The following is a 55,537-nucleotide window of genomic DNA, read 5'->3' on the forward strand; positions in this document are numbered from 1 at the left end:
GGTTGGCGTCGTCCAGGTACTTCTGCTTGCCGGTGAGCTTGTGCAGCAACACGTACGCGCCATACGACTTGTCGTCCCAGGCGATCGTCCACTTGTACGACTTCGTCGTGGTCTGCGGCTCATTGCCAAGGTTGTCGTAACCGGCCTCGGCCTTGGCCAGGTACGCGGCGTCGTTCGTGGCCCGGTAGAGCCAGATCGCGCCCCACACCAGCTCGTCGTTGTAGCCGCTCCAGGAGTTGTAGTAGCCCTGGGCGTCGCTGACGCAGTCGCTGTACTTCTTCCTGACCGTGTCGGCGAAGGAGTAGAGCTGCTTGGCGTGCGTCACCAGCGTGTCGGCGTATGTCGGGTTGGTCGGGCGGAAGACGATCGACGAGGCCGCCATCGCCGCCGCCGTCTCCCCCGCCAGGTCCGAGCCGCCGCAGGACGCGTCGATCTTGTAGGCGGGCCGGTTCATCTGCATCGCCTCGGCCGGGCCCCACCAGGCGTGGTCGGTGCCGCCGTTGCCGACCTGCCCGTACAGCACATTGGCCGACGGGTGGGCCTTGATGAAGTAATCGTTGACGAACTTCAGGTTGTTCAGCAGGTGGGTGAGCTGGCCGGACCCGGCGTACGCGTCGCGGTACTCCACGCCGCCCCACGCCAGCATCGTGGCCGAGAAGGCCATCGGGAAGCCGAACTTGACGTGGTCGCCCGCGTCGTACCAGCCTCCGGTCAGGTCCAGCCCGGCGTCCTTGCCGTCGTTCATGCCCGAGTCGCCGCGCCAGGAGACGCGGTTCCAGTCGGGCAGGTCACCCGACTGCTGGGCCTCGTAGAACCACAACGACTTCTGCAGCGCCTCCCCGTAGGCGAAGGCGGGCGCGGCCGCGTGGGCCGCCGGCCCCACCCCTGCGAGCAGGGGCAGGACCAGCGACGCAGCGGCGATCATGGCCGCCTTTCTCACGGGAAGAGCCGCCCGTACTCGGCCAGGGCCACGGCCACGTCCACCTGCGCCCAGAAGCGGTGGTAGTTGAACGTGGGCGCGGGACCCGTGCCCTGGAGGTAGGCGTTCACCTTGGGCCAGTCGGGGTCGTTCTTGTAGAAGGACCTGATCGACATGAACGTGGAGCTGGAGTTGATCGTGTCGCCGTTCGGCATCCTGCCGCTCCAGCCCGGGGGCACGTAGACCGGGTCGTTGAGCCGCTTGTAGTCGGTCTTCGTCTCCGGCACCGACACGCCCTTGGCGTCGCGGTTCTTCCACACGCCGTCCAGCAGCGCCTTGGCCATGTTCCTGGCCGCGGTGTTGTTCGCCTTGGCCGCGTAGTACATCAGCGTCTTGGCGTACGAACCGGCCACGCCGACGTCGTTGGTGTAGTCGGCGACCGTCACGTGCAGGCCGGGGTTGGGCGGCGGCATGCGGTTCGGGTCGCTGAAGTCGGCGACGGGCTGACCGGTCCACTTCAGCGTCGACGGGATCTGGTACGTGCCGTCCGTGTTGATCGTGGTGTTGGCCATCGCCCAGGAGACCCACTTGTCCAGCAGCGCCTTGGCGTCGGCGTTGCCCGAGGCGTAGTACAGCTCGGCCACCCGCTCCATGGTCCACGCCTGGAAGCCGAACCACTGGTTCGACGGCGGGTCGTGGTAGACGGGCTGCCAGTCGTAGGTCATGCCGTGGAACTTCGGCAGGCCCGCCGGCGGGGTGGCGTAGTGGCCCTCCCAGCTGTTGGTCGCGCCGCCCGCGATGGCGCCCTCTGCGGACTGGAGCCAGGTGTAGAACTGGAGCTGGCGGGTGAGGCTGGTGCTCCAGTCGGCCACGCCGGTGCCGCTCTTGGGCTTCAGCACGGCCACGTTCGCCAGCGCCCAGGCCGCGAGCGGGTTCTGGTAGCCGGAGTGGTTGTGGCTGGAGCCGATGCGCCAGGCCCAGCCCGCGCTGGAGTCGGTCGCGCCGCCCCAGGCGTAGTACCAGGACAGCAGGTAGTTGGAGGCGTCCTTGCCGGTGCCCGGGGCGCACGAGGTGCTGGTGCAGCCGGGCTTCTTGAAGTACTTGTCGTACATCGCGTAACGCAGGTAGTCGCCCATCTTGGCGGCCTTGGCGACCGACGCCGAGATCTGCGACTCCTTGCCCTGCTGCTTGGCCCACGTCTGCGCCCAGTACGCGGCCTGCACCGCCCGCGCGTCGGCGTCGGGGGCGTTGGTGTACTTCCACTGCTTGGCGTACGAGCTGTCCTTGATGAACAGGTCGAGGTAGCCGTTCGTGCCGCCGTGCTTGAAGGTGTCGCAGGAGGGCTGCGGGACCGTCTCGAAGACCGACTCCTCCGGCCCGCGCTGATAGGTGTTGATGTAGGCGGGCCTGGTGGTGCCGTCGCCGCAACGGCCGAAGCCGTAGGTGTTGTCGACGTCCAGCAGCCAGTGCATGCCGTAGACGTCGCCGGTCCCGTACGCGCTCTTCAGCTCGTTCGCCAGCGGGTCGGTGCCCACCGGGACGCCGGAGTCGATCTGCGTCGGGTACTGCTTGATGTCGTTGTACTCGGCCGCGTACGTGGCCGGCTTCGAGGGGTTGTAGAACGAGTTCGTCGGCTGGTCGGCGGTCGAGGGGATGATGTACTTCTCCATCGAGGCCCAGGCGTTGTTGAACTTCGCCCAGTCGCCGGTCACCTGCCCGTACGTCGCCTCCAGCCACAGGTAGTAGCTGTAGGCCTCGGACGTGGTCTCGTGCCCCTGGTCGGGCGCCTCGACCATGAACGTCTCCACCGAGTGGTACGGCACACCCTCGGGCGAGAAGTACCCGTTGGCCGGGTCGTGCAGTTCGTTGTACATCTCGACGAAGCGCTTGACGTACTCGTTGTCGCCGCCGAGGTCGTCGTCGGCCTCGCTGGCGGTGACCTTGACCGGGGTGTAGCCGGTCGCGCTCACCGTGAACTCAGCGGTGCCGCTGGTGGTGTCGGCGTCGTTCGCGGCGGCCAGGGTGACGTTCTGGGCGGTGTTCCAGTTGGCCGGGGTGAAGGTGAGCGTGCCGCCCGAGCCGACGGTCAGGTCGGTGTCGCCGCTGGTCCTGGCGGTGGTGACGGTCACGTTCGCGGTGGGCGCCTGCGAGAGCTTCACGCCGAAGCTCGCGGTCCCCTGCTCCGGCACGGAGATCGTGGCCGGGCTCACCACGAGGGCGGGGCCGTTGTTCTGGGAGACGGTGATCCCGACCGGGGCCGAGGTCGTGGTCGCGCCCCCGTTGTCGGTGGCCTTCGCGGTGATCGAGTAGCTGCCCGCGGGCACGTTCTGCCAGCTGTAGCCGTAGGGCGCCGAGGTGTCGGTGCCGAGCAGCGTGGAGCCCTGGTAGAAGTCGACCTTGGAGACCGTGCCGTCGGTGTCGGCGGCGTTCGCGGCGATGGCCACGGTGGCCGGGGCGGTGAACGTCTGGCCGGCGGTGGGCGAGGTCAGCGCGACCGTGGGCGGGGTGTTGGCGCCGCCGCAGGTCACGCCGTTCACGGTGAACGAGGTCGGGCTCGGGTTGCTGCCCGTCCAGGTGCCGTTGAAGCCGAGCGTCGTCGAGGCGCCGGTGGCCAGGCTGCCGTTCCACGGCATGTTGGTGGCGGTGACGCGCGTGCCCGACTGGCTCCAGTTGGCGCTCCAGCCGGCCGGCGTGTACTTCTGGCCCGCGGTCGGGAAGTCGAAGCCCAGCGTCCACGAGGTGATCGGGTCGCCGGTGTTCTTCAGGGTCAGGTTGGCGGTGAACCCGCCCTGCCCCGGGCCGCTCGTCCACTGGTTGGCCGCGTACGTCACGTCACAGGCGACGGCGGCGTGCGCGGGAAGCGCCGCGAGGGTCGTGGTCGTGCCCGCCGCGAGGACGAGGGTCGTGGCCACGGCGAGCCGCCTCGATAAGCGGGAAAGACGGGAAGGAGGTCTGTACTTCACGGGATCTCCATGGGAGTAGGGGTGTGGGAGCGCTCCCAAGGGGGATTGTGGGTGCCCGTCGGCGTATGTCAACGGAACGGCCGTCCGGCGACCCCCGCGTTTCCTCTCACCAGGCTGCCGGTGATGAAAGTTTCATCCACCTTCCGGGGCATTCGGCGAGCATGCGGCCCGAGGGCGGCCCCGGCGGAGTGTGCCTCATTTACAGGGCTGTGAGGGCGTCTCACTATGGGAGCGCTCCCAGCCAACTGAGTTCTGGAGATGATCGCTAGTGAGACTCCACAGCGGCCCGCGCCGATGGGCCGTGACCATGACCGCCGCGAGCGTCGCGGCTCTCGGCCTCGTCGTCGGCCAGACCACGGCCGCCAGCGCCGCGGTGAACTGCGACGTGACCTACTCCGCCAACTCGTGGACGAGCAGCCCCGGTCAGGGCGGTTTCACCGCGAACATCACGTTGAAGAACACCGGCGACCCGATCACGTCGTGGACGCTGGGCTTCGACTTCCCCGGCACCGGCCAGACGTACACGCCGACCGGCTGGAGCGCCAACTGGACCCAGTCGGGCACGCGCGTCACCGCGACGAACATGCCCTACAACGGCAGCCTGGCCACCGGCGCCTCCACCACCATGGGCTTCAACGGCACCTGGACAGGCAGCAACAACCCTCCCACCTCGTTCACGGTGAACGGCGTGACCTGCGGCGGCGTCACCCCGACCACTCCCTCGGTGGTCACCTCGGCCAGCTCGGTCGCGGTCAACGAGGGCGGCACCGCCACCTTCACCGCCAAGCTGTCCTCCGCCCCCACCTCGAACGTGACCGTCACCACCCAGCGGACCAGCGGTGACACCGACCTGACCGTCAGCGCGGGCGGCTCGCTCACCTTCACCCCGTCCAACTGGAACACCGCCCAGACGGTCACCCTGGCCGCCGCCCAGGACGCCGACACCACCGCCGGCACGGCGGCCTTCTCCGTCGGCGGCACCGGCGTCACCTCCGCCACCGTCAACGCCACCGAGGTGGACGACGACGCGGTCGTGGAGCAGGCGCTGCTCGTGACGCCCACGTCGGTGACCGTGCCCGAGGGCGGGACGGCGACGTACACGGTCAAGCTGGCCGCGCAGCCGTCCGCGAACGTGACCGTCACCTCGGCGGCGGGCAGCGGCGACGCCGACCTGACCGTCTCCGGCGGCGGCAGCCTCACCTTCACGCCGGCCAACTGGAACACCGCCCAGACGGTGACCCTGGCCGCCGCCCAGGACGCCGACAACGCCAACGGCACCCGCGCCTTCACCGTCGCCTCCACCGGCCTGACCTCCAAGACGGTCACCGCCACCGAGGCCGACGACGACGGCCAGCCGCCCACGGGCCACGTCGAGAACCCGTACGCCGGCGCCACCGGCTACGTGAACCCGCAGTGGAAGGCCAAGGCCGCGGCCGAGCCCGGCGGCTCCGCCATCGCCAACACCTCCACCGCCGTGTGGATGGACCGCATCGCGGCCATCGCCGGCTCCTCCTCGGCCATGGGCCTCCAGGCCCACCTGGACGAGGCCGTGGCCCAGGACGCCCTCAACGGCTCGGCCCCGCTGGCCGTGCAGTTCGTCATCTACGACCTGCCCAACCGCGACTGCTCGGCCCTGGCCTCCAACGGCGAGCTGCTGATCGCCGAGAACGGCTTCAACCGCTACAAGGCCGAGTACATCGACGTGATCGCGAACATCCTGCGCGACCCCAAGTACGCCAACCTGCGCATCGTCACGATCATCGAGCCCGACTCGCTGCCCAACCTGATCACCAACATCAACAACTTCCCGAAGTGCGCCGAGGCCAACGGGCCCGGCGGCTACGTGGACGGCGTCCGGTACGCCCTGAACAAGCTGCACGCGATCACCAACGTCTACACCTACGTGGACGCCGCCCACCACGCCTGGCTCGGCTGGGACACGAACTTCACCCCCGCCGTGAACCTCTTCTACAACATGGCCGCGGGCACCACGGCCGGCGTGGACAGCGTGGACGGCTTCATCGTCAACACCGCCAACTACTCGGCCACCAAGGAGCCGTACTTCACGATCAACACCATGGTGAACGGCCAGTCCGTCCGCCAGTCCAAGTGGGTCGACTGGAACTACTACGTGGACGAGTCCACCTTCGCCACGGCGCTGCGCACCGCGCTGGTCTCCAAGGGCTTCAAGTCCGGGCTCGGCATGCTGGTCGACACCTCGCGCAACGGCTGGGGCGGCACCACCCGCCCGGGCGGCGCGAGCACCTCGACGGACGTGAACACGTTCGTCAACCAGTCGCGCGTCGACCGCCGCATCCACGCCGGCAACTGGTGCAACCAGAGCGGCGCGGGCCTCGGCGCCCGGCCGACGCCCAGCCCCGAGGCCGGTTTCGACGCCTACGTCTGGATCAAGCCTCCGGGTGAGTCCGACGGCGCCAGCACCGACATCCCGAACGACGAAGGCAAGAAGTTCGACCGGATGTGCGACCCGACCTACACCGGCAACAACCTCAACGGCAACAACATGTCGGGCGCGCTGGCCGGCGCCCCGCTGTCGGGCCAGTGGTTCTCCGCCCAGTTCCGGGAGCTGGTCAGGAACGCCTACCCGCCCGTCAGCTAGCCCGCTGAGCGGCCGGGGGCTCCGGGGCCCCCGGTCTCCGGCAGAGGGACCCGCCTGACCCGGGCCCCTCGCCTGAACGAAGGGGCCCGGGCCGGAACCCGGGCCCCTTCACCGTCGGCTCTCGCGCCACTCCGACACGACGCTCTCGACGTCGAAGGGCATCAGGTTGAGCGGCGGCCCCGACAGACCCTTCCTGATCGCCTGCCGGATCTTCTCGTTGACCTCTTCGAGCAGCTGCCGAACCTCGGTCTCGGACCTGGCCCCGCGGGCCTGCCGCAGCGCCTCCTCGGCCTCCTTGCGCAGCGCCAGCGTCGGGGGCAGCGGCATGGACAGCCCCTCGCTCTCCAGCTTCTGCTTGATCCACCACATCTCGTCGTGCGGCCGGTCGAGGCCGGGCAGCGGCTTGCCCGCGCCGGGCAGATCGTCGAACTGCCCGCGCTCGGTCGCCTCGCGGATCTGCCTGTCGACCCAGCTCTCGAACGGCATTCCGGGCGGCTTGCGGTCGGTCACGGACGCGGCTCCTCTCACGCCAGATTGTGGCTCGGCGCGACCGGCCCGCGCCAGCCGAGCACGGCCTCGGTCATGCGTACGGACGCGACCGTCGCGGCCACGTCGTGCACCCGCAGGATCCGGGCGCCCTTGAGGATGGCGACCACGTTCGCGGCGATCGTGCCCTCCTTGCGCTCTCCCTGAGGGCGGTCGATGGTCTCGCCGATGAAGTCCTTGTTCGACAGCGCGACCAGGGTGGGGTAGCCGATCGCGGTGATCTCCTCCAGCCGCCGCGTCAGCTCAAGGGAGTGGAAGGTGTTCTTGTTCAGGTCGTGGCCCGGGTCGATGATGATCCGGTCGGGGGCGATGCCGGCCTTGAGCGCGAACTCGACCCGTTCGCGCAGGAAGCCGCCGACCTCGGAGACGACGTCGGTGTAGCTCGGGCGGAAGACCCTCTTGCCGGGGCCGCCGAGGCTGTGGGTGACCACCACGCCGGCGCCGGTCTCGGCCGCGACCTCGGCCAGGCCGGGTTCGCGCAGGCCGTTGGTGTCGTTGATGACGTCGGCGCCGGCTTCGAGCGCCGCCCTGGCGACCTCGGGGCGATGGGTGTCGACCGAGATCACGGCGTCGGTCGCGGCCCTGACCTCGGCTACCACGGGGGCCACGCGCTCGATCTCCTCCTCGACGCCGATCGCCGCCTGGGCCGCGCTGAAGGCGAACCCGCCGATGTCCACCCAGTCGGCGCCCTCTTCGACGGCCCGCACGCAGGCCGCGACCGCGCGGTCGAGCTCGTACGTGCGGCCCTGGTCGTGGAAGGAGTTGGGCGTCCTGTTGACGATGGCCATGATGGCGACCTGGTGTTCGAAATCGAACTCCCGCCGCCCGATGCGGCGGACCGGAGAGATGATCTCTGGGGGAATGTTTCCGCCGCTCACGTAGTGGCCCCTTCCGTCTCCTGCCGAGCCTACCCGCCGGGATCAGGAACGCCCGCCTGGGGCGGGAACGCACGCCGGGATCAGGAACGCCGGCCGGTCCCCGTCGCCAGTTCCCTGACCCGGCCGACCGGCCCGCTGTCGGGCGCGAGCGGCGGGGTCTCCATGCCGGAGCCGTCGTGCAGACCGTCCAGCAGCTCGCGCATGGCGTCCCAGGAGGAGTACCGCGGCCGCCAGCCCAGGACGTCCCTGGCCCTGGCGGTCTTCATGACGGGGATGCGCAGGGCCAGTTCGAGCAGCCCGGGCGAGGCGGGCACGAGCCGCAGGTGCCAGCCGGCCGCCATGAGCGTCCTGGCCAGCCAGGGCGTGACGGGCATCGTCCGGGTGCCGAGGAGCTTGGCCAGGTCGGCGGGGTCGAGCACGGGCTCGGCGGCCAGGTTGAACGCCCCCGACACCGTACTGGTCACCGCCAGCCGGTACGCCTCGGCCGCGTCGTCGGCGTGCAGCACCTGCAACCGCAGCCCCGGCACGTCCGGCACGAACGGGATGCGGCCCGGCCGTACCAGCCGCCGCGGCAGGAACGGCCCGGCGAACAGGCGGCGCTGCTCGGCGGCCGCCGCCCGCTGGAAGATGAACCCCGGCCGCATCCGCACCACGCGGATCGCCGGATGGTCGTGCTCGAAGACGTCGAGCACCCGCTCGACGTACGCCTTCTCCCGCCCGTACGCGGCGCCCGGCCAGCCGTGCGTGGGCCAGCTCTCGTCCACCGGGCGGTCCTTGGGGCCGGGCGAGTAGGCGCCGACCGAGGAGGCGTGGATCAGCGCGGGCACCCCGGCCTCGGCGACCGCGCGGAACACCCGCATGCTGCCCAGCACGTTCGCCCGCCAGGTCACGGCCGGGTCCCTGGTCGGCTGGAACAACCACGCGAGGTGCACGACGGCGTCGGCGCCCTCGAAGACGCGCGCGAGGTCGCCCGCGGCGACGTCGGCCTGCCGCCACTCGGTGCGGTCGATGTGCCATCCCGGCAATCGGCGGGCCACGCCCACGATCGACGTCACGCTCTCGTCGGCGGCGAGCGCGCGTACGACGCTCGTGCCGACATTGCCGGTAGCCCCGACCACCACGACTCTCATGCCCGCACCGCTGCCCGCCCTCCGGACGGCGAAACCCCAGGTCAGGGCTGGAGCAGGATCTTGATCGCGCCGTCCGACTTCTTCTGGAACATGTCGTACGCCTGCGGCGCCTCGGCCAGCGGCATGCGGTGGGTGGTCAGGTCCATGACGCCGAGCGGGTCGGCGTCGTCGGTCACCAGCGGCATGAGCCGGCTGATCCACCGCCGTACGTGGGCCTGCCCCATGCGCAACGTGATGCCCTTGTCGAACATGCGCAACATCGGCAGCGGGTCGGTCATGCCGCCGTAGACGCCGATGACGGAGATGACGCCGCCGCGGCGGACCGAGTCGATGGCCTGGTTGAGCGCGGCGAGCCGGTCCACACCCGCGTGGGACATCAGCGGCGCGGCCACGGCGCCGGGCAGCAGCCCGGTGAGCGTCTGGGCGATCTTGGCGGCCGGCGATCCGTGGGCCTCCATGCCGACCGCGTCGATCACCGAGTCGGTGCCGCGCCCGGAGGTGAGGTCCCGGATCGCCCCGGGCACGTCGGTCGTCTCGCTCGCGTCCACGACCTCGATGCCGTGGCGGCGGGCCATCTCCAGGCGTTCGGTGACGCCGTCCACGCCGATCACGCGGTGGCCGAGGTGGCGGGCGATGCGGGCGCACATCTGGCCGATGGGCCCGAGGCCGAGGACGGTGACGCTGCCGCCGTCCGGAATGTGCGCGTAGGCGACGGCCTGCCAGGCGGTCGGCAACACGTCGGACAGGAACACGAAACGTTCGTCCGGCGGGCCCTCGGGCACCTTGATCGGGCCGAACTGGGCCTCGGGCACCCGCAGGAACTCGGCCTGGCCGCCGGGCACCTGGCCGTAGAGCTTGGTGTAGCCGAACAGCGCGGCGCCCATGCCATGCTCCTTGACCTGCGTGGTCTCGCACTGGGCGTAGAGCTCCAGCCCGCACATGTGGCAGTGGCCGCAGGAGATGGTGAACGGGATGACCACGCGGTCGCCTGGCTTGATGGTGGTGACGGCGGCTCCGACGGCCTCGACGACGCCTATGGGCTCGTGGCCCAGGATGTCGCCCTCGGCCATGAACGGGCCGAGGACCTCGTACAGGTGGAGGTCCGAGCCGCAGATGCCGGAGCTGGTCACCCTGATGACCGCGTCGTTGGGCTCCTTGATGGCCGGATCGGGGACCTCCTCGACCCGTACGTCGCGCTTGCCGTGCCAGGTGACGGCCTTCATGACGCCTCCAGATGGGATTCGGACGGCACAAATGCCGCATACCCCCACATACGACTCCAAACGGCTTTACCGATCGCCGCTGGTCGAGCCCCACCGACGACCCATAACACCGTGATAGGGGTGTTTTGACACGACCACTCCTCGTATTCGGACTCGTACCGTGCAGACACCCCCCTGTACGCGAGGAGACGTGCAAATGCTCCCCAGAAAGACCGTGACGGCGGGAATCGCGATCGCCGTCACCATGATCAGCGTCCCCGCCCTGGCCTTCGCGGCGAAGGGCGCGACGGCCCAGGACGACACCCCCTACTCCATCGCCCAGGCCGACGCCAAGGCCGTCGCCGGCCCCCCGCAGGGCCTGGTCGACGCCATGAGCCGGGACCTCGGCATCTCCGGTCAGCAGGCCGAGGCCCGCCTCGTCAACGAGGCCGCGGCGGCCAACCTCGAACCCGCCCTGCGCGCCCAGTTAGGCGCCTCCTACGCCGGTTCCTGGGTGACCGGTCCCACCTCCACCCCGGTGACCGCCACCACCGACAGCTCGCAGGTGGCCGCCATCGCCAGGACGGGTGTCCAGGCCCGCGTGGTCGCCCGCTCGCTGGGCAGCCTCGACCAGGTCAAGGCCACGCTGGACGCGGCCTCGACCAAGGCCCCGAAGACCGCGCCCGTCTGGTACGTGGACGTCGTCAACAACACCGTCGTCGTCCTCAGCTCCAGCCCTGCCAAGGCCGCCGCCTGGGTGAAGGCCAGCGGCGCCGACACCTCGGCCGTCCAGGTCGTGCGCTCGGCCGAGAAGCCCACCCTGTTCTACGACGTACGCGGCGGCGACGCCTACTACATCGGCTCCGGCACGCGCTGCTCGGTCGGCTTCTCGGTGACCAAGGCCGGCTCGCAGGGCGGCTTCGTCAGCGCCGGCCACTGCGGCAACGCCGGTTCCAGCACGTCCGGCTCCAACCGGGTCGCCATGGGCACCTTCCGCGGCTCGTCCTTCCCCGGCAACGACTACTCCTGGGTCGAGGTCAATGGCCAGTGGACCCCGACCGGCGTCGTGTACGGCTACAGCGCCGGCATCCTGCCCGTCCGCGGCTCGACCGTGGCCCAGGTGGGTTCGGCCGTCTGCCGCGCCGGATCGACCACCGGCTACCACTGCGGCTCGGTCCAGCAGCTCAACACCAGCGTCACCTACCAGGAGGGCACCGTCTCCGGCGTGACGCGGACCAACGTCTGCGCCGAGCCCGGCGACTCCGGCGGCTCGTTCATCTCCGGTGACCAGGCCCAGGGCGTGACCTCGGGCGGCTCGGGCAACTGCAGCTCGGGCGGCACGACGTACTTCCAGCCGGTCAACGAGATCCTGTCCACCTACGGCCTGACCCTCGCCACCCAGGGCGGCGGCCCCGGCCCGACCAGCACCCCGACCGTCACCACCACCGTCCCGGGCGGCACGTGGGCCGCGGGCACGACGTACGCGGCCGGCGCCACGGTGACGTACGGCGGCCAGACGTACCGCTGCCTCCAGGGGCACACCGCGCAGCCGGGCTGGGAGCCGCCGAACGTGCCGGCTCTCTGGCAGCGGGCCTGACGCCCTAGAACGTCCAGGCGGAGAAACCCCCTCCTCAACCTGGGCCGCGCGGCCGGATGATGTCCCACTCCTCCGTCAGGGACATCATCCGGCCCTATGCGTCCGGGCCCTCCCCGGCCCGTCGACCACGCGGCGCCGCAGCCCCAGCGACTCCAGGATCCCGATCCCGACCTTGACCTCCTCGACCGGAGGCGCGCACAACGAGACCCGGATCGTGTCGCCGATGCCCTCGTCGAGCAGGATCCCGAACGCCACCGCCGACCTGATCGCGCCCTGCATGAGCGGCCCCGCCTCGGTGACACCGAGGTGCAGCGGGTATTCGCAGCTACGGGCCAGCATCCGGTAGGCCGCCGTCATCACCTGCGGGTCGTGGTGCTTGACGGAGATCTTGATGTCGCGGAAGCCGTGCTCCTCGAACAGCGAGCACTCCCACAGCGCCGACTCCACCAGCGCCGCCGGCGTGGCCTTGCCGTGCTTGCGCAGCAGCCGGGGGTCGAGCGAGCCGGCGTCGACTTCGATCCGGATGGGCACCCCCGCGTCGGACGCGGCCCGCGCGATCTCGCCCACCTTGTCGTCGAACTTCTTGATGTCCCCCGGATTGACCCGGACCGCCGCGCAGCCCGCCTCGATGGCGGCGAGGACGTGACGCGGCTGGAAGTGGATGTCGGCGACGACCGGGATCCGCGCCTTGCGCGCGATGGCCGGCAGCGCGTCGGCGTCGTCCTGGGTCGGCACGGCCACCCGTACGATCTGGCAGCCCGCCGCCGTCAGCTCGGCGATCTGCCGCAACGTCGCGTCGGCGTCGGCCGTCACCGTGGTCGTCATCGACTGCACCGAGACGGGCGCGTCACCGCCCACCGGCACCGACCCCACCATGACCTGCCTGGACGCCCTCCGCGCCCGATGTCGCACCGGCAGTCCGAGATCTACAGCGGCCACCTGTCCAGCTCCCTTCGAACGGTGCGCGAGGCCACGGGCACCGGGGCCGTCAAGACTTCCACCCGGCGGTGTTGCGACGAGTCAAAAGAATAGTTGAAAGGCCCAAGACACTTTACACGCTCTGTATTCAAGTAGTAACTATTGGTAGTGCGTCCCGACCAGAAGGAGCCGCGCGGATGCCGGTGAGCTTCACACAGCACTACCTCGGCAAACGGGTCGAGCAACGCCTGGCCGATTTCCTGGAGACCTGGCGGGCCCCCGTCTCCGACCCCGACGTTCAGGCGGCCTACCGGTTGCTGACCGAGTTCATCCTCGGCGGCGGCAAGCGCATCCGCCCGCTGCTGTGCTACTGGGGCTGGCGGGGCGCGGGCGGCGACGACTGCGACGAGATCGTGAGCGCCGCGGCGGCCCTGGAGTTGTGCCACGCCGGGCTGCTCATCCACGACGACATCATGGACGGCAGCGAGCTGCGCCGCGGACGGGCGACCATCCACCGGAACCTGGCCGACCTCCACGCCGGCCCGGCCGCGGAGTCCTTCGGGCACGCCGGCGGCATCCTGCTCGGCACGCTCAGCCTGGCCTGGTCCGACACCCTGCTGTCGTCGTGCGGCGTCGAGCCCGTACGCCTGCGGGCCGCGCACCACATCTTCGACGCCATGCGCACCGAGGTCATCAGCGGCCAGTACCTCGACATCCTCGCCCAGCTGCGCGCCGGTGCGAGCGTGACGGAGGCGCTCACGGTGATCCGCTACAAGACGGCCAAGTACACCGTCGAGCGGCCCCTGCAGATCGGCGGCGCCCTGGCCGGCGCCCAGCCGGAGCTGCTCGACGCCTTCTCCCGGTTCGGCGTGCCGCTCGGCGAGGCATTCCAGCTCCGCGACGACGTGCTCGGCACGTTCGGCTCGGCGGCCGAGACCGGCAAGTCGGCGCTCGACGACCTGCGCGAGGGCAAGCACACCGTGCTGATCGCCCACGCCGTGGCGCACGCCTCGCCCGCGCAGCTCGACCACCTGCGCGCCTGGCACGGCAATCCGCGCCTGACCGAGGAGCAGGCCGCCGGGCTGCGCGCCATCCTCATCGACACGGGCGCGCTCGACCAGGTCGAGTCGATGATCGACGAACGTGTGGGCGAGGCCAGAGCCGCCCTGGCCCTGGCGCCGATCGGGCCCGAGGCCGGCAGCGCGTTGTCCGTCCTGGCCGACCAGCTCGCGCACCGTACCAAGTAGGGGGCATTCCGATGGGACGCGTACTGCTCGCGGCCCCGCGCGGTTACTGCGCGGGCGTCGAACGGGCCATCCTCAGCGTGGAGGAGGCGCTCAGGCGCTTCGGTCCACCGATCTACGTCCGCAAGCAGATCGTGCACAACACGTTCGTGGTGGCCGATCTGACCAGGCGCGGCGCCGTCTTCGTCGACGAGCTCGACGAGGTTCCGGACGGCGCGCTGGTGATCTTCTCCGCCCACGGCGTCTCGCCCGCGGTCCGGCACGAGGCCGGCCGCCGCGGCCTGCGTACGATCGACGCCACCTGCCCCCTGGTCACGAAGGTGCACAAGGAGGCCGCGCGGCTGGCCGGGGCCGGCTACGAGATCGTGCTCATCGGCCACGCCGAGCACGAGGAGGTCGAGGGCACGGTCGGCGAGGCGCCCGACCGCATCCACGTCGTCGACCCGGCCAAACCCCACGAGGTCACCGCGGGCGGCGCGGCGCGCATGAGCTGGCTGTCGCAGACCACGCTCTCGGTCGACGAGACCATGGGCGCCGTCGCCGAGCTGCGCGAACGTTTCCCCCAGCTGGCCGACCCGCCGAGCGACGACATCTGCTACGCCAGCCAGAACCGCCAGGAGGCGATCACCCGGATCGCCCCCCAGTGCGACCTGGTCATCGTCGTCGGCTCGGCCAACTCCTCCAACTCCCAGCGGCTGGTCGAGGTCGCCCTGCACGCCGGCGCCCGCGCCGCCCACCTCGTCGACCGCGCCGCCGACGCCGATCCGCGATGGCTCGGCGGCGTGGAGACGGTCGGGGTCAGCTCCGGCGCGTCCGTGCCGGAAGTGCTGGTCGACGACCTGCTCGACTGGCTCACCGGCCACGGTTACACCGACGTCGAGTCCGTGACCGTGGCCGAGGAGACGCTCACGTTCTCCCTCCCTCTCGAACTTCGCTCCTCTCGCAACCCTGGCTAGACCCCACACCGAGATTGGCGGTGCACCATGACAGAAACGACCGACTCCAGCGTGCCCACGAACGGCAACGGGCAGCTCAGCCTCAGTACAGAGGCCGCCAAACAGCTCGCGACCACGACCAAGACGCCGCCGCAGATGCAGGAGATCACCTCTCGGTGGCTGCTGCGGCTGCTGCCTTGGGTGCAGTGCTCCGGTGGCGTGTTCCGGGTCAACAGGCGCCTGACGTACACGCTCGGCGACGGGCGTATCACGTTCTCCACGACGGGCTCCGACGTACGGGTGATCCCGGCCGAGCTGACCGAGCTGCCCATGCTGCGCGGGTTCGACGACATGGAGGTGCTGGAGGCGCTGGCCGACCGTTTCCAGCAGCGCGAGATCGAGCCGGGTGAGGCCATCGTCAGGGAGGACGAACCGGCCGACCAGCTCGTACTGATCGCCCATGGCCGGGTCGGCAAGGTCGGCCAGGGCGCCTACGGCGACGAGCAGAACCTGGGTGTCCTGGCCGACGGCGACCACCTCGGCGAGCAGGCGCTGGTCGGCGGCGGCACGTACGAGTTCACCGCCACCGCGAAGACGCACACCACCGTGCTCACCCTGTCCAGGCAGACCTTCGAGCAGCTCGCCGAGCAGTCGCCCGCCCTGCGCGAGCACCTCCAGAACTGGCGTGCCTCCGGCGACCACGCCCAGAACGCCTACGGCGAGGCCGCGATCGACATGTCCTCCGGCCACTCCGGCGAGGTGGCGCTGCCCGGCACGTTCGTCGACTACGAGCAGTCCCCCCGCGAGTACGAGCTGAGCGTCGCCCAGACGGTCCTGCGCGTGCACAGCCGGGTCTCCGACCTGTACAACCAGCCGATGAGCCAGCTCGACCAGCAGCTCCGCCTCACGATCGAGGCCCTGCGCGAGCGCCAGGAGCACGAGCTGGTCAACAACAGGGAGTTCGGCCTGCTGCACAACGCCGACTTCAGCCAGCGCATCCGCACCCGTTCCGGTCCTCCGACGCCCGACGACCTCGACGACCTGCTGGCCGTCGTGTGGAAGGAGCCGTCCTTCTTCCTCGCGCACCCGCAGGCCATCGCCGCGTTCGGCAGGGAGTGCAGCAAGCGCGGCCTCTACCCGCAGGCCAGCGAGGTCAACGGACACCGCATCCCGGCCTGGCGGGGCGTGCCGATCTTCCCGTGCAGCAAGATCCCGGTCACGGGCAAGCGCACCACGTCGTTCCTGCTCATGCGTACGGGCCAGGAGAACCAGGGTGTCGTCGGCCTGCACCAGACGGGCATCCCCGACGAGTACCAGCCCAGCCTCTCGGTGCGCTTCATGAACATCAACGAGAAGGCGATCATCTCGTACCTGGTGAGCGCCTACTACTCGGCCGCCGTCCTGGTGCCCGACGCGCTCGGCGTCCTGGAGGACGTCGAGCTCGGCAGGAACGGCTAACAGCCGAATCGTCCGTCCGGTCCAAGAATTGGTGGTGTTTGAGTTGACGGAGTCGGATCAGCGGCTGAGCCTGGATACCGCCGCGGCGCGGAAGCTCGCCACGACGACCAAGACGCCTCCGCAGATGCGGGAGATCTCCTCCCGCTGGCTGCTGCGGATGCTCCCATGGGTGGACACCGCCGGCACCTACCGGGTGAACCGGCGGCTCACCTACATGGTCGGCGGCGGCAAGGTGGGCTTCTCGCGTACCGGCGCCCGGGTGCGGGTGGCGCCGCCGAGCCTGACCGAGCTGCCGCCGCTCCACGGGCTCGACGACGACCGCCTGCTCGACGCCCTGGCGGGGCTGTTCGAGCAGCGGGAGTACGCCCCCGGCGACACGATCGCACGGGCCGGACGGCCGGCCGACGAGATCATCCTGATCGCGGACGGCCGGGTCACCAGGTTCCAGCACGGCTCGTACGGCGACCGCCTCGTGCTCGGCACCCTCGGCGAGGGCGACCACGCGGGCACCGAGCCGCCGGACGAGCGGGCCGTGTGGAGCCACACGCTGGAGGCCGGCACCAGGTGCACGGTGCTGGCCCTGCCATGGGAGGAGTTGCGCGCGCTGGCCGGCGATTCCCCCGCCCTGCTCGACGTGCTCGAACACCATCGCGCCCGGCGGGCCGCCCCGCAGACCAAGCACGGCGAGGCGGCCATCGGCATGGCGGCCGGCCACCGGGGCGAGCCCGCGCTGCCGGGCACGTTCGTGGACTACGACCCGGGTCCGCGTGAGTACGAGCTGAACGTGTCGCAGACCGTGCTGCGTGTGCACACCCGGGTCGCGGACCTGTTCAGCGACCCGATGGACCAGACCGAGCAGCAGCTCAGGCTCACCGTCGAGGCGGTGCGCGAGTCGCAGGAGCGCGAGCTGGTCAACAACCGCGACTTCGGCCTGCTGCACAACGTCGACCCGTCGCAGCGCATCCGTACACTGACCGGGCCGCCCACCCCCGACGACCTGGACGACCTGGTCAGCCGCAGGAAGAAGTCCCGGTTCTTCCTGGCCCACCCGCGGGCCATCGCGGCCTTCGGGCGGGAGTGCAGCGCGAGGGGCGTCTATCCCGACACCGCCGAGATCGAGGGTGTGCCGGTGCAGTCGTGGCGGGGGGTGCCCATCCTGCCGTGCGACAAGATCCCCATCAGCCGGGCGGGCACCACGTCCATCCTGTGCATGCGGACCGGCGAGAAGGACCAGGGCGTCGTCGGGCTGTTCCAGACCGGCGTCCCCGACGAGCGCGAGCCGGGGCTCAGCGTGAAGCTCACCGGCATCGATCGGAAGGCGGTCATGTCGTACCTGGTCAGTGCCTACTACTCGTGCGCGGTCCTGGTGCCCGACGCGCTCGGGGTGCTGGAGGACGTGGAGGTCTCGGGCTGATGGCCAAGCCGTTCGAGCTGCCCGACTTCTACCTGCCGTACCCGGCGCGGCTCAACCCGCACCTGGAGGAGGCCCGTACGCATGCCACGCTGTGGGCGCGCGACATGGGCATGCTGGAGGGCTCGGGCGTCTGGGAGGAGGCCGACCTCGACGGGCACGACTACCCGCTGATGTGCGCCTACACCCACCCCGACTGCGACGCCGCCGAGCTGTGCCTGATCACCGACTGGTACGTCTGGGTGTTCTTCTTCGACGACCACTTCCTTGAGGTCTTCAAGCGCTCCGGCGACATCGAGGGCGGCAAACGGCATCTCGACCGGCTCCCCCGGTTCATGCCGATGGGCGGTGACCTGTCCATGCCTGAGCCGGCCAACCCGGTCGAGGCGGGCCTGGCCGACCTGTGGCGGCGTACGGTGCCGGGCATGTCGGCCGACTGGCGGCGGCGGTTCGCCGAGAGCACCCGCCACCTGCTCAACGAGTCGATCTGGGAGTTGTCCAACATCAACGAGGGCCGGATCGCCAACCCGGTCGAGTACATCGAGATGCGCCGCAAGGTCGGCGGCGCTCCCTGGTCGGCGGGGCTGGTCGAGCACGCGGTACGGGCCGAGATCCCCGCGCGGCTGGCCGGCACCAGGCCCCTGCGGGTGCTGAAGGACAGCTTCTCCGACGCGGTGCACCTGCGTAACGACCTGTTCTCCTACGAGCGGGAGGTCCGGGACGAGGGCGAGCTGAGCAACGGCGTGCTGGTGCTGGAGACGTTCCTCGGGTGCTCGACGCAGGAGGCCGCCGACGCCGTCAACGACCTGCTCACCTCGCGCATGCAGCAGTTCGAGCACACCGCGCTGGCCGAGCTGGGCCCGCTCTTCGTCGAGCACGCCATCGACCCGGCGTCGGCGATGGGCGTGCTGGCCTACGTCAAGGGCTTGCAGGACTGGCAGTCCGGCGGGCACGAGTGGCACATGCGGTCGAGCCGCTACATGAACGAGGGCGCGGCGGCGGCCAAGCCGCTCGGCACGAAGTCCCTGATCGCCCTGACGGGGGCCAAGCGGCTGCGCAACTTCACCTCGGTCAGGCGGCAGCGGGTCGGGCCCTCGCGGATCCCCGAGCTGTACATGCCCTTCGAGCTGCGCCTCTCCTCCCATCTCGACGGGGCCCGGCGCAACGCGGTGGCCTGGAGCGCGGCCATGGGCCTGCTGGAGGCGCAGCCCGGCGTCGCCGGTTCGGCGGTGTGGGACGCGGACAAACTGGTCGACTACGACCTGCCGTTGTGCGCCGCGGGCCTGCATCCCGACGCCACCGCCGAGGAACTGGACCTGGCCTCGTACTGGTTGTGCTGGGGGACGTACGGGGACGACTACTTCCCGGCCGTCTTCGACCGGTCGGGCAACCTCGCGGCGGCCAAGGTCACGGTGTCCAGGCTCTCGGCGTTCATGCCGGTGGACGGCACGCCCGCGCCGCCGCCGGTGAGCGCGCTCGAACGCGGCCTGGCCGACCTGTGGACGCGTACGGCGGGGCCGATGCCGGCCGCGTCCCGCGCGCGGCTGCGTCGGGCGGTCGAGACGATGTGCGAGAGCTGGTTGTGGGAGCTGGGCGACAACGTGGTCGGACGGGTCCCCGATCCGGTGGACTACATAGAGATGCGCCGGCTCACCTTCGGCTCGGAGCTGACGATGAGCCTGTGCCGTCTGCGGCACGCGCGCACGCTGCCCGAGGCGCTGTCGGAGAGCGGCCCGATGCGGGCTCTGGAGAACGCGGTCATGGACTACGGGACGCTGATCAACGACATCTTCTCGTACCAGAAGGAGATCGAGTTCGAGGGCGAGGTGCACAACTGCGTCCTGGTGGTCCAGAACTTCTTCGACTGCGACTACCCGGCCGCGCTGGTCATCGTCAACGACCTGCTGACCTCGCGGATGAAGCAGTTTCAGCACATCGCCGAGCACGAGCTGCCGGTCCTGTGCGACGACCTCGGGCTCGACTGCGCGGCGAGGGGCGTGCTCGACGCGTACCTGGACGAGTTGCGCCACTGGCTGTCCGGCGTGCTCAACTGGCACCGGGCCTGCTCCCGCTACGACGAGCCCTCCCTGCTCCGGCACCACCGGCCGCCGGTCTTCCGCCTGGCCGGTCCCCGCGGGCTCGGCACGTCGGCGGCGACCGTCCTCTAGAGCGGCACGTCGTACGGGCGAGGGGTGTAGAACCAGCCCATCATGCGCAGCAGCCGCCGCAGGTGGGGCGTGAGGTTGTGCAGGCGGATCCACCGCTCGTCCGGGGGCAGCGCGGGCATGACCAGCACCCGCAGGCCGGACAGGTCGATGAAGGTCAGTCCTCCGGTGTCGACCCAGATGTAGGTGTTGCCCCCGCGTGAGTCCGACAGTGTGCTGGCGAGCGCGGGGCTGTTGGTGGCGTCGACCTCTCCGGTCAGGGCGACGGCCGGGGCTCCGGGCGCGACCCGCAGCGTGACGCTGAGCTGCCCGTCCTGATAGAGCAGCCGCTCTTCGAGATCGTTCACGACGTGCGCACCCCCCAACAGCTATGGACAGGGGGCTGCCTGCGGGATGACCGTCGGGGTTCCTCCCGGCCGTACTGGCCGTCCTGAGGAGGTCGCGGCTCCTTTCGCCGCACCGACGATTAACCCGAAACCAGGTTACACGCCGTATGTTTCGCTATGTAATATTCGCCGGAATTATGACCGAATTAGACGAAAAGATGAAGTGCGGCGGGCGGCCTCCGAGACGACCGAGGCCGGCCCAGCACGCAGGGCTGGGCCGGCCTGGACCGTCCTCGCAGCGGGCCCCGGCGTGCGCATCCTGTCACGGCCGAGCCGGCGGGCGTTCCCGGCCAGGTGCCGCCACGAGGGGTCGTGGCTGCCGGAACGCCTTCAGATCAGCGTGACGGGCGCGCGGACGGGCCGCCGCCGATCAGGAACTCTCAGTTGTTGTCCCCGTAGTGGCTCTGCGCGTCCAGGAGGTTGAGCTCGATGTCCTGCAGGTGCAGGGCGGTGATGATGTCGACGTACTTGACGGAGTCGTTCAGGACGTCGTTGGCGAGCGTCAGGTCGTCGAGGATGGACAGCTGGCTCAGGATGTTCTTGCCGCTGTTGTAGGCGTTGGGGCCGACGTCGGCGGAGGCGCTCGTGGCCGAGAACCCGATCAGCGCGCCGGCGATGGCTGCACCGGTGAGAATGCGACGCATCATTTTACTTCTCCTTCATCGGAATCGGCGCAGCGGTGCGCGTCATCATAATTACCCGCCTCCCGAGTGGCGAGATTTTCGCGAATAACAATGTCGTGGACCGCCGGGGCCCGCAAGGGGAATATGCTAAGGCAAAGTCAAGTGCCCGCACTTATTCCTTGGCCCGTGGTTCGGCGGAAAATCACCCCGACATGCCTCGAAATATTCGGACTTGTCGGGCTTGGCGCGGTGTTTTATCCCCATACTGCCGGAGCAAGTAATCGGGAGAACTCACCGAATAACGCCGTGCCGTATGGCGGCGCGGCCCCGGGTCACGGGAGCGCCGAATATGCCATGAACGGACGACTGCGACTACTGCCAATAGCATTGGCGCACACGATTGTGTGCGTTTTCCATTCGATTCCCGCGCACTCCGCGTCCGGATGTCCGCCGCAGGCGTGCCGCGCGGAGACCGTGGCCGTACGGTCGATGGCGGGCTCGATCGCGCTCCGGGCGGCGATAGAGATGATCGGCGTCCCGTACTCGTGGGGCGGCGGCGGGCCGGACGGTCCCGGGTTCGGGATCGGAAAAGGGGCCAAAACCTGGGGATTCGACTGTTCAGGTCTCGCCGAGTACGCGTGGGCGCGGGCCGGGGTGGCGATCGGGACCACGACGTACGAGCAGTGGCGGGCCGGGATACGGATACCGCGGGAGGAGATTCAGGCCGGGGACCTGGTGTTCTACGACAATGACGCCGGCAGTCCGGGCCCCGAGCACGTGGCGCTCGCGGTGGATGCCACGCAGATCGTGCACGCGCCCTTCTCGGGCGAATCCGTGCGGCTCGACTCGTTGGAGCGGCCGCATTTCCTGGGTGTCGTACGTCCCAGCGCGGGGCGTTCCGACGCTTTCGCCAAGTCCGCGTACGGGTGAGCCCCGCGGCCCGGGTCGTCCTGCAGTGATCGACCTGGACCGCGGGGCGTTCAGAGCTCGGTGCGCACCGAGCCCGTGCCGTGGCCTCGCGAACTGCCACGGCCCGTACGATCGGTCCACCTCAAGGCATCAGGAAGGCGACCTTGGCCGGGCGGCTCCACGGAATTGTCCGCGGGTCGCCGATCGTCTTCCTGCCTACGCCACGCGAGGAGGCTCAGTTGTTGTCGCCGTAGTCGTCCTGGTTGTTGAGGACGTTGGCCTCGATGTCGTTCAGGTGCAGCAGCGTGAGGATGTCGATGTACTTGACCGAGTCGTTGAGGACGTCGTTCAGCGCCGTCAGGTCGTCGAGGATGCTCAGCTGGCTCAGAATGCTCTGCCCGTTGTTGTACGGGTTGGGGCCGACGTCGGCGGACGCGGCGGTGGCGGAGAAGCCGAGAGCGGTGACCGCGATTGCTGCACCGGCCAGAATGCGACGGATCATGTTTGCTTTCCTCCATGGATCGGCGCTTAATTCGTGCGCCATGGTCGTTTGTGCAGGGCTGTGAGGTGCCGCCAATAACCATCGCGGCAGGCAGCGAAAACCGCAACTCAGAATGCCCTAACCAAGGTCAAGGGGACGCCTCGATTTCTTGGGACTCGGTTGTCGTGTCCATCGACGGCAGCAGGCATACATCCCTGGCCCGCTGCCCGGCGAACGGGATTCTTTTGGTCTTCAGGCGGGCAGGTTGGGGCGTTCGTGCCCTGCGGTTCAGGCAACGATCACCCGAAACTTGAGAAAGGACCTACGGCGAACGGCGTACCTGGAGTGCCATCCCGGGGCCGATGTCCGGGATGAACAATGCGGCGACGATGGTGGCCGAGTTCGGCGAATCCGGAGATCGGATGAGTGCGATGCGGCCGAGAATCCGCAAGAGCGCCGTGGTTATCCACGTCATCGTCTCGGTGGCGCTGCTGGGCGAGGTGTGGGGCTGGTCGTGCTGAATGTGGCGGCCGGTGTCACAAAGGATCAGGCGCCGGCCCACGGGGCCTATGGCCATTGGGGGGTGTTTCGCTATTACTGGACGGCGGTCAAGCTGGTGTTGCTGGTGGCGGTCGCCTGTGTGGGCAGGTGGCGGTGCTGGGGCGCAGATCGTCATGCTGATTTGCGCGACGGGGTTGTCGGTGTTCAAGCCGCGCACAAAACTCCGCTGATCCCCGAATAGGTCGCGGAACGGAAATGCCCCCCATTTCTCAGCTCCCCCCATTCCCCACCCGAAGGACAGATGGCCCCTCCCCGGGAAGTCCGCCTCGGGGTTGAAGGACGGCCCGGGAGGCGGAGCGGCCCAGGGGGCGGGGCGTGCCTCGGGGTCAGGTGTTCGTCAGGGTGGTCAGCGTGCTGGTCAGGTGGGTCAGGGCTGCCAGGGTGGTGCGGGCGGTTTCGGGGCCGAGTTCTGCCACCAGGCGGTCGGCGAAGGCGCGGTGGCCGGGGACGATCTTGCTGATCGCCTCGCGGCCCGCGTCCGTCGGCTGGAGCAGTTTGGCGCGACGGTGGGCCGGATTGGGGTGGTATTCGGCCAGCCCACGTTCCACCAGCAGGTCCGCGATGCGCTGGACCCCCTGACGGGTCATGCCCATCACCCGCGCGATCCCCGCCACCGGCAACGGCTCGCCCAGGACGGCGCCCAGCACCTGCCACCAGGCCGCCGTCATCCCGGCCGGCTTGGCCAGCTCCTCCGCCACGTGCAGGAACTGGCCGTTGAGCCGGAACGACGCCAGCGCCAGGCCGGACAGCAACTCGGCCGCGTCGCCGCCGTCCCCAGGGCTTCCGTCGCCGTCGGTGCTCATGCCGCCATCAGCACCTCGAACGCCGAGGCGTCGCTCTTGCCGAACAGGCGGTACCACGCGTCGAGCACCTCGGGCCGGTAGATGTCGAGGCGGCGGAAGATCTCCCTGGCGAAGGCGACGGGCTCGGTGGGGCCGGCGGTGACGAGGACGGCGTCGAGCACGGCGTCCCGGTCACGGTAGTGCTCGGCGCCGGCGTATCCCTGCTGCGCCTCCAGGTACGGGAGCACCGCGCTGGTGTGGTCGCGTACGTCGAGCAGGCCCTCGCGGGCGAGGCCGGCGGTGGCGCCGCAGATGGCGGCCACCGGGACGCCCGCCTCCAGGAACTCGCGCGCCTTGCGGGCGAACGGCGCCAGCTCGTCACCGGCGTCCCAGAGGTCGGCGCCCGGCAGGACGAGCAGCGAGCTGCCCTCGGGCGTGAGCCGGTCGAGCGCGAGGTCGGGCGTGACCCGCAGGCCGCCCATGCTGACGACGGGCTCGGCGGTCATGCCGACGTTGACGATCTCGAAAGCCCCCGGCTCGCGCTGGAAGCGCCCGCTGCGCAGGTGGGCGGTCGCGTGCCCGGTCTCCCAGTCGGCGTAGGTGTCGTAAACGGCGTGGTGAATGATTCCCTTCATGACAACATACTGTCATTTAGACAGCATGCTGTCAACAGAGAACCGTGGGAGGATAGGCGCCATGGCACAGATCGTCGGCGGAGGACGGCCGGTCAACGACGCCGAACGGCGCGTGATCTCCTACTTGCGCGACCACGCCCCCGCCGACTGGCTGCTGCTGCACAACGTCGAAGTCCCGCGCGGCGACGACGTGTTCGAGGTCGACCTGCTCGTGCTGACCGGCCACTCGCTCGCGGTCGTCGACGTCAAGGGCAGCCGCGGGCGCATCGAGGTGTCCGGCACCCGCTGGTACCCGCCGCGCAGGGAGGCGTTCGGCTCGCCGGTGACCAAGCTGCGGGGCACGGCCAAGGCGCTGAAGGGCCTGCTGGTGTCCAGGGCCACCCAGCTCGAACGTGTCTACGTCGACAGCCTGGTCGTGCTCACCTCGCCCGACGCCGAGCTGGTCGACCCGGCCGGCCGTGACGCGCCCAACGTCACCGACCTGCCCGGTCTGGTGGCCACGCTGGGCGACGTCTCGCGGGTCAGGCGGGGGTGCAGCCCCGACGTACGGCCGTATCTGACGGCGGTGCTCGACGCGCTCAACCACACCGTGCGCCGCAGCACCGCGCCGCCCAGGTTCGGCAACTGGGAGGTCGAGGAGCAGCTCGGCGGCGACGCCAAGGTCACCGAGTACCGCGCGTTCAACGCCACGCTGCCGGGCAGCGAGACCGTGCTGCTGCGGGTCTACCAGGCCGATCCGCTGGCCGACCACGAGGCGCGGGCGGCCGAACGCCAGCGCATCGCCAACGCCTACCAGTCGCTGGCCCGCATCCCGCCCCACCCGTGCGTCGTGCGTTCGCGGGACTTCTTCGCCATCGACGACGAGAGCCGGTTCGTGCTGGTGCTCGACGACGTCCATGGCGAGGCGCTGCACCTGTCGCTGGGCAAGGGCGCCAGGCTGGGCGTGATCCAGGACCTGCTGCGCGGGCTCGCGCACGCGCACGCCAACGGCGTCGTCCACCGGGCGCTCACGCCCGGGTGCGTGCTGGTCACCGACGACGGGCACGCGGTGCTGACCGGGTTCGACTACGCCAAGCCGGGGCCGCGCAACTACACGGTCGCCCACGAGCTGGGCAACGTGCTCGACGCCCATTACGTGGCGCCCGAGTGCCAGGAGCGTCCCGACCGGATGACCACCGCGTCCGACGTCTACGCCGCGGGGGCCATCGCCTACCAGTTGCTCACCGGGGAGCTCCCGACCAGCTCCGACGTCCACGGTCCCGACGTGCCCGACGTGGTGCGCCGGATGCTCGACCACTCCCCCGCCAAGCGGCCGAGCGCCGCCGAGGCACTCGACGCGCTCCAGGGCGTGCCGTTGCAGCAGTCGCGGTTGCGGCGGCTGGTCCGCCGCCTGGTGTCCGGTCCGTAGCGCCGGTCAGACCGGCAGGCTGCGGCGCAGGGCGCTGGCGTGCCTGAGGTAGTCGAGGGCCAGGCCGGTACGTCCGGCCGAGCGGTGCAGTTCGCCGAGCAGCTGGATGGTCGACGCCTCGCCGCTGCGGTCGCCGAGCTCCTGGAAGATCTCCAGCGAGCGTTCGAGGCCGGTGGAGGCGCGGGTCAGGTCGCCGCGCGCCGCCTGGAGCCCCGCGATGCCCTGCAGCGCGTACGCCCCGCAGTGGCGGTCGCCCAGCGACTCGAAGATCTCCAGGGCGTGCCGGTGGAACGACATCGCCTGGTGCAGGTTGCCCATCTGGAGGCACACGCAGCCTTCCCGGTGGGCGTCCCCGAGCTCCTGGGCCAGCCGCATGGCCTCCGCGAGCGACTCCGACGCCTGGACCAGGTCGCCCGACTTCAGGCACACGCGGCCGATGGCCTGACGGGCGAAGGCCTCGCCGTGCCTGTCCCCCGCGGCCACGAACATGGCCAGCGCCTGGCGAATGTAGCCGAGCGACTGGGCGTGCCGGCCGCGGAACTGGCTGACGGCCCCGAGTCCGCAGACGGAGGTCGCCTCAGCCCTGATGTCTCCCATTTCGTGAAATATCTGGCGGGAACGGGTGAAGCCCTGGGCGGACTCCTCGTACCGGTCCTGGTACAGGCTGACCTGGGCCAGGCCCCTGAGCATGGCGGCCTCGACGTACCGGTCGCCCGCGGCCCGGGCGGCGGCCAGGGCCGCGGTGTGCGTACGACGCCAGGTGCCGAGATGGCAGTGCAGGTCCAGGTAGGGCACCATGGCGGCGGCCAGCCCCCAGGCCGACTCGGCCAGGCCCAGCTCGGCGGCCAGGTCCACCGCCCCGGACAACGCCTCGTGCTCGGACTCGAACCAGGTGATCGGGTCGCAGGTGAGCCGGTCGAGCGTACGGGCGGGCAACCGCCACCTGTCCGCCCGTGCCGCGGTGAGGCTGAAGACGGTGGTGGGCAGGCGGGCCATGGTGCCCTCGGCGGTCGCCGTCCAGCCGGCCAGCACGCGGGCCAGCGCGGCGCGGTCGGGGCCGCGTTCGCGCGCGTGCCTGCCGATGAGGTCGGGCACGCGGTAGCGCGGCTGGCCCACGTCGTCGGTGCCGACCGGGTCCAGCAGGTGCACGTCCACGAGCAGGTCGGTGATGTCGTGGGCGCCGTACCGGCCGAGTGCGGCGTCCACCACCCAGCCCGGCTGGGCCCCGGCGGCCGGTCCGAGGGCGCCGAGCGTGCTCAGCGTACGGGCGGCCTCCGCCGGCAACCGGCGGTACCCGGCGTCGAGGCAGGCCCGTACCTCCTTCAGCTCGGCCAGCCAGTCCTCCGCCAGCCGTTCGCGCAGCACCGACAGCGACCAGCCGGGCCGTCCCGCCAGCCGCGCGCCGGCGCTCCTGACGGCCAGCGGCAGGCCACCGCAGAGCGCCACGACGGCCAGGGCGTCGGCCGGTTCGCGGGCCACCCGCTCGGCTCCTGCGATGCCGCCGAGCAGCGTCAGCGCTTCCTCTTGTGACAGCTCGCCGAGTTGCACGCGCAGCGCGCCGGGCAACTCGGTGATCCGCCGTCTGCTGGTCACGATCACGGCGCTGTCGTTGCCGGGGAGCAGCGGGCGTACCTGGGCGGCGTCGCGGGCGTCGTCCAGGAGGACCAGCATCGGCCGCTCGGCCAGCAGCGACCGGAACAGCGCCGACCGCTCGCCGAGCGTCGGCGGCGCGTCGGTCACGCCGAGCCCGCGTAACGCCTCGGCCAGCAGCTCGGCCGGCGGCCTGCCGCCGCCCAGCTCCAGGTGGAGCTGCCCGGCGGGGAAGGCCGCGCGCAGGGTGTGGGCGGCGTGCACGGCCAGCGCCGACTTCCCGGCGCCGGGCGGCCCGGAGATCACCGCGACCGAGAACGTCTCCCCCAGCGCCGCCATGGCCGCCGTCCGGCCGATGAAGTCCGGCAGGTCGGGCGGCAGTTGCCGGGGCACGACGAGCGCCGCCCGGCCCTCGTCGGCCAGGATCAGCTCGTACGCGCCCCGCAGCTCCGCCCCCGGCTCGACGCCGAGCTCGTCCACGAGCTGGTCGCGTACCGCCGCGTACGTGCGCAGCGCCTCGGCCTTGCGGCCCCCGCGATGCAGGGCGAGCAGCAGCCCGCCCCACAGGTCCTCCCGGTAGGGATGCTCGGCGAGCAGGCCGCGCAGCTCGTCGGCCGCGCCGTCGTGGTCGCCGTCCTCGATGCGCCGTTCGATCAGCGCCTCGGCGGCCCGCAGCCGCAGCCGGTGGAGGTGTTCGATGCGGCGGTCCCAGACCGGGCTGCCGGGCAGGTCGGACAGGGGTGCGCCGCGCCAGAGCGCGAGCGCGCCGGCGTGGTCGCCGCGGCCCGCCAGCTCCTCGAACAGGCGCAGGTCGAGCGCGCCGTCCGCGACGTCGATCGTGTAGCCGGCCCCCGCCGCGGTGAGCCCGACCGGCCCGAGCTGGGACCTCAGCGAGCTGACGTAGGTGCGTACGTTGGCCAGGGCCGAACGCGGCGGGCGGCCCGGCCAGAGCACTTCGGCGAGCCGGTCGGCGCCGACCGTCTGCCCGGCTTCCAGCAGCAACGTGGCCAGCAGCATGCGGGGCTTGCCGCCGGAGATCCGTAGGGGCTTGCCGCCGGAGCGAATCTCCAGCGGCCCGAGGACGTGAAAGGTGACCGTCATGACAGCATCAGCCCCTCTACGGGAGATCTGACAGCTCTTTGTATCGGTTCTGGATGATTCTTGTGCGGCCAATGCGGACTCTGGTGTCACAGGTCCCACTGGAAAGGATCACCCCATGAAGCTCAGCCGATCAATGGTCGCGAGCCTCGCGTTGTTACTCGGCCTCGGTACGACCACCCCCGCCTTCGCCGACCCCGAACCGGAGTCCGCGCAGGCCCAGATCCTCGCGACCAACTTCCAGATGCCGTTCCCCTGCGGCCAGACGTGGACCGGCAACTCCAGTGCCAGCAGCGCCCACCAGTCGTGGGAGATCGACTTCAACAGGGGCAGCACGGCCGACGCCGACCTCGGCGACCCGGTAGTGGCCGCGGCCTCGGGCACGGTGGCGATCTCCGCGCACCAGGGCTCGACCAACGGCTACGGCAACCTCGTCAAGATCGACCACGGCGGCGGCTGGTCCTCCTACTACGCCCACCTGAACACCAGGCTGGTCAGCGCCGGCCAGTCCGTCTCCCAGGGCCAGCAGATCGGCACGGTCGGCAACACCAGCAAGCCGGGCAACAACATCAGCCCGCACCTGCACTACGAGGTGCGCCTGGGCACCAGCTACCCGTCCAACATCCAGAAGGCCGTGTTCAACGGCGTCACCTTCGGCTACCCGGCCCAGACGCTGAACTCGAAGAACTGCGGCGGCTCGACGAACCCGTACACGCCGCAGGAGGCGTGCGGCTCCGGCTACGACGTGATCGACTCGGCCGGGCTCGGCGCCGACGGGACCGTCTACCTGCTCTACAACAACTCCAACGGCAACAACTGCGTGGTCACGATGAAGGCGAAGTCGCTCGGCACGGCGACCGCGACGACCGCCTACCTGGAGGTACAAGGCAGCGCCAGGAAGACGGACTCGGGCAACTACGGCTACTACGCGGGTCCGGTCTACGCCGCCGCCGCGAACACGTGCGTCAAGTGGGGCGGCAAGGCCGGCGCCTCGGCGTACGACAGCCCGTTCGAGCACTGCGGCTGAAGCGGCTGAGGCGGCTCAGGCGGGCGTGATCGTGTCGAGGACGTCGATCACGTACAGCATGGGCCTGTCCCCCTGGGATCCGACGGCCAGCCGGATGCCGACCCGCTGGCCGACCAGCGCCTCCAGCCAGGCGGGCGGCACCGAGCCCGGCTTGAGCGTGAAGGCGCTGGGACCGCCGCGCCGGTAGGAGGAGTCCACCACCGCGCGGGACGGCCAGGACGCGGCCACGTACTGGATCACCACCTTGGAACCCGCCGTGACCTCCCGCCCCGAACCGTCGATGAGGGTCCGGGGCGCGGAGTCCGGCCGCAGGTCGGACGGGACGGCGGGCAGGGTGCGCCCGACGAGCCGGGCGTCGGGCGGGTAGCCGCCCAGGATGTCGAAGACCACGACGAGCGTGTCGGCCGGCGAGACGCCGGCCAGCGGCACGTTCGGGTTCAGGGCCTCGGCCGCCGGGCTGACCAGCATGACCCGGCTGCCGGCCGGGCGGCCGATGAGCGAGGCGCGCCAGGTCTCGGAGACCTGCCTGCCGTCGAAGACGACAGATGTGGGCTGGTTGCCGTCGTAGGTGCTGAGATACGGCTTGTTCCCTGTCCATCGCCGGATGTCCACGTCGGCGAGCACGACGTCCCCCGGGAGCGTACGCCGTCCGCTGCCCTCGGAGAGCACCGTGATCCGCGGCGTGCGCCCCGGCTTCCCCCGAGGTATGGCGACGACGGGTTTGCTGCCGAACGTGCCCGTCACGACGGGCTGGGAGCCGTCTTCCGCCACACCACACGAGGTGGCCAGCATGAGTACGGCAGGCCAGAGCAGGCGCACGATTTCCCCCAAGATGCCAGATCCGAAGGGGTTACTTGCCGCAATAGCCAAAAGGAAAGCTGCGGGTCTCGCCATCTCACGACAAAGGGACGCGGGAGACTGGACCGCGTGAGCAAGCCCAACCTGGCCCGCCGGGTCGCAGAAACAGCCGAGATCGCGTTGACCAACCGCCACTACGTGACGTTCATCGACGTCGTGACGGGTTTGCGCTGGTTGCACTCCCGCCATGTGGACACCTGGCGGCAGGGCCGGGCCGGCACGCTGGCCGAGCTGGCCGCGGTCGATGAGGAACGGTTGCTCACGACGGCCGTCCTGCTGCGCGACTGGGCCCTCGCCAAGGGCCTGCGGCCGGTGGACACGCCGTACGTGGCGAGCACGCGCGACCGGCGCGACCTGCGCTTCACCTCGGGGAACGGGCAGGACGCGTTCCGCGTCCACTGGCTGTCACCGGACCTGAGCGAGGCCCGGGTGCGACAGCTCACCGAGCGGCACAGCAAGGCGCCCGACCTGGTGGCCGTGGCCTCGCAGGAGCCGTGGACGTGCGCGTCCTGCGGCGACACCGGGCCGTACCTGATCATGGAGGACGATCGTCCCCACTGCCTGACCTGCGCCGACATGGACCACCTGGTGTTCCTGCCGTCGGGGAACGCGGCGCTCAGCCGCCGGGCCAAGCAGGAGAGCGGGTTGTCGGCGGTGGTCGTGCGGTACAACCGGCGGCGCAAGGTCTACCAGCGCCAGGGCATCCTGGTCGAGGAGGGCGCGCTGGCCGCGGCCGAGGAGCGCTGCCTGGCCGACGAGGAGGTGCGCGTACGCCGCCGCGAGCGCGACGCGGTGCGCAGGGCCGAGCAGGACGTCGGCTTCCAGGCGGCGATGGCGGCCGAGATCGCCCGGCTGTTCCCGAGTTGCCCGGCCGAGCGGGCGCGCGAGATCGCCGAGCACGCCGGCCAGCGCGGCAGCGGCCGGGTGGGCAGGACGGCGGCGGCCAGGGCCCTCGACGAGAACGCGATCACGCTGGCGGTGATCGCCTCGGTACGGCACCTCGACACCGACTACGACCGCCTGCTCATGTCCGGCGTCCCCCGGATGGAGGCCCGCGACCGGATCAGGGACACCATCGAGACCAAACTCACGGAGTTCCGGCGGCCGCTCCTATGACGCGACACCGGGCCTCTCACAACCCGGCGACCGCTTCGATGAGCGGGCGCCAGGTGGTCAGTTCGGCGAGGGGTGGGCGGGTGAGGCCCACCACCTTGCCCAGGTCGTCGGCCCTGCGCAGGGCGACGGCGGCCGGGCCGTACGGCGCGGTGGCGAAGGCGGCCGCCTCCGCGGCGGACATCGGGCCGCCCTGCAACGCCAGCGTCCGAGCCGACTCCGGTGACAGGCCGCGGTCCGGCTCCGCGGCGGCCAGGTAACGCTTGGCGGGCACGTGCAGCTCGACCAGCGCGGCCACCCGGTCGCCGAGCAGCCCCCGCACCGCGGCCGCGCCCGTGGCTCCGTGCCCGGCCCCGTCGCCAGGGGCCAGCAGGTGCCCGAGGTCGTGCACCAGCCCCGCCACCTGCAACTCGCGATCATCGGGAAACCGGTCACGCAGCACGGCGGCCACCTGGAGCCCGTGGTCGAGCAGGGGCACCGGGTCGCCGGTCCGGTCCGGGGTGTCCCAGGTGTCCTCGCAGCGTGCCAGCAGGTCCATCAGCTCGTCGACCGTCATGCGCCAAGCCTCGGACGCGGACGCCCGTGCCGCCAGACAGGACTTTTCGATACCGTCCATCGCATGGACGACTGGCACACCGTACGGGAAGAGCTGCGGTCCTTCGCGCTGAGCCTGCCCGAGACCCATGAGGACCACCCGTGGGGCGAGACGGTCATCAAGGTCAACAAGAAGGTCTTCGTGTTCCTCGGCATGGACGAGCAGACGGAGAAGTGGGACCCGACGTTCGGCGTGAAGCTGCTGTCGGAGGCGCACGGCCACGCGCTGACCGTCGAGGGCGCGGCCCCCAGCGGTTACGGCCTGGGCAGGGCGGGCTGGGTGACCGTGCCGTTCCTGTCGCCGCTGCCCGAGACCGAGGTGCTGCTCGACTGGGTGGAGGAGAGCTACCGGACCATCGCCCCGAAGCGGGCGGTCAAGCTACTGGACGGCCAGCCGTAGCGCGAAGGCGACCAGCAGCACCCCGGTCACCCGCTCGACCCTGGCCCGGATCCGCGGCCTGCGCAGCAGCGCGCTGACCCGGTCGATGATCACGTTGTAGAGGCTGAACCAGAGCGCGTAGAGCACGGCGATGATCCCCGACAGCAGCAGCGCCCTGCCCAGGGTGTCACCGTGGCCGGGCAGGAACTGCGGCAACCAGGTCACGAAGAGCAGCAGCACCTTGGGGTTGAGCAGGTTCGACAGCAGCCCCCTGCGTACGTGCACGAGCGGCGAGCCGGTCGGGAGCGCGGGGGCCTCCACGATCCTGGCCCGGTTCCGGCTGGACAGCAGCGCGTGCACCCCGAGCCAGAGCAGGTAGCAGATGCCGAGGCCGCGGACCACGGTGAAGGCGGTGGGCGAGGCGACCAGCAGCGCCGACAGGCCGATCGCGGCGGCGCCGGCGTGCACGGACAGGCCCAGCAGGCCGCCGAGCATGGTCAGCAGGCCGGCCACGCGGCCGTGGGCGAGGGAGTTGCGCATGATCAGAGCGGCGTCGGGGCCGGGAATCATGATCATGATGAGGGTCGTGACCGCGAAGGTCAGCAGCATGGCGGGGGTCTCCCGGAGCCGAAGGCGCGCTCCCGCCCGACCCCGCTGTGTGTGCGTAGGTCGCACGGTCACGCGGGCGAACATCGTCAGTGCCTTTTGGGCACTGACCATGCTACCTGGACCTATTTGGCGAAAGCCGCCAGGGCCACCCCGAGGCCGCGCTCGTTCTGGCCCTGGGCCTTGGCGTCGGTGGAGTTGATCGAGTAGACCACGACGCGGCTCAGGTCGCGGGTGGCGCCGATGCCGGTGGAGCTGCCGTAGCGCGCGCCGGTCTTGCCGTACGCGACGATGCCGCCGGGCAGGACCAGCTCGGTCAGGCCCGAGGTGTAGTGGGCGGGCTCGCTGCCGCCGTACATGGTCACCTTCGGCACGGTGAACATCGGCTCAAGCTGCTCGGCGGGCACGATCTTGCCGTCGAACAGCGCCTTGGTGAACTTCTCCAGGTCGGCGGTGGTGGAGATGAGGTCGCCCGAGGCCCAGGTGGAGGTGACCTCCATCTCGGTGACGTCCACCACGTACGCGTCGCCGTACGCGAAGGAGTCGGGGAAGCCCTTCGGGACGACCTGGTAGCCCTGGTTGTGACGGCCGTGGATCTTGACGGACTTCCCGGGGAAGTAACTCTGGCGCATGCCCAGCGGGCGCAGGATGCGGGCGCCGACCTCGTCCTCGTACGACCTGCCGGTGACCTTCTCGATCAGCAGGCCCTCGACGAAGGTGTTGATGTTGAGGTAGTGCTGCTTGGTCCCGGGGGTGAACTCGATCGGATTGAGCACGGCTCGGCGGACGTACTCCTCGGGGGTGATCGTGGTGAAGCGGTCGGCGTAGACCCGTTCGAAGCCGCCCTCCGTCTTCGGTGCGGGCAGGCCGCTGGTGTGGTTGAGCACCTGGGCCAGCTTGACCGGCGGGTAGTCGGCGGGCAGCAGCTCCGGCAGGTAGTCCTGGACCGTACGGTCGAGGGAGATCTTGCCCTCTGCCACGAGCTGGAGCACGACCGCCGTGGTGAACACCTTCGTCACGCTGCCGGCCCGGAACCTGGCACCCTCCTTGGCCTTGTGCTTCCCGCGCAGGTCGGTCACGCCCGAGACGCCGTGCCAGGAGCCCGCCCGGCCGCTCACCCTGACCTCGGCGGCGGTGGCGTCGGGGGCGGGCAGCCCGGCGATGCTCTTCCGCAGCGCCCTCTCGTTGATCGGCGGCACCTGCACGGCGGCAGCGGCGGCGGACGCGGTGACGGCGCCGGGTGAGCTCGTCGCGGCGTACGCGGGGGCGCTGACGGTCAGGGCGGCCAGGGCCAGGGCGGCGGCGGTGAGGCGGGTGCGCTTCATGGGGATCTCTCCAGGTCACATCGGCTTTCGATGGGACAATCCTGGCGAGCGGACCCCCGGTGGCGGATCGCCGACGACGGCGATCTACGGGCTCGCTCTCAGGAGGGAGAGGACTCGCCCGATCAGGTGACCGCGAGCCGCCGCGCGTACCGTTCGTCCCGCCACAACTCCTTGTCGAGCACCTCCAGCAACGTGGCGGCGGCGTCGTAGACGTCGGCGTAGCCGATGTAGAGCGGCGCGAAGCCGAACCTGAGGACGTCCGGCGCGCGGAAGTCGCCGTGCACGCCCCGGTCGATGAGCGCCCGCATGACCGGGTAGCCGTCCGGGTGGTGGAAGGAGACCTGACTGCCGCGCGACTCCGGCTCCGCGGGCGAGACCAGCTTGAGCGCGTCGCCGACCAGATCGACGAAGAGCGAGGTCAGGGCGACGCTCTTGGCGCGTACCTGTGCCATCGGCACCCGGTCCCACACCTCCAGAGCCGCCTCCAGCGCCGCGAACGACACCACGTGCGGCGTGCTGACCGCGAACCGCCGGACGCCCTCGGCCGGACGGTAGCCGGTCTCGAAGGCGAACGGCTCGGCGTGGCCGTGCCAGCCGGACAACACGTTCTCGGCGGTGGCGTGGTGGCGCGGGTTGACGTAGAGGAAGGCGGGCGCGCCCGGTCCCGCGTTCAGGTACTTGTACGTGCACCCGACCGCGAAGTCGGCCTGCGACACGTCCACCTCCATAGCCCCCACGCTGTGGCACACGTCCCAGACCATGAGCGCCCCCGCCGCCTGGACCTGGGCGGTCACCGAGGGCACGTGCCGCCTGGCCCCCGTACGGTAGTCCACCTCGGACAGCAGCAGCACGGCCGCGTCGTCGAACCGGCCCTCGGCGTAGTCGCGCACCTCGTAGTCACCGAGCAGCCGGGCCAGGCCCTGGGCGATGTAGTGGTCGGTGGGGAAGTTGCGCGGGTCGGAGACGATCACCTTGCGGCCGGGCCGCAGGCGTACGGCGGCGGCCAGCGCCTGGTAGGCGGCGATCGTGGTGGTGTTGCCCACGACGACCTGGCCGGGGCCGGCCCCGATCAGCGGCGCGAGCCGGTCGCCCGCGGTGAGGGGCTGCTCGTACCAGCCGGCCTGGTTCCAGCCGCCGACGAGCTGCCTGCCCCATTCGTCCTCGACCGTCCGGCGTACGCGCTCCGCGGCGCGGCGGGGCAGCGCGCCCAGCGAGTTGCCCACGAGGTAGACGACCCCTTCGGGCAGGACGAACTCGTCCTTGAACGCCCGCAGCGGATCGTCGGCGTCGAGGGCGAGGCAGGCGTCGCGGTCCAGCACCGGGGTTGCTCCTTACGGGGGTGGGATGGTGGCAATTATCCGGTTTACACCATTCTGGTACTGGCGGACGTACCAGTTCTGTACCGGATTGTGTGCCGCGTCCAGCTTGAACGGCCCCCGGGGACCGTCCAGCTCGCCCACCCCGGCCAGCGCCCGCGTCAGGTCGCCACCCGCGGCCGCCGCCCGGTCGACGAGCCGCATCGCGTCCCAGCTCTGCAACGCCACCGCGGACGGGTTCCGCCCGGTACGCGCCCGCCACCGGGCCACGAACGCGACGTTGTCCGGGTTCTCCAGCGCGGGCGACCAGAGCCCGACGCTCACCATGCCCTCGGCGTCCCGGCCGACCGCCCGCAGGACGTCCTCGTCGGCCAGGTTCTGGCAGGCCAGCAGCTTGACCCTGGCGTCGCCGAACCGCTTGAACGCCTTGACGAACGCGATCGCCTCGCCGCCCGCGTAGAAGGCGTACAGAAGCCGCGCTCCGCGCGGAATCCGGGCCAGGTACGGCTCCAGGTCGGCCGGCCCGCCGAAGGGCGTCAGGATGCGCTTGAGCGGTCCGGCGCCGTACCCCTCGGCGAAGCCGTCCAGGGTCTCGACGCCGGCGGAGTAGCCGGAGGCCATGAGCACCACGTCCTGGCCGGCGTAGTGCTCGGCGGCGTACCGGCCGGCCGCGTAGCCGTGGGCGCGGTTGGTGTAGGACACGCGGAAGACGCCGGGTCCGCCGAGTTGGTCGGCGCCCGCGTTGGCGATCACCACCGGGGTGTTGCCCGCCGCCTCCTTGACCACCGAGACCGCGACCGGCGAGGCGATCAGGCCGGTGAGCACGTCGGCGCCGCCGTCGATCAGCTTCCTGGCCTGCTCGGCGCCGATCTCCGGGCTGCTCGCGTCGTCGGCCACGACCAGCCTGGCCGGCCGGCCGCCGAGCAGGCCGCTGTGGTCGTCCAGGTAGAGCCGCATGGCGGTCTCCATGTCGTCCCCGAGGGTGGCGTACACGCCGGTCTGCGAGATGATCGCGCCGACCCGTACGGGCTCGTCCTCGGCGGCGAGGGGCACCGAGCCGCCGCAGCCCGCGACCATCAGCGCGACCAGTCCCAGCACGGCGACGCGCATGGGAGCCCCCTTCAGCCCAGGAACACCTCTGCGTTGGCGCCGAGCAGCTTCGCGCGCGCCGGGGCGGACAGGAATCCGGCGTTCCTGATCAGCTCGCCCGCCGGTGACTCGCCGAGCGGGTAGGGGAAGTCGGAACCGAGCATGACGTGGTCCTCCCCGAGGGTGTCGACGAGCAGCCGCAGCGCCCGCTCGTCGAAGACGGCGGAGTCGACGCCGAACCTGCCGAGGTAGTGCGAAGGCGGCCGCTCACAGCCCCCGACCAGGTCGTGCCTGCGATGCCAGGCGTTCTCGACCCGGCCGAGCCAGAAGGCGAACGAGCCGCCGCCGTGCGCGCCGACGTGGTTGCCGATCTCCACGCCCCGGTGCCCGCCGGCCAGGCAGCGGTCGAGCTCGGCGCACCGCACGCCCTCCGCGGGCGTCCTGTCGTAGCCGAAGAAGACGGGCGTGGGCGAGACCACCTGCCGGTCCACGCCGTCCTCGTCCATCCGCGCCAGCCGGACGCGCGGGTCCCAGCAGTCGTCCTGGATCCGGCGGAACTCGCGGTCCCGTACGAGGATCGTCGCCTCCCGCTCGGAGTCGACCCGCAACCGCGGCGCCCCGGGCCAGCCCAGGTCGGGCCAGCCCTTGGGCACGTGGTGCGTGTGGACGTCGATGACCATCTAGCCCTTGCCAGGGTGCAACGCGCCGCACCGGTCACACGTACGGGCCCGCTCGTCGGCGTAGAACGCCTCGAAGACCGGCGGGAGGTCCTTGACGATGTCGCGTACCTGGAGCTCGACCTCGTGGACCTTGGCGCCGCACTCCGCGCAGTACCACTGGAACTTCTCCAGCTCACCCTCGGGACGGATCCGCTCCACCACCAGCCCCACGGACCCGGCCTCGGGCCGCTGCGGCGAGTGCGGCATGCGCGCCGGCAGCAACCACATCTGCCCCTCGCGGACGTGCACGGTCTCGGGCCCGTCCGCGGTCACCACGTTGACGTGCATGTTGCCGCGCACCTGGTAGAACAGCTCCTCGTACGGGTCCACGTGGTAGTCGGTCCTGGAGTTGGGCCCGCCGACCACCATCACGATGAAGTCACCGGCCCCCTCGAAGACGACCTTGTTGCCGACCGGCGGCTTGAGCAGATGGGCGTGCTCGTCGATCCACTTGGTGAAGTCAATCGGGGGGATCATGGTCGCTCCTGTGGATGGTGGGCGACGGCCTGCATCTCGATGAGCAGGTGCGGATGCGGGAGCTGGTGCACCGCGACCGTGGTCCTGGTCGGACCCTCCTCGTCGAAGAATTCGGCGTACACCTCGTTGTAGCCCTTGAAGTCGTTCATGTTTACCAGGTACGTGGTGATCTGTACGAGGTCGGCGAGCGAGCCTCCGGCGGCCTTGAGCAGGTCGCCGATGTTCTCGATGACCGCCCGCGTCTGGGCGCGGATGTCCAGGTCGGTGACGCCGTACCGGTCGGCCTGCGCGCCCGCGAAGGTGCCGTCCGGCCTGCGGGAGCTGGTGCCGGACACGTACAGGAAGTCGCCCGCGCGCTTGACGTGCGGGAAACGTCCCCGGGGCACGGCCTTGCCGGGGACGCGGATGGCCTCGCGGCTCACGTGCCGAACACCGCCCGTACCGAGCCGAGGCCCTCGATGCGCGCCTCGAACACGTCCCCCGCCTCGACGGGCACCACCGGGCCGAGCGCGCCGGTCAGCACGACGTCGCCGGCCCGCAGCGGACGGTCGCCGGCGGCCAGGGCGCCGGCCAGCCAGAGGGCGGCATTGAGCGGGTTGCCCATGCACGCGGCCCCGGACCCGGAGGAGACCTGCTCCCCGTTGCGGGTCATCGTCATGGCCGCCGCGCCCAGGTCGAGCCCGGACAGCGGCATCGGCGTGCCGCCCAGCACGTACGCGCCGCTGGAAGCGTTGTCGGCGATCGTGTCGGCGATCGTGATGTCCCAGTCGGCGATCCGCGAGTCGGCGATCTCGATGGCGGGAAACACGAACTCCACCGCCCTGATCACGTCCACCAGCGTGAACGGCCCTTCGGTCAGGTCCGCGCCGAACACCAGCGCGACCTCGGCCTCGGCGCGCGGCTGGAGGAACCGCCCGGCCCGTACGGGCAGCCCGTCGAGCTCGGCCATGTCGGCGAAGAGCATGCCGTAGTCGGGCTGGTCGATGCCGAACTTCTGCTGCAGCAGCGGGTTGGTGGCGCCGATCTTCCTGCCGACCAGCCGCCGGCCCTCCGCCAGCGCCCGCCGGGTGTTGATCTCCTGCACCGCGTAGGCGTCGGCGGCCGACGCGACGAGGTCCCTGACCGGCGCGCACGGCTTTCCGGTACGCGCCGCCTCGACGAGCCGCTCGGCGGCCTGACCCCGCGTGTCCACGGCCAGCGACCATTCGTCATGCATCGGGTTGCTCCAGTTTGATGGTGATCGTGGTGGGCTCGGAGTAGAAGTCGAGCGACTGCGTGCCACCCTCCCTGCCGATGCCCGACAGCTTCACGCCGCCGAACGGGGTACGCAGGTCGCGCAGGTACCAGGTGTTGACCCAGACGAGCCCCGCCTCAAGGCGCTGGGCCACGCGGTGGGCGCGGTCGAGGTTGGTGGTCCAGAGGGTGGCGGCCAGGCCGTACTCGCTGCCGTTGGCCAGGTCGATCGCCTCGGCCTCGCTGTCGAAAGGAGCCACGTGGCACACGGGACCGAAGATCTCCTCTCGATTGAAACGCGACCACTCTGACAAGCCTGTCACTACCGTCGGTTCCACGAAATATCCGGAATCGCGATGATCGCCGAACGCCGGGACAGTTCCTCCTGTGAGCACCTTGGCTCCCTCCGAGCGGGCCAGGGCGTAGTAGGAGAGCACCTTCTCGCGATGCTCGGCCGAGATCATCGGCTGCGGCTCGACCTCCTGCGCGCGGGCCGCGAGCCGACCGCAGAAGTCCTCGAAGATCGACCGCTCGACATAGAGCCGTTCGGTGCACAGGCACACCTGGCCGCCGTTGGTGAAGACCGACTTCACGGTCCCCTCGACGGCCCGGCCGAGGTCGCAGTCCTCGAAGATCAGGCCCGCGTTCTTGCCGCCCAGCTCGAACGAGATCGGCTTGACCCGGTCGGCGGCCGTCTTCATGATCTGCGTCCCGGTCCTGGTCGAGCCGGTGAACGTCACCCCGTCCACACCCGGGTGCTCGACGAGGAGCTGGCCCGCGGGACCGTGGCCGAAGATGATGTTGACCACGCCCGGCGGCAGGCCGGCGTCGGCGCAGATCTCGGCGAAGACCGCGGCCGAGCCGGGGGTGTGCTCCGACGGCTTGACCACCACGGTATTGCCGGCGACGAGGGCGGGGGCCAGCTTCCACGTCATGAGCAGGAACGGCAGGTTCCACGGCACGATCACGGCGACCACGCCGAGCGGCCTGCGCACGGTGTAGCTGAGCATGCCGGCCAGATGGAAGGCGTCGTCGGGGCGCTGGGAGGCGATCTCGGCGAAGGCGCGGAAGTTCGCGATGCCGCGTGGGACGTCGAGCGTACGGGTCTGGCCGAGCGGTTTGCCGGTGTCGGCGATCTCGGCCGTGACCAGGTCGTCGAAGCGGGCCTCGATGCCCTCGGCGAGGCGGCGCAGCCATCCGGCGCGCTCGGCGACCGGCATCCCCGCCCAGTCGCGCGCCGCCTCCCTGGCCGCGCGCACCGCCCGGTCGACCACCTCCGGATCGGCCTCGTGGACCTGCCTGATCACCCCGCCCGTCACCGGGTCGTGGACCGGGAACGCATTGCCCGCCGCCACGGGCAGCCCGCCGATGAAATGGGTCAGCACAGCAGCCTCCTCTCGCCTCACCTCCCGGTATAGATCGTCGGGCGACGGTCAGACAACAGTTCGGCGGGGCCGGAACCACGCGGGCCCGCCGTGCCGTGGTGGCATCGGTGACACTGAGCCACCCCTCAGCCGGACCCGCGCGGACCTGTCCATACAGACATCTTCCGGTACCCCTCGATCACCCGAGATGATGACCGAATGGCGCGCACGTGGGAATTATGGGGAAATATCATTATTGCTGGTACTTTTGCACTCCCGGTGGCCTTGCTGGCAATCATGTGGCTCTCCCGCCACCGTGTCCGCACCGGGCATCCCGCGCCGCTGCGCACCTCGCTCGCCGACATCGGCATCGCCGTCGGAACGGCTCCCTGGATCTGGATGATCCTCACGCCGTCAACCGGTCGGAGCGGAGTCAGCCTCGTGCCGTTCACGGACCTCGCCGATCTCGCCGGGGCGTCGTGGGAGACGGTGACGGTGCAGGTCGGGGGCAATCTGCTGGTGTTCGCCGCGCTGGGCGCGCTGCTGCCCGTACGCACTGCCGCGATGGCCTCGTACGGCCGTGTTGCGGCCATCGCGGCGGCCTTTTCGGTCACGGTCGAGTTCCTCCAGTACGCCCTGAGACTGGGCCGGTTCTCCTCCGTGGACGACGTCATCATGAACACCGCAGGTGCGCTGCTGGCCGCGTTGGTTACTCGCCGCTGGTGGGCCTCCCGAATAGCGGCTGGGACCGTTCCACGATAACGGCCTGCAAAAACGTCCCCGAATTCATCACACGGGCACGATCCGCTCAAAAGAAGCTCGGAACCAACCCCTGTATCTGTGCGATCGTGGACAAGACGGGGCAAGTTCTCTGGAGACGCCACAACCTGGTTGGTGACAGAGGGTGATCGAAACGTGTCTGAATCCCCGGTACCCCACGAGCCCCCTATTTACCGCCGCATCGCCGACGGCCTCCGCGCCCGGATCCTCTCCGGCGAGCTGCGCGACGGGGACCGACTACCGGGCGAGAACGCGCTCATGGCCGACTACGCAATCGCACGCGCCACCGCCAGGCAGGCGCTTGCCGTACTGATCAACGAAGGGCTGGCGGTGCCCAAACGAGGTTCGGGGGTCTACGTGCGCCTGTTCAAACCGATACGCAGGCACGGCTCGCGCCGCCTGTCACGAGAGCAGTGGGGGCAGGGGCGTGCCATCTGGGACGCCGACACCCGGGGCCGCCCGTTCACCGTCGACCTGGTGGAGGTGGTGCTGGAGCGTGCCCCGGAGGAGGTGGCGGGCGTACTGGAGAGCGGCGAGGTGTGGGTACGCCGGCGCCGCTACTCGGTCGACGGCAGGCCCGTGCAGCTCGCCACCTCCTCCTTCCCCGCCCGGCTGGTCGAGGGCAGCGCCATCACCCTGCCCGACACCGGACCGGGCGGCGTCTACGCCAGACTCGGCGACCTGGGCCTGCCCCCGGCCCACTTCACCGAGGAGGTACGGGCCCGCATGCCGGCCCCCCGCGAGACCGGGCTGCTCGACCTGCCCGGAGGAACCCCCGTCATCGTCATCGCCCGTACCGCGTACACGGCGGGCGGCCTGCCCGTCGAGCTCAACGAGATGGTGCTGGACTCGGCGGCATACGTACTCCAGTACGACTTCGACGCCTAGTTCATCCCTATCTGTCAAGCGATAGGTTGCTGTCCATCACGATCATTGAATTCTCTAGAGAAGTCCCTCATCTTCTAAGGAGACGGAACCGTTCAGGAGATGGAACCTTCGCCTGGGCCCGGGAAAGGTGGACAGAGATGCCCGTCGATCGGCATCTTGTCGAGATCGCCCGGGAGTACCCCCAGTGGACCATCTGGCGGAGCGACGCGGGCCGGTGGTGGGCCACCCGCCACCACCCGCTCAGCGCGGCGCAGCGCGACGCCGGATGTGCGATGACCATCGACGCGGACGACCCGGACGGTCTGCGCGACCAGCTCCGGGACCAGGAGGGACGGATCGGCCGGCAAGTCCGGTGGCGGGCCGGCCCCACCCCTCCATGACGCGGGCTGTGGAGCGTTCCCCAGCCTGTGCACGCGAGCAGCCCGGTGCCGGGTCCAGCGTCTCGGCGGCCCCGGTACCGGGCCCCCAACCGGGGCCATGAACGCGGAAGTCTCCGACCCTATCGGGGGCGGGGGCTTCCGCTCCCGCCCCCCTTCACCCTCTTCAGGTGTGGTACTCACCCAGCCGCAGGATGTGCACGTCGGTGTCGTCGGAGACGTGCCCTCTCGGCTTCTCCTCGACCTCCTCGACCTCCTCGACCTCCTCGACCTCCTCGACGATCACCCGCACGTCCTCCTGCGGCGACGGCTGCGGGGACGGCTGCGAAGCGGGCTGCGGGGACGGCTGCGAAGCGGGCTGCGCAGCGGGCTGCGGGGAAGGCTGCGGCGCGGCCTCGATGGCGGCCTCCGGCGCGGGCGGCGGCACGGGCACGGCCTGCTTGGCGGCGACCTGCGCGGGCGGGAGCGCCGCCTCCGGCACGAGCGCCCCGGCCGTCGACTCGGTGCGCATGAGGTCGCCGAGCACCGAGCCGATCTCGGTGAGCCGCCGCACGACCTCGGTGTGGGTGTTGGTCAGGTACTCCACGCGCCGCCCCGCGTGCTCGTCCAGGGTGGCCGTGCGCTGCCGCGCCGCCGCCAGCATCGACTCGGCCTCGCCGTGCGCCTCCGACAGCAGCTTCTCGGCCTGCGCGTTGGCGGTCGACATCACGCGCTCGGCCTCGTTCTGGGCCGCGCCGAGCAGCCGCTCGGCCTCGGTGTGCGCCTCACGCAGCAGGTCCTCGGCCTCGGTACGGGCCGACCCGAGCTGCTCCTCCGCGTCCGCGCCCGCCTGGGCCAGCATCCGCTCGGCCGCCTGCGTGGCCTCGGCCACCCGCCGCTCGGCCTCCGCCTGCGCCGAGGTCAGGATCTTGTCGGAAGTCTCACGCGAGGACGTCACCAGCCGCTCGGCCTCCGACCGCGCGCTCTCCCGCACGGCGGTCGACTCGGCCTCCGCGTCCGCGCGCTTGGCCGCGGCCTCCTCCTCGCCCAGCTTCAGGATCTGCGCGAGCCTCGGGCTGAGGTCCTCGTAGCTCTGGGGCGCCTCGACCATCCGCCGCCTGGCCTCCGCCAGCTCGACCCGGCCCTGTTCCGCCTGGTCGATCGCCCGCGCCAGCCGCTCTTCCAGATCCCGGACCTGGTTCCGGGTACGGATCATGTAGTCGTGCACCTGACGGCGGTTGTAGCCGCGCATCACGACTTCGAAGGTGTCCTCTTGCATCAGATCGGGAATGCTCTCGTGCTGGTTTGTCATGGGGGTTACCTAAGGGTTTGCGTGAGGCGGGGGAAAACTGCGAGTTGTGAGGGTCTGACGACGAGACGTCAGGAAACGACTTTCCTGCCATCTGCCCACGTCCGCAACCGGAACGCCATACCTGAGGCGGGAATTACGATTGGACGAATGTACATAGCAGCGTTGGATAACGGGGCAGTGCCGGACATCCACCCAGAGGCGTACATCGCGCCTGGTGCCGTCGTGGTCGGGAGTGTGCGGGTGGGCCGGGCGTCCAGCATCTGGTACGGCTCCGTTCTCCGAGGGGACGACGAGCGGATCGAGATCGGCGAGGAGTGCAACGTACAGGATCTCTGCTGCCTGCACGCCGACGCGGGCCAGCCTGCGGTCCTTGAGGACCGGGTCAGCCTGGGCCACAAGGCCATGGTCCACGGCGCCCACGTCGAGATCGGCGCGCTGGTCGGCATCGGCGCGATCGTGCTCGGCGGCGCCCGCGTGGGCGCGGGCACGCTGGTCGCGGCGGGGGCGCTGGTGGGGCCGGGCAAGAAGATCCCGTCCGGGGTGCTGGTCGCCGGCGTGCCCGGCAGGATCGTGCGCGAGCTCACCGACGACGACCGGGCTTCCTTCGCCCGCACGCCGGACAACTACATGGCCAAGGCGATCAGGCACCGGCAGGCGTCAGCAGTTTGATCAGGACCTGGTCCGACACCGAGGCGGTGTTGAGCGGGTCGGCGTACTCGGGCAGCTCGGGGCGGAGGAAGCGGACGAAGTCGACGGTCAGCTTGAGGTCGGGCGTGCCCTTGATCTGCTTGGCGTTGGCCTTGGCGGCGTCCTTCTTGAGGGTGCCGTAGCTGTCCCAGTCGGTGTAGGCGGTGACACCCCATTGCAGCACCTCGGGGAGGTTCGAGGGCCAGCGTCTGGCGACCTTCCAGGCGCCGCCGTCCTCCTTGTAGAGCGCGACGGCGACCCGGCCCAGCCTGGCCAGCACGAGGTCCACCCAGCCGCTCTTGACCGCCACCTCCAGCGGCTTCGAGCTGCCGTCCAGGGTGAACTTGGCCTCGACCTGCCCGGCCGCGTCGGCGGTGCCGGTGGTGACGGACATCCAGTTGGGTTTGTCGTACGTGCCGGGCTGGCGGGCCATCAGGCCGCCGAGCGAGAACTTGCGTGCGGGTTTGCCGCCCTTCGTGCCCGTGACCTTGACCCGGGCGTGCATGACGATGTCCCCGGCCAGTTCCTGGTAGACGAACGGGCCGCGGAAGCCGTCGAACCAGGTGGACGTCTTGGGCTCCAGGTAGAGGGAGCCCTTGGCGGTCTTGTTCACGTCGAGCTTGGCGATCCTGTCGACGTCCTTCTCGGTGTCGCTGAGTTTGCTCCACACGGCCAGCTCCGCGGCGTCGGCGAACTCGCCGGAGGCCGATCCGACCTCGCCACCGGGCGTGGGCGCCTGCGCGTTCTGGACGGTGAGCACTCCGGGACCGCTGGGGGTGGGCGGTGCACCGGCCGCGATCCCGCAGCCGCTCACCACGCTCGCCACAACCAACGCCCCCGCCACCTTTGCCCTCATAGCGGACATTCTGCCGTGAAATGCCGGTGGGTAGAGTCCGGAGGCCCAGTACGATGACGGCCGTGCGCCCCTGGGATGCGTTCACCTCGGCAGAGGCGGAGGTCCGCGCGATGGTCGCGGACCCGCGCTGGCAGGGCCTGTCCGTGCCCGACCGCGCGCACGTCCTGGCCGCCAGGGTCCTGGTCACCCAGGACGGCGACCGCTGGCTCTACGGCGCGTACGCACGCTGGCACCTCTACGACCCCGGCGACGGCCGCTGGCATCCCGCGCCGCCGCCCAGGGGCGAACGGGCGCGCAGGGTGCAGCACGCCGCCGCGGTGCTGCCCGACCCGGTGGTGCCCACCGGGCCCGACTTCGCCGCCGAGCCCGGCTCGACCCAGGCGTTCATCGGTCCCGACGTGCCCGCGGGGGTGACCGAGCAGATCGGCGAGATGGTCCGCGGCGCCGGGCGCAAGCCGGAGCTCGACTACCCGCTGACCGCCTTCGGGGAGATCTTCGCCGCCGACGTGCCGAGCACGGTCGCCGCCGTCTGGGGGACGATCATGTGGTGCGCGTACGCGCCGGCCTTCGACGGCAACGAGCGACTGATCACGCTCTTCGGCGAGTACCTGCGCCGCTCGCTGCCCGGCGACGAGTGGGTGCGCTGGTTGCCCGCGCCGCCGCTGCTCGACCTGGTCACGCTGGTGGCCGAACGCCTGCGCGCGGGCCGGTCGCGGGCCGCGCTCCGGCTGGCCGCGCTGATCGCCGACACGGCCCAGGTGCTGCTGGCCGACATCCGGTTCAGGCCGCGCGCGCTGGCGCTGCTCACGATGGTGGAGCCCATGCTGCGCCGGCCCGGCCGGGACGACGCCACCGCCCTGCGCGGCGACGACGCCGTACGCCGGGTCTGGCTGGAACGTTGCCCGCCGCGGCTGGCCCTGGCCCTGCTGCCGGAGACCGACCCCGACGCGTACTTCGCGCACTCGGTCTACGACCTGGTCGAGGCGCTGGGCTTCGTGGACGACGCGCCCACCGCCGCCGCCGCCTACCTGGCCGACCTGTCGGACTCCAGGAGGCTGCTGCCCGAGCGGCTGAACCACCGGCTCAGGCGGGCGTACGGGGAGTTGGAGCGTGCCGGGCTCACGGGCACCTCGGCGGCCGAGCGCACCGAGCCGGAGGGCTTCGCCGTACAGCCGGGCGGGGTGCCGGTGCCGCCCGTGGTGACGCCGCCGGACCGGGAGAGCAAGGCGGCCGTGCTGGGCGCCGCGTACGCGACGTGCCTCGCGTGGGGCCGGCTGACCGGGGCCAAGGTGCCGCAGCACGGGCTCGCCGGCCAGAGCGCGCTGGTACGCGAGCTGATCCACGAACGCGACGATCATCACATCGGTCACACGTAACGCACTAATATCGTTATTTCACCTTTACTCCTCCTATATCCCGCTATCACTTCAGTTACCGGGCCATTCGCTGAATTGTGATCTCGGGCTGGGGAAATGATCCCTGTGGGGCCCCCGTGACGCCGAAAGGAATGACTCCGATGGGCCATGTCGCGGGAAGGGCCCTCGCCGTAACCTCGTAGAGGGTGTGGGCTGCGGAAGAGAGGACGACGCGGTGGGGCACAACGACCTGGACTCTCGGGTCCACGACCGTGTCGCGTTGGACGAGATTGCGCTCTACGCCGAGGTGCTCACGGCCGTGGCTGTCAGCGAGCGGCGGCTGACCTTGGACGAACTCGACGACGCGCTCGGATTGCGGACTTCGGCGAGTCGCTGAAGACCATCGAAATTTACCTGTCCCGGGCTCCTGAGGGGTCCGGGACAGTGGTACCCGGGGATTCCAGGTAACTAGTCAATCGTGGGTGACCCTCTCCTACGTACGGAGGAGGCCGCTCCATGACGGCCCTAAGACCGGACGAGGCGCGCGATGGCGGCGGACGCCTCCTTCACCTTCGCCTCGGCCTCCGGCCCACCCGTGTTGATCGCGTCGGCCACACAGTGAGAGATGTGCTCCTCCAGCAGCCCGAGCGCGACGGCCTGGAGCGCCCGCGTCGCCGCCGAGACCTGGGTGAGGACGTCGATGCAGTAGGCATCGTCGTCGACCATGCGCTGCAGGCCTCTGATCTGGCCCTCGATCCGCCGGAGGCGCGTCAGATATGCCTGCTTGTCTCCGCTGTACCCATGCATGCTTCTACGGTACCCGTAACCCGTATGGGCTAGCGGAGATCTGACAAGAGCTTCTCCCACTGCTCGGCCACTTCCTCGGCCGAATGGCGTACGGCGGTGTCGAGGGCGCCGGCCGCGAGCGAGCGCCGCCGGCGCTCGTCGTCGATGAGCGCGAGCAGCGCCCCGGCGAAAAGTTGTGCCTCGCCCTCGCTCTCGGGCAGCAGCACGCCGTTGTAGCCGGTCGCCACGAACTCCCTGGGGCCCCTGGCGCCCTCGAAGGCCACCACGGGCACCCCGCAGCCCATGGCCTCCAGCACCGTCATGCCCAGGTCCTCGCTGCGTGAGGGGTTGGCCACGATCGACGCCTTGGCGAACTCCCCCGCCAGGTCGGGCGTGACGCCCATGAAGTAGACGTGGTTGTGCAGGTTGAGCTCGCTCACCAGTGACCGCAGCCGCCGTTCCTCGGGGCCGCCGCCGTAGAGCCGCAGCCGCCAGTCGGGACGTTTGTCGGCCACGATCGCGAACGCCCTGATCAGCCGGTCGTACGCCTTGACCGACACCCACCTGCCCCCGGCCGCCACGATCCGGTTGTCCATCCGCGAACGCGGCCACGGACCGAACGGCAACGCGTCCGGCACGGAATGGACGGCGGGCCCGTCGCCGAGCAGCCTGGTCCACTCCTCCTGGGCCGACTCCGTGGCCGTCACGACGGCGTCGAGGCGCGGGTAGAGCCGGCGTACCGGGCCGGGTACGGCGGGCCGCCCCCACTCTCTGGCGATCTTGAGGGTTTCACGTGGAGCATGCCGCGCCACCTGGACGCCGATCGCCGGTCTCGTCGTGATCAGCACGTCGGACCGCAGGCCGCGCAGCAGCCGCCAGAGCGCCACCTCGGTGCGCACCTGACCGCGCGGGAGCAGGTGGCGCACCCCCGGCCGGGCGTCGACCACGCTGCGCATGGCCACCTTGGGCCCGATGGAGAAGAACGGCTTCTCCTTCTGCCGCCTGACGCTGATGACCTCGACCTCGTGCCGTTCGGACAGGGCGGTGGCGAGGTTGAGCATGGCCCGCACGTCGCCGCGCATCCCGTACGCCGAGGCGAGGACCAGGCTGACCTTCATCCGCCCACCTCGATGCGCAGTTCGTCGTCGGCGGTGTAACACGGCCGGACGGGCACGCCGTCGATCTCCGCCGACGGGTAGTGCAGCCGTCTGCGTTTGCCGTCGACGTCGTCGAGCCAGGCGCCCAGGCGCAGCGGCGTAGACACGCCCTCGACCTCCAGGGCGGGTTCCCAGGTGCCGGCGGTGTCGGGGTCGGCCGCGACCACGTTCACCAGCGACACGGCCGCGTGGAAGCGCACCCCCTGGACGGTCGCCGTGGCCGACACCCGCTCTCTGGTCGGCCTGCGGGCGAGGGTGAGCGTGGCCTCGCGGCGCGCGTCGTCGTCCTCAAGCCCGGTGTAGGCCAGCAGCCCCGTCACCTCGAACCGGCCCTCCCTGAACCAGATCGCCCGCACCTCGGCCGCCGGCGCGGCGTCGGCTATCTTCAGGGCCAGAAACCCGTTACGCGTCCGGTACGACCGGTAGGCCAGCGTGCGCCGGCACAGCGCGTACGCGTCGAGGTGGTCGAGTGAGAAGCCGGGATCGACGCTACGCAGCCTGCTGCGCAGGCCCTCGTGCCGCAGGTAGGCGTCCCAGCGGCCGGCGGTCAGCTCCAGCGGCGCCAGCGAGACGGCCAGCGTGGCCTCCCGCGTCCGGCTGCCCGTCCGGCCGAGGCGCACGTCGCGCTCGACCCCCGTGGCGCGATGGCGCAGGACGAGCTCGGTGCCGTCACGCAGGGGTTCGTCGATGGCCAGTCGCAGGGAGAGCACGTCGGCCAGGGTGACTTCGGCGTCCGTGACCACGACGCGCATCACCAGCCCCCTCCCCGTCGAATAAGGCCATGCGACGTTGAGGTTACCGTGATTTTCCCGTTATGTGGATGGCAGATTTCCTGCATCTGTACCGCTGACGTGCGGAACTCCTCTACAGAGCCTGTAGAGGAGTCCGACTTTTCGTGGTCAGGAAGCGCCCTTGACAGATTTGATCAAGAGCTGGGCGACGTCCACGACTTCCAGGGATTCCTTGGCCTCGCCGCTGTTCTTCTTCTCGTTGATCGCGTCACCGAGCATCACCATGCAGAACGGGCACGCGGTCGAGACGGTGTCGGGGTTGGTGGTCAGCGCCTCGTCCACGCGCTCGGTGTTGATGCGCTTGCCGATGCGCTCCTCCATCCACATGCGCGCGCCACCGGCGCCGCAGCAGAAGCCGCGGTCCTTGTGACGGTGCATCTCCTGGGTCTGTACGCCGGGCACCTTCGACATGATGTCGCGGGGCTGGGAGTAGACCTTGTTGTGGCGGCCGAGGAAGCACGGGTCGTGGTAGGTGATCTTCTCCTCGATCGGCGTGACCGGGGTGAGCAGGCCCTCGTCCACCAGCTTCGACAGCAGCTGCGTGTGGTGCACGACCTCGTACATGCCGCCGAGCTGCGGGTATTCGTTGGCCAGCGTGTTGAAGCAGTGGGGGCAGGTCGCGACGATCTTCTTGACGCCGGCCTCGTTGAGCGTCTCGATGTTCTGCTGGGCGAGCATGTTGAACAGGTACTCCATGCCCAGGCGGCGGGCCGGGTCGCCGGTGCACGCCTCCATCGGGCCGAGCACCGCGAACTTGACGCCCGCGATGTGCAGCAGCTCGGCGACCGCCTTGGTGGTCTTCTTGGCGCGGTCCTCAAGGGCGCCCGCGCAGCCCACCCAGAACAGGTACTCGGCGTCCTCGGGCATCTTCTCGTCGACGACCTCGACCTCGAAGTCGAGCTCCCCGATCCAGTCGGCCCGCTTCATCTCGGACATGCCCCACGGGTTGCCCTTGTTCTCCAGATTCTTCACCATCACGCCCGCCTCGGACGGGAACGACGACTCCACCATGACCTGGTAGCGGCGCATGTCGAGGATGTGGTCGATGTGCTCGATGTCCACCGGGCACTGCTCGACGCAGGCGCCGCAGTTGGTGCACGACCACAACACGTCGGGGTGGATGACGCCGTCCTCGCCCACGAGCGGCTTCTCCAGCAGCGCGAGCACGTCGGTGTCGGCGTGCTCGGTGCTCGCGGCCATCAGGTACGGGGCCACCTTGAAGGCGTGGTCGCGCTGGTCGAGGATGAGCATCTTCGGCGAGAGCGGCTTGTCGGTGTTCCAGGCCGGACACTGCGACTGGCAACGGCCGCACTCGGTGCAGGAGTAGAAGTCGAGGAAGCCCTTCCAGGTCGTGTCGCCGATCTTGCCCCGGCCGAGGCGCTCGGGGTCGAGGTCCTCGTCCTCGAAGTCGACGAGCTTGCCGTCCACGCGCAGCTCGGACGCGGCGCCGAGGCCGTCGGGACGCCGGGAGAAGAGCACGTTGAGCGGCGCGGTGAAGATGTGCAGGTGCTTGGAGTTCACCACGATGACCAGGAACACCAGCATGAAGCCGATGTGCAGGAGCAGCGCGATCTCCTCCAGCAGCGAGCCGGCCGGGAGCACGTCGCCGAGCGCCAGGGAGACGAACGCCCCCGAGGAGTAGGGGAAGTTGCCGTTGGCGGCCGAGGCGCCGCGGGCCAGGAACAACGTCCAGATGATGTTGAAGATCATGAACAGGACGAGCCACGCGCCGCCGAGGTGCGAGCCGGAGAAACGCGACTTGCGACCCAGCGTCTTGGGCGAGTTCTTGACCCGGATGATCGCGAAGGCGACCAGGCCGAGCAGACACGCGACCGCGATGAAGTCCTGGAGGAAGCCGAGCACCCCCCAGGTGCCGATGAGCGGGATGTGGAAGTCGGGCTCACCGGTGATCGCGCCCTGGATGATCGCGCCGTACGCCTCGATGTAGACGGTCAGCAGGATGAAGAACGCCCACATGACGAAGAAGTGCGCCGTGCCGGACGGGGTCCACTTCAGCAGCTTCTTCTGCCCGAAGACCTCGACGAGCTGCGCCTTGAGCTCGTCGCCGGCGTGCTCCTTGGCGTACTCGATGCGTTCGGGGGCCGGTGGTCCCGAGGTCGCCAGCCTGTACAGGAACAGCACCCTGCGGCCGGCGACGGCCACCGCCAGGACGGTCATGACCAGCCCGATGATCGCTACCCAGAGCACGGGGTCCTCCCACAGACGACGATGGCTGCCAGCATACGGACACGTGTTTCCAGGAATCTTACCGGCCAGTAACTTCCTGGGATGACACCCATACCCTATGGTCAGTGCCCTATACCGAACAATGCTCTACGCCGTGAAGTACCTCTGGATGGTCGGAGCCAGCAGTTGGACCAGCTCCTCCGGGTCCGCACTGGCCAGAGGCTCCAATTTGATCACGTAGCGGCCCATGACGACGCCGTACATCTGGCCGAAGGCCGCCTCGATGCGCAGGTGGGGCACGCCGAGGCGGTCGGCCACCTGGAAGAGCAGCGCGTTCGTGATGAACTCGCGGAACATCGCGGCGGCCTGCTCGTTCGTCAGCGCCGAGCGCATCAGGGCGATCATCGGCTCGCGGGTCTCCGGGCGCGCCGTCACGCCGAGGATCATCCGCACCAGCCGCTCGCCGATCTCCTCGCGCGGGCCCTCCAGCAGCAGCGGAACGATCTCGTCGGGCGTGATCGGGAGCTGCATGGCCGCCGCGAACATGCCCTCCTTGGTCTCGAAGTAGTGGTGCACCAGGGCCGGATCGACCTTGGCCTCCCGCGCGATCCCCCGCACGGTGGCCTTGTCGAAGCCCTTCTCCGCGAACACCCGGCGCGCCGCCGTCAGGATCTCTCCGCGCGTGTCGGCCGACCCCGGCCGGCGGCCGGGCCTGCGTCGTACGTCGTTCATCGCCGTGCCCCGCCCGTCACCGGCCCACCGCCAGGTACACCCGCATGGGCACCGACAGCACACCCTCGGGGAACGCCTCGCGCAGCTCCCGGCGCTGCCGGCCGACCAGCTCGTCGGCCGCCTCCGGCGACAGCGCCGCCATGTACGAGTGGGACCGCAGGTCGAGCAGGAAGTCCTCGATGCCGACCAGCCGCGTCCACGGGATCCAGCGTTCCTCGATCACCTCGAAGGCCGCGGCGATGGGCGGCACCGACCACTCCTCGACCGCCGGCCCCCAGTAGGTGGGCACCGCCTCGGCCAGCCGCGACTCGTACGCGGCCAGCCACTCGGCCTGGGCCGCGTGATGCAGGTTCCAGCAGCCCGCGATCGCGCCGCCGGGCCGCAACACCCGCCTGGCCTCGGCGATCGAGACCACGGGATCGAGCCAGTGCCACGACTGGGCGTACGTCACCAGGTCGGCCACCCCGTCGGCCAGCGGCAGCGCGTTGCCGTCGGCGAGCACCGCGGCGACGGCCGGCCGCCCCCCGCCCGCGCCGGCGGTGCGCGAGACCAGCCGGGCCAGCATCTCGGCCCCCGGGTCGACCGCGATCACCTGGGACCCGCGGGCCCGCAGCGCGTGCGTGAGAATGCCCGTGCCCGCGCCCACGTCGACCGTGGTGGCGCCGTCGAGCTCGACCCCGGACACCTCGGTGAGCGCCCGGTACAGCTCGTCGGGGTAGGTGGGACGGCCCGCGTCGTAGGCGTCCACCACGCTGTCGAAGACCCTGGCCAGGTTTCTCATCGGCCCCACGTTCATCGGGACGCCGCCAGGTGCAGCCGGGCGAAGGCCAGCCCCTCGGCCAGGTCGTCGATGCGCTCGGTGCGGCTGGCCGCCTTGCGGGTGTTGATCTCCAGCACCACGAGGCCGCCGTAGCCCGAGGTCGCGAGGCGTTCGAGCATCTGGGCGCACGGCTGGTTGCCCCTGCCGGGGACCAGGTGCTCGTCCTTGTTGGTCACGCCCATGCCGTCGGCCAGGTGGAGGTGGGCCAGCCGGTCGCCGAGCTTGGTGGCCATCTCCATGGCGTCGGAGCCGGACACGGCGGTGTGCGACAGGTCGAGGGTGACCTGGGGGAAGTCGTAGTCGATGGGGTTCCAGTCCGGCGAGTACGGCACCACGTCGTTGCCCCGCGCGCGCAGCGGGAACATGTTCTCGACCGCGAACGTGACGTTCGTCTCGTCGCGCATGCGGGCCAGGCCGTTCTCGAAGTCGCGGGCGTAGTCGCGCTGCCAGCGGAACGGCGGGTGCACCACGACGGTCGAGGCGCCGAGGCGCTCGGCGGCCTTCTGCGCCCTGACCAGCTTGGCCCAGGGGTCTCTCCCCCACACTCGCTGCGTCACGAGCAGACAGGGCGCGTGGATCGCCAGGACGGGCACCTGATAATGCTCGGACAGCCGCTCGATCACGTCGATGTCCTGGCTCACCGGATCGGCGCCGACCATGATCTCGACACCGTCGTAGCCCAGGCGCGCGGCCAGTTCGAACGCGTCAGGCGTGCGTTCTGGATATACCGAGGCGGTGGACAATGCGATCTTCGCATTGGGCACGCGGATGACATCAGCCACATTGCCAGCCTAAGCCGGAGAGCCGCCTCTGGCGCGAGAGCCCCACCAGATACCCCGCCCGGAGCCTGGACGCCACGGTCGCCGGACGCGCCCGGCCACTACGGTTGTCCCCATGCCACGGATAGCCAGGGGCGCGATCCCGAGCCCGAACATCTGGAACGCTCCCCAGGTCTACGAGCTGGAGAACCGCGCCGTAGACCCCCAGGGCGCCGCCGACGCGGCGATGCGCGAGCTGCGTCCGTGGGCCGGCGCGACCGTCCTCGACATCGGCTGCGGCACCGGCTTCCATCTGCCCGTCCTGGCGGCGGAGGCGGCCCACGTGATCGGCGTCGAGCCCCACGGCGACCTGGCCGGGCTGGCCCGCCGCCGCTGCGCGGACCTGGCCCACGTGACGGTGCACGCCGCCACCGCCCAGGACCTCCCGCTCCCCGACGCGAGCGTGGACGTCGCGATGGCGCGCTGGGCCTACTTCTTCGGGCCCGGCTGCGAGCCCGGCCTGCGCGAGTTGTCCCGCGTCGTACGCCGCGGCGGCGCCGCCTTCGTGGTCGACCTCGACGCCACCCGGGGCTCGTTCGGCCGCTGGTTCTCGCGTACGGTGCCGTCGTACTCGGCCCGCGAGGTGGAGACGTTCTGGGACCGGCAGGGCTGGCTGCGGCGGCCGCTCGACCTCACGATGACCTTCGAGCGGCGGACCGACCTGGAGGCCGTGCTGCGCATCGAATTCGCCCCCGACGTGGCCGAGCAGGCCATCGCCGAGACCTCCGGCCTGGAGATCTTCTATCCCAACGTGCTGCGCTGGCGCTACTTCTGAGGCTTGACATTGACGTCGGTGTCAACGTTTACCGTGGTGACATGCGCATTGGGGAGCTGGCGGAACGCACCGGGGTGAGCACCCGTTCACTCCGCTACTACGAGCAGCACGGCCTGCTCTCGGCCAGGCGTGGGCCCAACGGCTACCGCGAGTACGCCGAGGAGGACATCAAGCTGGTGTCCGAGATCAGGTCGCTGCTCTCGGTCGGTTTCACGCTGGAGGACACCAGGCCGTTCGTCGACTGCCTGCGCTCGGGCCACAGCTCGGGCGGCTCCTGCTCGGAGTCCGTCGAGGTCTACCAGCGCAAGATCATGCAGATCGACGAGGAGATCCGCGTGCTGCTCTCCCGCCGCGCCGAGGTCGCCGCCCAGCTCGCCCAGTCTTGCCCGGGTTGTTTCGTGAGGGGATGAAAATGATCACATTGACCACCGACAACTTCGAGGAGCAGGTGCTCAGGAGCGACAAGCCGGTGCTGGTCGACTTCTGGGCCGAGTGGTGCCCGCCGTGCCGCATGGTGGCCCCCGTACTGGATGAGATCGAGGCCGAGCACGGCCTGGCCATCGGCAAGCTCAACACCGACGAGAACCCCGAGATCATGTCCCGCTACGGCGTGATGGGCCTGCCCACGCTGCTGCTGTTCGAGAACGGCGAGCCCGTCAGGCAGATCGTCGGCGCCCG

General features: G+C 70.3%; 55 protein-coding genes and 1 pseudogene (2 of these 56 cut by a window edge). 23 read left to right on the forward strand and 33 right to left on the reverse strand.

Annotated elements, in window-relative coordinates; genetic code table 11:
* Together DMB42_RS34555 and DMB42_RS34560 are read right to left on the reverse strand one after the other, a co-directional pair.
* On the reverse strand, positions 1–925 hold the 5' end (the start) of the coding sequence (locus DMB42_RS34555; protein WP_125641507.1) for a glycoside hydrolase family 9 protein. Its footprint begins 1,559 nt before the window's first position; the window shows 925 of its 2,484 coding nt (coding positions 1–925); the start codon lies at positions 923–925; its stop codon lies off the left edge, out of view.
* Between the two features lie 11 nt (positions 926–936).
* Positions 937–3,831, reverse strand: a complete 2,895-nt coding sequence (locus DMB42_RS34560; RefSeq protein WP_125641510.1) for a glycoside hydrolase family 48 protein — start codon at positions 3,829–3,831, stop codon at positions 937–939.
* 319 nt (positions 3,832–4,150) lie between these two features.
* On the opposite strand from DMB42_RS34560, the gene DMB42_RS34565 reads away from it, so the two are divergent.
* A complete protein-coding gene (locus tag DMB42_RS34565; protein ID WP_125641512.1) occupies positions 4,151–6,502 on the forward strand; it encodes a glycoside hydrolase family 6 protein in 2,352 nt (783 codons plus the stop codon).
* 108 nt (positions 6,503–6,610) lie between these two features.
* Here the strand turns inward: DMB42_RS34565 and DMB42_RS34570 are convergent, their stop codons facing one another.
* The 4 genes from DMB42_RS34570 to DMB42_RS34585 form a co-directional block, all read right to left on the reverse strand.
* Complete coding sequence (locus DMB42_RS34570; RefSeq protein WP_125641517.1) at positions 6,611–7,012, reverse strand: DUF1992 domain-containing protein; 402 nt, start codon at positions 7,010–7,012, stop codon at positions 6,611–6,613.
* Positions 7,013–7,026: 14 nt separating this feature from the next.
* The gene (folP, locus tag DMB42_RS34575) at positions 7,027–7,926 is read right to left on the reverse strand and encodes a dihydropteroate synthase (RefSeq protein ID WP_221762490.1); all 900 of its coding nucleotides are present in this window, start codon (positions 7,924–7,926) and stop codon (positions 7,027–7,029) included.
* 80 nt (positions 7,927–8,006) lie between these two features.
* A complete protein-coding gene (locus tag DMB42_RS34580) occupies positions 8,007–9,056 on the reverse strand; it encodes an NAD-dependent epimerase/dehydratase family protein (protein WP_125641520.1) in 1,050 nt (349 codons plus the stop codon).
* Between the two features lie 41 nt (positions 9,057–9,097).
* On the reverse strand, positions 9,098–10,279 hold the full coding sequence (locus tag DMB42_RS34585; RefSeq protein ID WP_125641522.1) for a zinc-dependent alcohol dehydrogenase: 1,182 nt from the start codon (positions 10,277–10,279) through the stop codon (positions 9,098–9,100).
* A 196-nt stretch (positions 10,280–10,475) separates the two neighbouring features.
* Between DMB42_RS34585 and DMB42_RS34590 the strand changes: the two genes are divergently transcribed.
* Complete coding sequence (locus DMB42_RS34590) at positions 10,476–11,855, forward strand: carbohydrate-binding protein (protein ID WP_125641525.1); 1,380 nt, start codon at positions 10,476–10,478, stop codon at positions 11,853–11,855.
* A 129-nt stretch (positions 11,856–11,984) separates the two neighbouring features.
* On the opposite strand, the pseudogene ispG reads toward DMB42_RS34590, so the two are convergent.
* Positions 11,985–12,794 (reverse strand): annotated as a pseudogene (ispG, locus tag DMB42_RS34595) (flavodoxin-dependent (E)-4-hydroxy-3-methylbut-2-enyl-diphosphate synthase); the annotation flags it as partial.
* Between the two features lie 182 nt (positions 12,795–12,976).
* On the opposite strand from ispG, the gene DMB42_RS34600 reads away from it, so the two are divergent.
* The 5 genes from DMB42_RS34600 to DMB42_RS34620 are packed head-to-tail and all read left to right on the forward strand — an operon-like array spanning position 12,977 to position 19,989.
* On the forward strand, positions 12,977–14,020 hold the full coding sequence (locus tag DMB42_RS34600) for a polyprenyl synthetase family protein (RefSeq protein WP_221762491.1): 1,044 nt from the start codon (positions 12,977–12,979) through the stop codon (positions 14,018–14,020).
* A gap of 11 nt (positions 14,021–14,031) precedes the next feature.
* On the forward strand, positions 14,032–14,973 hold the full coding sequence (locus tag DMB42_RS34605) for a 4-hydroxy-3-methylbut-2-enyl diphosphate reductase (RefSeq protein ID WP_125641531.1): 942 nt from the start codon (positions 14,032–14,034) through the stop codon (positions 14,971–14,973).
* A 27-nt stretch (positions 14,974–15,000) separates the two neighbouring features.
* A complete protein-coding gene (locus DMB42_RS34610) occupies positions 15,001–16,410 on the forward strand; it encodes a family 2B encapsulin nanocompartment shell protein (protein WP_125641534.1) in 1,410 nt (469 codons plus the stop codon).
* A gap of 43 nt (positions 16,411–16,453) precedes the next feature.
* Positions 16,454–17,824, forward strand: coding sequence for a family 2B encapsulin nanocompartment shell protein (locus DMB42_RS34615; RefSeq protein ID WP_260478141.1), 1,371 nt, complete (start codon positions 16,454–16,456; stop codon positions 17,822–17,824).
* Positions 17,824–19,989: a terpene synthase family protein gene (locus DMB42_RS34620; protein WP_125641537.1), complete on the forward strand. Its 2,166-nt coding sequence runs from the start codon at positions 17,824–17,826 to the stop codon at positions 19,987–19,989. Before DMB42_RS34615 ends, DMB42_RS34620 begins: the two co-directional genes overlap by 1 nt.
* On the opposite strand, the gene DMB42_RS34625 is transcribed toward DMB42_RS34620, so the two are convergent.
* Together DMB42_RS34625 and DMB42_RS34630 are read right to left on the reverse strand one after the other, a co-directional pair.
* Positions 19,986–20,333 (reverse strand): STAS domain-containing protein, encoded by a 348-nt coding sequence (locus tag DMB42_RS34625; protein ID WP_185845005.1) that lies wholly within the window; start codon positions 20,331–20,333, stop codon positions 19,986–19,988. The genes DMB42_RS34620 and DMB42_RS34625 overlap by 4 nt on opposite strands.
* 419 nt (positions 20,334–20,752) lie before the next feature.
* Positions 20,753–21,019: a hypothetical protein gene (locus DMB42_RS34630; protein ID WP_125641542.1), complete on the reverse strand. Its 267-nt coding sequence runs from the start codon at positions 21,017–21,019 to the stop codon at positions 20,753–20,755.
* A gap of 450 nt (positions 21,020–21,469) precedes the next feature.
* On the opposite strand from DMB42_RS34630, the gene DMB42_RS53560 reads away from it, so the two are divergent.
* Positions 21,470–21,925: a C40 family peptidase gene (locus DMB42_RS53560; protein ID WP_185845006.1), complete on the forward strand. Its 456-nt coding sequence runs from the start codon at positions 21,470–21,472 to the stop codon at positions 21,923–21,925.
* Between the two features lie 214 nt (positions 21,926–22,139).
* Here DMB42_RS53560 and DMB42_RS34640 read toward each other — a convergent pair whose 3' ends face one another.
* Complete coding sequence (locus DMB42_RS34640) at positions 22,140–22,406, reverse strand: hypothetical protein (protein ID WP_125641548.1); 267 nt, start codon at positions 22,404–22,406, stop codon at positions 22,140–22,142.
* A gap of 341 nt (positions 22,407–22,747) precedes the next feature.
* Between DMB42_RS34640 and DMB42_RS53565 the strand changes: the two genes are divergently transcribed.
* Positions 22,748–22,906 carry a hypothetical protein gene (locus tag DMB42_RS53565; protein ID WP_185845007.1) on the forward strand — a complete coding sequence of 53 codons (159 nt, stop codon included), beginning with the start codon at positions 22,748–22,750 and terminating at the stop codon, positions 22,904–22,906.
* A complete protein-coding gene (locus tag DMB42_RS34645) occupies positions 22,900–23,127 on the forward strand; it encodes a hypothetical protein (RefSeq protein WP_125641551.1) in 228 nt (75 codons plus the stop codon). The genes DMB42_RS53565 and DMB42_RS34645 overlap by 7 nt, the downstream gene beginning before the upstream one ends.
* A 145-nt stretch (positions 23,128–23,272) precedes the next feature.
* Here the strand turns inward: DMB42_RS34645 and DMB42_RS34650 are convergent, their stop codons facing one another.
* Positions 23,273–23,749 (reverse strand): MarR family winged helix-turn-helix transcriptional regulator, encoded by a 477-nt coding sequence (locus tag DMB42_RS34650; RefSeq protein ID WP_125641554.1) that lies wholly within the window; start codon positions 23,747–23,749, stop codon positions 23,273–23,275.
* Positions 23,746–24,363, reverse strand: coding sequence for a DJ-1/PfpI family protein (locus DMB42_RS34655; RefSeq protein ID WP_125641557.1), 618 nt, complete (start codon positions 24,361–24,363; stop codon positions 23,746–23,748). Before DMB42_RS34655 ends, DMB42_RS34650 begins: the two co-directional genes overlap by 4 nt.
* 61 nt (positions 24,364–24,424) lie before the next feature.
* On the opposite strand from DMB42_RS34655, the gene DMB42_RS34660 reads away from it, so the two are divergent.
* Positions 24,425–25,771, forward strand: coding sequence for a methylation-associated defense system protein kinase MAD6 (locus tag DMB42_RS34660; RefSeq protein ID WP_125641560.1), 1,347 nt, complete (start codon positions 24,425–24,427; stop codon positions 25,769–25,771).
* A gap of 6 nt (positions 25,772–25,777) precedes the next feature.
* Here DMB42_RS34660 and DMB42_RS34665 read toward each other — a convergent pair whose 3' ends face one another.
* Positions 25,778–28,462, reverse strand: coding sequence for a BTAD domain-containing putative transcriptional regulator (locus DMB42_RS34665; protein WP_125641562.1), 2,685 nt, complete (start codon positions 28,460–28,462; stop codon positions 25,778–25,780).
* A 115-nt stretch (positions 28,463–28,577) separates the two neighbouring features.
* Between DMB42_RS34665 and DMB42_RS34670 the strand changes: the two genes are divergently transcribed.
* A complete protein-coding gene (locus DMB42_RS34670) occupies positions 28,578–29,486 on the forward strand; it encodes a M23 family metallopeptidase (protein WP_125641567.1) in 909 nt (302 codons plus the stop codon).
* 15 nt (positions 29,487–29,501) lie between these two features.
* Here the strand turns inward: DMB42_RS34670 and DMB42_RS34675 are convergent, their stop codons facing one another.
* On the reverse strand, positions 29,502–30,305 hold the full coding sequence (locus tag DMB42_RS34675; RefSeq protein ID WP_185845008.1) for an FKBP-type peptidyl-prolyl cis-trans isomerase: 804 nt from the start codon (positions 30,303–30,305) through the stop codon (positions 29,502–29,504).
* Positions 30,306–30,413: 108 nt separating this feature from the next.
* Here DMB42_RS34675 and DMB42_RS34680 point away from each other — a divergent pair, with 108 nt between their 5' ends.
* On the forward strand, positions 30,414–31,460 hold the full coding sequence (locus DMB42_RS34680; protein WP_125641573.1) for a DUF2293 domain-containing protein: 1,047 nt from the start codon (positions 30,414–30,416) through the stop codon (positions 31,458–31,460).
* A gap of 16 nt (positions 31,461–31,476) precedes the next feature.
* Here DMB42_RS34680 and DMB42_RS34685 read toward each other — a convergent pair whose 3' ends face one another.
* Positions 31,477–32,142, reverse strand: coding sequence for an inositol oxygenase family protein (locus tag DMB42_RS34685; RefSeq protein WP_312024780.1), 666 nt, complete (start codon positions 32,140–32,142; stop codon positions 31,477–31,479).
* Between DMB42_RS34685 and DMB42_RS34690 the strand changes: the two genes are divergently transcribed.
* The gene (locus DMB42_RS34690) at positions 32,077–32,451 is read left to right on the forward strand and encodes an MmcQ/YjbR family DNA-binding protein (protein ID WP_125641580.1); all 375 of its coding nucleotides are present in this window, start codon (positions 32,077–32,079) and stop codon (positions 32,449–32,451) included. The two genes, DMB42_RS34685 and DMB42_RS34690, sit on opposite strands and share 66 nt — an antisense overlap.
* Here DMB42_RS34690 and DMB42_RS34695 read toward each other — a convergent pair.
* From DMB42_RS34695 to DMB42_RS34735, 9 genes are all read right to left on the reverse strand, one after another.
* Positions 32,431–33,039: a LysE family translocator gene (locus DMB42_RS34695; RefSeq protein ID WP_125641583.1), complete on the reverse strand. Its 609-nt coding sequence runs from the start codon at positions 33,037–33,039 to the stop codon at positions 32,431–32,433. The two genes, DMB42_RS34690 and DMB42_RS34695, sit on opposite strands and share 21 nt — an antisense overlap.
* A 122-nt stretch (positions 33,040–33,161) precedes the next feature.
* The gene (locus DMB42_RS34700; protein WP_125641586.1) at positions 33,162–34,361 is read right to left on the reverse strand and encodes a serine hydrolase; all 1,200 of its coding nucleotides are present in this window, start codon (positions 34,359–34,361) and stop codon (positions 33,162–33,164) included.
* 122 nt (positions 34,362–34,483) lie between these two features.
* Positions 34,484–35,680 carry a kynureninase gene (gene kynU, locus DMB42_RS34705; protein ID WP_125641589.1) on the reverse strand — a complete coding sequence of 399 codons (1,197 nt, stop codon included), beginning with the start codon at positions 35,678–35,680 and terminating at the stop codon, positions 34,484–34,486.
* A gap of 12 nt (positions 35,681–35,692) precedes the next feature.
* Positions 35,693–36,787, reverse strand: coding sequence for an ABC transporter substrate-binding protein (locus tag DMB42_RS34710; RefSeq protein WP_125641592.1), 1,095 nt, complete (start codon positions 36,785–36,787; stop codon positions 35,693–35,695).
* An 11-nt stretch (positions 36,788–36,798) separates the two neighbouring features.
* Positions 36,799–37,446, reverse strand: a complete 648-nt coding sequence (locus DMB42_RS34715; protein WP_125641595.1) for an amidohydrolase family protein — start codon at positions 37,444–37,446, stop codon at positions 36,799–36,801.
* Entirely contained in the window at positions 37,447–37,962 is a 516-nt protein-coding gene (locus DMB42_RS34720; RefSeq protein ID WP_125641598.1) for a 3-hydroxyanthranilate 3,4-dioxygenase, read from the reverse strand.
* Positions 37,959–38,384 (reverse strand): RidA family protein, encoded by a 426-nt coding sequence (locus DMB42_RS34725; protein ID WP_185845009.1) that lies wholly within the window; start codon positions 38,382–38,384, stop codon positions 37,959–37,961. Before DMB42_RS34725 ends, DMB42_RS34720 begins: the two co-directional genes overlap by 4 nt.
* On the reverse strand, positions 38,381–39,178 hold the full coding sequence (locus DMB42_RS34730; RefSeq protein WP_125641601.1) for a 2-keto-4-pentenoate hydratase: 798 nt from the start codon (positions 39,176–39,178) through the stop codon (positions 38,381–38,383). Before DMB42_RS34730 ends, DMB42_RS34725 begins: the two co-directional genes overlap by 4 nt.
* On the reverse strand, positions 39,171–40,580 hold the full coding sequence (locus DMB42_RS34735) for an aldehyde dehydrogenase family protein (RefSeq protein WP_125641604.1): 1,410 nt from the start codon (positions 40,578–40,580) through the stop codon (positions 39,171–39,173). Before DMB42_RS34735 ends, DMB42_RS34730 begins: the two co-directional genes overlap by 8 nt.
* 198 nt (positions 40,581–40,778) lie before the next feature.
* Between DMB42_RS34735 and DMB42_RS34740 the strand changes: the two genes are divergently transcribed.
* The 3 genes from DMB42_RS34740 (at position 40,779) to DMB42_RS34750 (ending at position 42,607) form a co-directional block, all read left to right on the forward strand.
* On the forward strand, positions 40,779–41,321 hold the full coding sequence (locus tag DMB42_RS34740; protein WP_125641607.1) for a VanZ family protein: 543 nt from the start codon (positions 40,779–40,781) through the stop codon (positions 41,319–41,321).
* Positions 41,322–41,474: 153 nt separating this feature from the next.
* The gene (locus DMB42_RS34745; protein WP_125641610.1) at positions 41,475–42,227 is read left to right on the forward strand and encodes a GntR family transcriptional regulator; all 753 of its coding nucleotides are present in this window, start codon (positions 41,475–41,477) and stop codon (positions 42,225–42,227) included.
* A gap of 137 nt (positions 42,228–42,364) precedes the next feature.
* On the forward strand, positions 42,365–42,607 hold the full coding sequence (locus DMB42_RS34750; RefSeq protein WP_125641613.1) for a hypothetical protein: 243 nt from the start codon (positions 42,365–42,367) through the stop codon (positions 42,605–42,607).
* 163 nt (positions 42,608–42,770) lie between these two features.
* Here DMB42_RS34750 and DMB42_RS34755 read toward each other — a convergent pair whose 3' ends face one another.
* The gene (locus DMB42_RS34755; RefSeq protein WP_125641616.1) at positions 42,771–43,895 is read right to left on the reverse strand and encodes an ATP synthase F0 subunit B; all 1,125 of its coding nucleotides are present in this window, start codon (positions 43,893–43,895) and stop codon (positions 42,771–42,773) included.
* Between the two features lie 147 nt (positions 43,896–44,042).
* Here DMB42_RS34755 and DMB42_RS34760 point away from each other — a divergent pair, with 147 nt between their 5' ends.
* Entirely contained in the window at positions 44,043–44,564 is a 522-nt protein-coding gene (locus DMB42_RS34760; RefSeq protein WP_125641619.1) for a gamma carbonic anhydrase family protein, read from the forward strand.
* Here DMB42_RS34760 and DMB42_RS34765 read toward each other — a convergent pair.
* Entirely contained in the window at positions 44,536–45,438 is a 903-nt protein-coding gene (locus DMB42_RS34765) for a hypothetical protein (protein WP_125641622.1), read from the reverse strand. The genes DMB42_RS34760 and DMB42_RS34765 overlap by 29 nt on opposite strands.
* Before the next feature lie 53 nt (positions 45,439–45,491).
* On the opposite strand from DMB42_RS34765, the gene DMB42_RS34770 reads away from it, so the two are divergent.
* Both DMB42_RS34770 and DMB42_RS53570 read left to right on the forward strand, forming a co-directional pair.
* Complete coding sequence (locus DMB42_RS34770) at positions 45,492–46,814, forward strand: hypothetical protein (protein WP_125641625.1); 1,323 nt, start codon at positions 45,492–45,494, stop codon at positions 46,812–46,814.
* A 214-nt stretch (positions 46,815–47,028) separates the two neighbouring features.
* Positions 47,029–47,190, forward strand: a complete 162-nt coding sequence (locus DMB42_RS53570; protein ID WP_171075218.1) for a hypothetical protein — start codon at positions 47,029–47,031, stop codon at positions 47,188–47,190.
* 128 nt (positions 47,191–47,318) lie between these two features.
* Here DMB42_RS53570 and DMB42_RS34775 read toward each other — a convergent pair whose 3' ends face one another.
* The 7 genes from DMB42_RS34775 to DMB42_RS34805 all read right to left on the reverse strand — a co-directional run bounded on the left by DMB42_RS34775 (position 47,319) and on the right by DMB42_RS34805 (position 54,048).
* Positions 47,319–47,600, reverse strand: a complete 282-nt coding sequence (locus DMB42_RS34775; RefSeq protein WP_080044376.1) for a metal-sensitive transcriptional regulator — start codon at positions 47,598–47,600, stop codon at positions 47,319–47,321.
* A 29-nt stretch (positions 47,601–47,629) separates the two neighbouring features.
* Entirely contained in the window at positions 47,630–48,697 is a 1,068-nt protein-coding gene (locus tag DMB42_RS34780) for a glycosyltransferase (protein WP_125641627.1), read from the reverse strand.
* Positions 48,694–49,488: a hypothetical protein gene (locus tag DMB42_RS34785; protein ID WP_125642008.1), complete on the reverse strand. Its 795-nt coding sequence runs from the start codon at positions 49,486–49,488 to the stop codon at positions 48,694–48,696. The genes DMB42_RS34780 and DMB42_RS34785 overlap by 4 nt, the downstream gene beginning before the upstream one ends.
* Positions 49,489–49,635: 147 nt before the next feature.
* Positions 49,636–51,735 carry a (Fe-S)-binding protein gene (locus tag DMB42_RS34790; protein ID WP_125641630.1) on the reverse strand — a complete coding sequence of 700 codons (2,100 nt, stop codon included), beginning with the start codon at positions 51,733–51,735 and terminating at the stop codon, positions 49,636–49,638.
* Positions 51,736–51,861: 126 nt separating this feature from the next.
* Positions 51,862–52,446, reverse strand: coding sequence for a TetR family transcriptional regulator (locus DMB42_RS34795; protein WP_125641633.1), 585 nt, complete (start codon positions 52,444–52,446; stop codon positions 51,862–51,864).
* 16 nt (positions 52,447–52,462) lie between these two features.
* Positions 52,463–53,227, reverse strand: coding sequence for a class I SAM-dependent methyltransferase (locus tag DMB42_RS34800; protein WP_125641636.1), 765 nt, complete (start codon positions 53,225–53,227; stop codon positions 52,463–52,465).
* Positions 53,228–53,238: 11 nt separating this feature from the next.
* Positions 53,239–54,048, reverse strand: coding sequence for a sugar phosphate isomerase/epimerase (locus DMB42_RS34805; RefSeq protein ID WP_125641639.1), 810 nt, complete (start codon positions 54,046–54,048; stop codon positions 53,239–53,241).
* Between the two features lie 112 nt (positions 54,049–54,160).
* Here DMB42_RS34805 and DMB42_RS34810 point away from each other — a divergent pair, with 112 nt between their 5' ends.
* The 3 genes in view from DMB42_RS34810 to trxA are tightly spaced (at most 41 nt apart) and all read left to right on the forward strand, a layout consistent with a single transcriptional unit that may run on beyond the window.
* Entirely contained in the window at positions 54,161–54,859 is a 699-nt protein-coding gene (locus DMB42_RS34810) for a class I SAM-dependent methyltransferase (RefSeq protein ID WP_125641642.1), read from the forward strand.
* Positions 54,860–54,900: 41 nt separating this feature from the next.
* A complete protein-coding gene (locus tag DMB42_RS34815) occupies positions 54,901–55,269 on the forward strand; it encodes a MerR family transcriptional regulator (protein WP_125641645.1) in 369 nt (122 codons plus the stop codon).
* A gap of 2 nt (positions 55,270–55,271) precedes the next feature.
* On the forward strand, positions 55,272–55,537 hold the 5' portion of the coding sequence (gene trxA / locus DMB42_RS34820; RefSeq protein ID WP_221762492.1) for a thioredoxin. Its footprint extends 43 nt past the window's final position; 266 of the gene's 309 nt are visible here — the first part of the coding sequence; its start codon is at positions 55,272–55,274; the stop codon falls past the right edge of the window.

This window comes from Nonomuraea sp. WAC 01424 (genome assembly GCF_003947315.1).
GTDB lineage: Bacteria > Actinomycetota > Actinomycetes > Streptosporangiales > Streptosporangiaceae > Nonomuraea > Nonomuraea spiralis.

What these genes read in the sequence shown, in the direction of transcription:
- DMB42_RS34580 (WP_125641520.1), bottom strand. Translation starts at nt 9,056, where the DNA reads ATGAGAGTCGTGGTGGTCGGGGCTACCGGCAATGTCGGCACGAGCGTC.
- DMB42_RS34585 (WP_125641522.1), bottom strand. Translation starts at nt 10,279, where the DNA reads ATGAAGGCCGTCACCTGGCACGGCAAGCGCGACGTACGGGTCGAGGAG.
- DMB42_RS34590 (WP_125641525.1), top strand. Translation starts at nt 10,476, where the DNA reads ATGCTCCCCAGAAAGACCGTGACGGCGGGAATCGCGATCGCCGTCACC.
- DMB42_RS34605 (WP_125641531.1), top strand. Translation starts at nt 14,032, where the DNA reads ATGGGACGCGTACTGCTCGCGGCCCCGCGCGGTTACTGCGCGGGCGTC.
- DMB42_RS34610 (WP_125641534.1), top strand. Translation starts at nt 15,001, where the DNA reads ATGACAGAAACGACCGACTCCAGCGTGCCCACGAACGGCAACGGGCAG.
- DMB42_RS34620 (WP_125641537.1), top strand. Translation starts at nt 17,824, where the DNA reads ATGGCCAAGCCGTTCGAGCTGCCCGACTTCTACCTGCCGTACCCGGCG.
- DMB42_RS34630 (WP_125641542.1), bottom strand. Translation starts at nt 21,019, where the DNA reads ATGATGCGTCGCATTCTCACCGGTGCAGCCATCGCCGGCGCGCTGATC.
- DMB42_RS34640 (WP_125641548.1), bottom strand. Translation starts at nt 22,406, where the DNA reads ATGATCCGTCGCATTCTGGCCGGTGCAGCAATCGCGGTCACCGCTCTC.
- DMB42_RS53565 (WP_185845007.1), top strand. Translation starts at nt 22,748, where the DNA reads ATGTCCGGGATGAACAATGCGGCGACGATGGTGGCCGAGTTCGGCGAA.
- DMB42_RS34650 (WP_125641554.1), bottom strand. Translation starts at nt 23,749, where the DNA reads ATGAGCACCGACGGCGACGGAAGCCCTGGGGACGGCGGCGACGCGGCC.
- DMB42_RS34655 (WP_125641557.1), bottom strand. Translation starts at nt 24,363, where the DNA reads ATGAAGGGAATCATTCACCACGCCGTTTACGACACCTACGCCGACTGG.
- DMB42_RS34660 (WP_125641560.1), top strand. Translation starts at nt 24,425, where the DNA reads ATGGCACAGATCGTCGGCGGAGGACGGCCGGTCAACGACGCCGAACGG.
- DMB42_RS34665 (WP_125641562.1), bottom strand. Translation starts at nt 28,462, where the DNA reads ATGACGGTCACCTTTCACGTCCTCGGGCCGCTGGAGATTCGCTCCGGC.
- DMB42_RS34670 (WP_125641567.1), top strand. Translation starts at nt 28,578, where the DNA reads ATGAAGCTCAGCCGATCAATGGTCGCGAGCCTCGCGTTGTTACTCGGC.
- DMB42_RS34690 (WP_125641580.1), top strand. Translation starts at nt 32,077, where the DNA reads ATGGACGACTGGCACACCGTACGGGAAGAGCTGCGGTCCTTCGCGCTG.
- DMB42_RS34685 (WP_312024780.1), bottom strand. Translation starts at nt 32,142, where the DNA reads ATGGGTCTCGGGCAGGCTCAGCGCGAAGGACCGCAGCTCTTCCCGTAC.
- DMB42_RS34695 (WP_125641583.1), bottom strand. Translation starts at nt 33,039, where the DNA reads ATGCTGCTGACCTTCGCGGTCACGACCCTCATCATGATCATGATTCCC.
- DMB42_RS34700 (WP_125641586.1), bottom strand. Translation starts at nt 34,361, where the DNA reads ATGAAGCGCACCCGCCTCACCGCCGCCGCCCTGGCCCTGGCCGCCCTG.
- DMB42_RS34710 (WP_125641592.1), bottom strand. Translation starts at nt 36,787, where the DNA reads ATGCGCGTCGCCGTGCTGGGACTGGTCGCGCTGATGGTCGCGGGCTGC.
- DMB42_RS34715 (WP_125641595.1), bottom strand. Translation starts at nt 37,446, where the DNA reads ATGGTCATCGACGTCCACACGCACCACGTGCCCAAGGGCTGGCCCGAC.
- DMB42_RS34720 (WP_125641598.1), bottom strand. Translation starts at nt 37,962, where the DNA reads ATGATCCCCCCGATTGACTTCACCAAGTGGATCGACGAGCACGCCCAT.
- DMB42_RS34730 (WP_125641601.1), bottom strand. Translation starts at nt 39,178, where the DNA reads ATGCATGACGAATGGTCGCTGGCCGTGGACACGCGGGGTCAGGCCGCC.
- DMB42_RS34740 (WP_125641607.1), top strand. Translation starts at nt 40,779, where the DNA reads ATGGCGCGCACGTGGGAATTATGGGGAAATATCATTATTGCTGGTACT.
- DMB42_RS34750 (WP_125641613.1), top strand. Translation starts at nt 42,365, where the DNA reads ATGCCCGTCGATCGGCATCTTGTCGAGATCGCCCGGGAGTACCCCCAG.
- DMB42_RS34755 (WP_125641616.1), bottom strand. Translation starts at nt 43,895, where the DNA reads ATGACAAACCAGCACGAGAGCATTCCCGATCTGATGCAAGAGGACACC.
- DMB42_RS34760 (WP_125641619.1), top strand. Translation starts at nt 44,043, where the DNA reads ATGTACATAGCAGCGTTGGATAACGGGGCAGTGCCGGACATCCACCCA.
- DMB42_RS34765 (WP_125641622.1), bottom strand. Translation starts at nt 45,438, where the DNA reads ATGAGGGCAAAGGTGGCGGGGGCGTTGGTTGTGGCGAGCGTGGTGAGC.
- DMB42_RS34770 (WP_125641625.1), top strand. Translation starts at nt 45,492, where the DNA reads ATGACGGCCGTGCGCCCCTGGGATGCGTTCACCTCGGCAGAGGCGGAG.
- DMB42_RS34775 (WP_080044376.1), bottom strand. Translation starts at nt 47,600, where the DNA reads ATGCATGGGTACAGCGGAGACAAGCAGGCATATCTGACGCGCCTCCGG.
- DMB42_RS34780 (WP_125641627.1), bottom strand. Translation starts at nt 48,697, where the DNA reads ATGAAGGTCAGCCTGGTCCTCGCCTCGGCGTACGGGATGCGCGGCGAC.
- DMB42_RS34785 (WP_125642008.1), bottom strand. Translation starts at nt 49,488, where the DNA reads ATGCGCGTCGTGGTCACGGACGCCGAAGTCACCCTGGCCGACGTGCTC.
- DMB42_RS34795 (WP_125641633.1), bottom strand. Translation starts at nt 52,446, where the DNA reads ATGAACGACGTACGACGCAGGCCCGGCCGCCGGCCGGGGTCGGCCGAC.
- DMB42_RS34800 (WP_125641636.1), bottom strand. Translation starts at nt 53,227, where the DNA reads ATGAGAAACCTGGCCAGGGTCTTCGACAGCGTGGTGGACGCCTACGAC.
- DMB42_RS34810 (WP_125641642.1), top strand. Translation starts at nt 54,161, where the DNA reads ATGCCACGGATAGCCAGGGGCGCGATCCCGAGCCCGAACATCTGGAAC.
- DMB42_RS34815 (WP_125641645.1), top strand. Translation starts at nt 54,901, where the DNA reads ATGCGCATTGGGGAGCTGGCGGAACGCACCGGGGTGAGCACCCGTTCA.